Source organism: Burkholderia sp. LK4, from assembly GCF_001043615.1.
GTDB classification, from domain to species: domain Bacteria; phylum Pseudomonadota; class Gammaproteobacteria; order Burkholderiales; family Burkholderiaceae; genus Burkholderia; species Burkholderia cepacia.
The window spans coordinates 1-54,501 of the sequence record NZ_LDUL01000067.1 but is presented as its reverse complement, the minus strand read 5'-3'; the positions used below and the strand labels follow the sequence as shown (position 1 = coordinate 54,501).

Sequence of the window (54,501 nt, the reverse complement as noted above, 5' to 3'; positions counted from 1 at the left end):
GGGCTTCGGCTTCGGCGGCGAATGGTCGGTCGTGACGATCATGATGGCCGAGACGATCCGCTCGCCCGAACACCGCGCGAAAGCCGTCGGCACCGTGCAGAGCAGCTGGTCGTTCGGCTGGGGCGCGGCCGCGATCCTCTACTGGGCGTTCTTTGCGCTGCTGCCCGAGCAGGTCGCATGGCGCGCATGCTTCTGGATCGGCATCGCGCCCGCGCTGTGGATCCTGTACATCCGCCGCAACGTCAGCGATCCGGACATCTACACGGCCACCCGCCGCGCGCGCGACGAAGGCCGCGTGTCGGGCCACTTCCTCGAGATCTTCTCGCCGCCGCACCTGCGCGCGACGCTGTTCGGCAGCGCGCTGTGCACCGGGATGCTGGGCGGCTACTACGCGATCACGACGTGGCTGCCCACCTACCTGAAAACCGTCCGCCACCTGTCGGTGTTCAACACGAGCGGCTACCTCGTCGTGCTGATCGTCGGCTCGTTCGTGGGCTACGTGGTCGGCGCGATCCTGTCCGACCGGCTCGGCCGCCGCGCGTCGTTCATCCTGTTCGCGATCGGCTCGTTCTCGCTCGGCATGGCGTACACGATGCTGCCGATCACCGACACCGCGATGCTGCTGCTCGGCTTCCCGCTCGGGATCGTCGTGCAAGGGATCTTCGCGGGCGTCGGCGCGTACCTGTCGGAGCTGTATCCCGGTGCGATCCGCGGCTCGGGCCAGGGCTTCTGCTACAACCTCGGGCGCGGGCTCGGCTCGTTCTTCCCGATCCTCGTCGGCTCGCTGTCGCAGTCGATGTCGCTCGTGAAGGCGATCGGCCTCGTCGCGGGCGGCGGCTACCTGCTCGTGATCGTCGCGGCGCTCGTCCTGCCGGAAACGCGCGGCAAGTCGCTCGTCGACGATCCGGCCGTCGCGTCCTGAGCAACCGCCACGTTCCGGAAACCGCATGCACGTGATCGTTCTCGGCGCCGGCGTGATCGGCGTCACCACCGCCTGGCACCTGCGCGAAGCAGGTTGCGAGGTCACCGTGATCGAACGCGAGGCCGATGTCGCGCTGGCGACGAGCCTCGGCAACGCCGGCGTGATCGCGCCCGGCTACGTGACGCCGTGGGCCGCCCCCGGGATGCCCGGCAAGATCCTCAAGTACCTGTTCGAGCCCGCGTCGCCGCTGATCTTCCGGCCGACGCTCGAAGCCGCGCAGTGGCGCTGGATCGCGCGCTGGCTGCGCGAGTGCGAATTCGAGCGGTTTCGTGTGAACAAGCAGCGGATGCAGCGCATCGCCTATTACAGCCGCGCATGCCTGCACGCCTTTCGCGACCGGCATCCGTTCGACTACGGCGCGAGCCGGGGCTACCTCCAGCTGCTGCGCGGTGCGTTCGACGTGCAGATGGTGCAGCCCGCGCTGAAGGTGCTGCGCGACGCCGGCATCGCGTTTCGCGAGCTCGATGCGGCCGGCTGCACGGCGATCGAGCCGGGCCTGCGCTGGGCGCGGCAGGCACCCGTCGGCGGCATCTACCTGCCCGACGACGAAGCGGGCGATTGCGCACGCTTTACGCGTGAACTGCGGGCGCTGTGCGAAGCAAACGGCGTGACGTTCCGCTTTCAGACGGTCGTGCAGGCGCTCGACGTTGAAGCGGGCCGGGTGCGCGGCGTGCGGACCGTCGGTAACGGCAACGAGGATGGCGATACGCCGGATCGTGCACGAGCGCATCCGCACGCATCGAACGCCGGCAGCAAGCAACGCGACGCGCGGCTCGCCGCCGACGCGATCGTCGTCGCGCTCGGCGTCGACAGCGCCGCGCTGCTGCGGCCGCACGGCATCGACGTGCCGCTCTATCCGGTGAAGGGTTACTCGGCGACGCTCTCCGTCGTCGACGACGAAAAAGCGCCGCACGCCGCGCTGATGGACGAATCGCTGAAGACGGCGATCACGCGCTTCGGCCCGACGTTGCGCGTCGCGGGTACGGCGGAACTCGGCAATCGGCATGCAGCGCTGCGCCGGCAGGCGCTCGATACGCTGATGAAGGTGCTCGACGACTGGTTCCCGCACGCGGCCGATCGCGCATCGGCGCGCTTCTGGGTCGGCCGCCGGCCGATGACGCCCGACGGGCCGCCGCTGCTCGGCGCGAGCGGGATCGACGGGCTCTGGCTCAACGTCGGCCACGGCTCGACGGGCTGGGCGATGTCGATGGGGTCGGGGAAGGTGGTGGCGGATCTCGTCACGGGACGGGAACCGGAGATCGACTTGTCGGGCCTGACGCTCGCGCGCTACAGCCGGTAGGCCCGGTGGCCCAGTGGCCCGGCTGACTCGGTGGCCCGGTGCCTCGGTGGCCCGGTGCCTCGGTGGCCCGGTGGTCCGGTGCCTCGGTGCCTCGGTGGCTCGGTGGCCCGGTGGCCCGGTGCCTCGGTGCCTCGGTGCCTCGGTGGCTCGGTGGCCCGGTGGCCCGGTGGCCCGGTGGCCCGGTGGCTCGGTGGCTCGGTGCCTCGGTGCCTCGGCGGCCCGGTGGCCCGGTACCTCGGCGGCTCAGCTGGCTCAGCTGGCTCAGCTGGCCCGGCAGACCCGGCAGGCCGGACGATATCGCCGACGCGATACACATCGCGTCCGGCAATCACACCACGGCGCGCTAGCCGCTCACTGCGGCGCCAGACCGTCCGCCTCACTATCCGCCCATGCGATCGGCGCGGACACGACCGGCCGATGCGACACGCCCTCGTGCGACAGCCGGCTTTCGAACAACGTCAGCGCTTCGACACGCACCGCGACCGCCCGCCCGGGCGCACCACCGTGCGCGGGCTGGCCGACCGCATCGCGCGGCAGCCGCGCGAGCGTCACGTGCGGCCGGAACGGCCGCCGGTCGGCCGGCACGCCGAGTTCGCCCAGCAGCGCAACCAGCCCGGCATTCAACGCCAGGCAGGCAGGATCGGCCGCGAGCTCCGCGACGATCAGCCTCGCGCGCGGCAGGCTCGGCCACCACGCGATCCGCTCGACCGGCAGCAACGGCAGCGCATGGGCGGCCGCGAGCGCGGGCAGATGCGCGGCCAGCGCCTCGCATCGGTCCCGTTCGATCGCGCCGATGAACGCGAGCGTCATGTGCAGTTGCGCGGGTTGCGTGCGCCGCGCCCCGCGGGTGACCGGCAACGCGTGCAGCGCGTCGCGCGAGGCCGCATCGGGCATCAGCGCGACGAACGCACGGAGCCGGTCGCCGTTCATGACTCGCTCACCGCGGCACGTGGCGTGCGTGCCGTTTGAGCCGAAGCGGGACGCTGCGGCAGCGGGCCGTGCTCGCCCCACACGTCGGCCGGCAGCACGCGCGCGAGCTCGGGGATCGTGTTGCGCGTGAACACCGGATCGGCGATACCCGCCGCGCGCTGGCGACGATAGTCGGCCCATGCGGCGTGCGCATGCTTGCCGAGCGCGAGGATCGCGATCAGGTTGATGATCGCCATCAATCCCATGCTCGTATCGGCCATCGCCCAGACGAGCGGCAGTTGCCCGACGCTGCCGAACATCACCATGCCGAGCACCGCGACACGGAACAGCGGCAGCACGCCGCGCCGCTTCGTGATGAATTCGACGTTGCCCTCCGCATACGCGTAGTTGCCGATCACCGACGAAAACGCGAGGAAGAAGATCGCGACGGCCATGTAGATGCCGCCCCAGTCGCCGACGTGGCTCGAGATCGCGCGCTGCGTGAGCGCCGCGCCTTCCATCCCCGTGCCGACTTCGTACTGGCCCGACAGCAGGATCACGAACGCGGTCGCGCTGCAGATCACGATCGTGTCGACGAACACGCCGAGCATCTGGATCAGCCCCTGCGTGACGGGGTGCCGCGTGCTCGCGGTCGCGGCCGCGTTCGGCGCGCTACCCATCCCCGCTTCGTTCGAGAACAGCCCGCGCTTCACGCCGATCGCGATTGCCTGGCTGACCGCGTAGCCGGTCAGGCCGCCTGCCGCCTGCTCGAGACCGAACGCGCTCCTCACGATCAGCGCGATCACGTCCGGCACGAGCGCGATGTGCGTCGCGACCGCATAGACCGCGAGCGCGAGATAGCCGATCGCCATCAGCGGCACGATCACCTGCGCGACCGTCGCGATACGGCGGATGCCGCCGAAGATGATCGGTGCGGACAGCAGCACGAGGCCGAGGCCGACCGTCTCGCGGCTCCAGCCGAACGACGTATGGAAGGCGTCGGCGATCGCGTTCGCCTGCACCGCGTTGAACACGAAACCGAACGCGAGGATCAGCGACAGCGAGAACAGCACGCCGAAGCCGCGCGAGCGCAGGCCCGTCTGGATGTAGTACGCGGGGCCGCCGCGATAGCTGCCGTCCGGGTGCGACACCTTGAAGATCTGCGCGAGCGTCGCCTCGACGAACGCGGACGACATCCCGACCAGCGCCGTCATCCACATCCAGAAGATCGCGCCCGGCCCGCCGACCGTCAGCGCGACCGCGACGCCGGCGATGTTGCCGGTGCCGACGCGGCTCGCGAGCCCGGTCGCGAACGCCTGGAACGACGAGATGCTGCCCGGCTCGCCCTTGCTGCCGACCAGTTTCATGCTGAGGAACAGCGCCTTCAGCTGGATCATCCGGAACCGCAACGTGAACCACGCACCGGCGCCGAGCAGCAGCGCGATCAGCACGTAGTTCCACAACACGCCGTTGACGGCGTCGATCAGCCCATGCAGGAGTGCTTCCATCCGGTTTCCTTGTAAATAGGGTCAGTCATGAGCGTCGACCGCGAACGCGGCCCGAGGGGCGACATGATATGACAGTTTTCAAGGATTATTACAAAACGAAAGGATTTGGGATGACGAGAAATCGCGCCCGGATGTCATCAGGTTAGACGACGCTTCGCGAAAATGAGGCGTGTCGGCACGGCAAGGCAGCCCGATCGGACGGCGCCGTCTCGCACGTGAAACCGGGGTGCCCCGGCTGGCGCCAGCCATAAAAAACCGGGCGCCCTTTCGGACGCCCGGCTTCCGTCGAACCCGCTCGCGATATTCAGCTTATCGCGGCAGGTTCGAATGCCCCATCAGGTACGCATCGACCGAGCGCGCGCACTGGCGGCCTTCGCGGATCGCCCACACCACGAGCGACTGGCCGCGACGCATGTCGCCTGCGGCGAACACCTTGTCGACCGACGTGTAGTACGAGCGATCGCCTTCGGTCGCCGCCCGTGCGTTGCCGCGCGCGTCCTTCGCGACGCCGAACGCTTCGAGCACCGGCGCCGCCGGCTGCGTGAAGCCCATCGCGAGCAGCACGAGATCGGCCTTCAGTTCGAACTCGGAGCCAGGCACTTCCTGCATCTTGCCGTCCTTCCATTCGACGCGCGCAGCGATCAGCTTCTCGACCTTGCCGTTCTTGCCTTCGAGACGCTTCGTCGCGACCGCCCAGTCGCGCTCGCAGCCTTCCTCGTGCGACGACGACGTGCGCAGCTTGATCGGCCAGTATGGCCACACGAGCGGCTTGTTCTCCTCTTCCGGCGGCTGCGGCAGCAGCTCGAACTGCGTGACCTGCTTCGCGCCGTGACGGTTCGACGTGCCGACGCAGTCCGAACCCGTATCGCCGCCGCCGATCACGATCACGTGCTTGCCCTTCGCGAGCAGCTGGTCGGCGAGCTTGTCGCCCGCGTTCACGCGGTTCTGCTGCGGCAGGAAGTCCATCGCGTAATGCACGCCGGCGAGCTCGCGGCCCGGCACCGGCAGGTCACGCGGCGTTTCCGAACCGCCCGCGATCACGATCGCGTCGAATTCTTCCTTCAGCGTGTCCGGAGAAATGGTTTCCTTCGCGAGGCTGCCGATCGACTCGGGCAGCGGATCCTTGCCGATGAACACGCTGGTGCGGAACGTCACGCCTTCCGCTTCCATCTGGCGCATGCGGCGGTCGATCAGCCACTTCTCGAGCTTGAAGTCGGGAATCCCGTAACGCAGCAGGCCGCCGACACGGTCGTTCTTCTCGAACACCGTCACGTCGTGGCCCGCGCGCGCGAGCTGCTGCGCGGCGGCGAGGCCCGCGGGGCCCGAACCGACGACCGCAACCTTCTTGCCCGTCTTGTGCTCGGCCGGCAGCGGCTTCACCCAGCCTTCCGCCCAGGCCTTGTCGATGATCGCGTGCTCGATCGACTTGATGCCGACCGGGTCGTTGTTGATCCCGAGCGTGCACGCCGCCTCGCACGGCGCCGGGCAGATGCGGCCCGTGAACTCCGGGAAGTTGTTGGTCGAGTGCAGGACTTCGATCGCCTGCTGCCAGTCCTGGCGGTAAACGAGATCGTTGAAATCCGGAATGATGTTGTTGACCGGGCAGCCGTTGTTGCAGAACGGGATGCCGCAATCCATGCAGCGCGCGCCCTGGACCTTCGCGTCCGCGTCGGTCAGTGCCGCGACGAATTCCTTGTAGTGCTTCACGCGCGTGAGCGGTGCTTCGTACGCCTCGTGGCGGCGTTCGAACTCCAGAAAACCGGTTGCCTTGCCCATAAGGTGCTCTTCTGTTCGGTGTATCGGGTGGGGGAGCCGCGCGCGGCCGTCAGGCGCGCGCGGCATTCGCTATGTCGTTCGTCGCTCAGGCGGCCAGTTCTTCCTTCGCCGCCTTCTTCGCACCGATCTCGCCCAGTGCGCGCTTGTATTCGTGCGGGAACACCTTCACGAACTGGCGGCGCGCCGCGTCCCAGTTTTCCAGCAGCGACTTCGCGCGCGGCGAACCCGTGAACTGGAAATGACGCTCGACGAGCCCCTTGAGCAGCGCTTCGTCCGTCGTGCCTTCGTGCCAGAGTGCGCGGTCGACCGTGCGCTCCTGCTCGGCCTGCTGCAGCACCGGCTCGAGCGCGACCATCGACTTGTTGCACTTCGCCGCGAACGTGCCTTCCGGATCGTAGATGTACGCGAGACCGCCCGACATGCCGGCCGCGAAGTTGCGCCCCGTCTCGCCGAGCACGACGACCGTACCGCCCGTCATGTATTCGCAGCCGTGGTCGCCCGTGCCTTCGACGACCGCCGTCGCGCCCGAGTTGCGCACGCAGAAGCGCTCGCCCGCGACGCCGCGGAAGAAGGCTTCGCCTTCGATCGCGCCGTACATCACCGTGTTGCCGCAGATGATGTTTTCCTCGGACTTGCCGCGGAAGTCGTTGGTCGGACGGATGATGATCCGGCCGCCCGACAGGCCCTTGCCGACGTAGTCGTTGCCGTCGCCGACGAGGTCGAGCGTCACGCCCTTCGCGAGGAACGCGCCGAAGCTCTGGCCGGCCGTGCCCTTCAGCTGGATGTGCACCGCGTCGTCGGCCAGGCCTTCGTGGCCGTGCTTCTTCGCGATCACGCCCGACAGCATCGCGCCGACCGTGCGGTTCACGTTGCGCACCGGCTGGATGAACGACACGTGCTCGCCGTTCTCGATCGCCGCCTTCGCTTTCTCGATCAGCACGTGGTCGAGTGCGCGCTCGAGGCCGTGATCCTGCACGTCGACGTGACGCGGCGCGACGTCCTCGCACTCTTCCGGCTGGTAAAACACGCGCGAGAAGTCGAGGCCCTTCGCCTTCCAGTGCTCGATGCCCTTGCGCGTGTCGAGCAGGTCGGCGCGGCCGATCAGGTCGTCGAACTTCGCGACGCCGAGCTGCGCCATGATCTCGCGCACTTCCTCGGCGACGAAGAAGAAGTAGTTCACGACGTGCTCGGGCTGGCCCTTGAACTTCGCACGCAGCACCGGATCCTGCGTCGCGACGCCGACCGGGCACGTGTTCAGGTGACACTTGCGCATCATGATGCAGCCTTCGACGACGAGCGGTGCCGTCGCGAAGCCGAATTCGTCCGCACCGAGCAGCGCGCCGATCACGACGTCGCGGCCCGTCTTCATCTGGCCGTCGGCCTGCACGCGGATCCGGCCGCGCAGGCGGTTCAGCACCAGCGTCTGCTGCGTTTCGGCGAGGCCGAGTTCCCACGGCGTGCCCGCGTGCTTGACCGACGACAGCGGCGACGCACCCGTGCCGCCGTCATGGCCGGCGATCACGACGTGATCGGCCTTCGCCTTCGCGACACCGGCCGCGACCGTGCCCACGCCCACTTCCGACACGAGCTTCACCGAGATGCTCGAGCTCGGGTTCACGTTCTTCAGGTCGTGGATCAGCTGCGCCAGATCCTCGATCGAGTAGATGTCGTGGTGCGGCGGCGGCGAGATCAGGCCGACACCCGGCACCGAGTAACGCAGCTTGCCGATGTACTCGGACACCTTGTGGCCCGGCAGCTGGCCGCCTTCGCCCGGCTTCGCGCCCTGCGCCATCTTGATCTGGATCTGGTCGGCCGATGCCAGGTACTCGGCGGTGACGCCGAAGCGGCCCGACGCGACCTGCTTGATCTTCGAGCGCAGCGAATCGCCGTCCTTCAGCGGAATGTCGCTGACAATCTCGTCGCCGATCACCGACTTCAGCGTCTCGCCCGACTTGATCGGAATGCCGCGCAGCTCGTTGCGGTAACGCTTCTCGTCCTCGCCGCCCTCGCCGGTGTTCGACTTGCCGCCGATCCGGTTCATCGCGATCGCGAGCGTCGCGTGCGCTTCGGTGCTGATCGAACCGAGCGACATCGCGCCCGTCGCAAAGCGCTTGACGATGTCCTTCGCCGGCTCGACGTCGTCGATCGGGATCGCCTTGGTCGGCTCGACCTTGAACTCGAACAAACCGCGGAACGTCATGTGACGCTTGGTCTGGTCGTTGATCAGGTGCGCGTATTCCTTGTACGTCTGGTACGAGTTGCTGCGCGTCGCGTGCTGGAGCTTCGCGATCGAGTCCGGCGTCCACATGTGGTCTTCGCCGCGCACGCGGTATGCATACTCGCCGCCCGCGTCGAGCATGTCGCGCAGGACCGGGTTGTCGCCGAATGCGTCGCGGTGCAGGCGAATCGCTTCTTCCGCGACTTCGAACAGGCCGATGCCGCCGACCTTCGACGCCGTGCCCTTGAAGTACTTCTCGACGAGGTCGCTCGACAGGCCGAGCGCTTCGAAGATCTGCGCGCCCGTGTACGACATGTACGTCGAGATGCCCATCTTCGACATCACCTTCTGCAGGCCCTTGCCGACCGCCTTCGTGAAGTTGTAGACGGCCTTCTCCGGCGACAGGTCGCCCGGCAGGCCTTCGGCCATCTTCGCGAGCGTTTCCATCGCGAGGTACGGGTGCACGGCTTCCGCGCCGTAGCCCGCGAGCAGCGCGAAGTGGTGCGTCTCACGTGCGGAGCCCGTCTCGACGACGAGGCCCGTGCTCGTGCGCAGCCCCTGCTGGACGAGGTGCGTGTGGATCGCCGACGTGGCGAGCAGCGCCGGGATCGCGACATGCTCGGCGTCCGTCTTGCGATCGGACACGATCAGCATGTTGTAGCCCGACTTCACCGCGTCGACGGCTTCCGCGCACAGCGACGCCAGGCGCGCCTCGATGCCTTCCTTGCCCCACGCGACCGGATAGCAGATGTTCAGCTCGTATGCGCTGAACTTGCCGCCCGTGTACTGGTCGATCGCGCGGATCTTCGCGATGTCCTTGAAGTCGAGCACCGGCTGCGACACTTCGAGACGCATCGGCGGGTTGATGTTGTTCGTGTCGAGCAGGTTCGGCTTCGGGCCGATGAACGACACGAGCGACATGACCATGTTCTCGCGGATCGGGTCGATCGGCGGGTTCGTGACCTGCGCGAACAGCTGCTTGAAGTAGTGATAGAGCGTCTTGTTCTTGTTCGACATCACCGCGAGCGGCGAGTCGTTGCCCATCGAACCGACGGCCTCTTCGCCCTGCTGCGCCATCGGCGCCATCAGGAACTTCAGGTCTTCCTGCGTATAGCCGAACGCCTGCTGGCGGTCGAGCAGCGCGGCGCCCTGCGTACGGCCGGCCGCGACTTCCTCGGCCTTCGGCTCGATCTCGTCGAGCTTGATGCGCACCGCGTCGATCCAGCTCTTGTACGGCTTCGCGTTCGCGAGGTTGTCCTTCAACTCCTTGTCGTCGATGATGCGGCCGTGTTCCATGTCGATCAGGAACATCTTGCCCGGCTGCAGGCGCCACTTCTTGACGATCTTCGATTCGGGGATCGGCAGCGTGCCGGCTTCCGACGCCATGATGACGAGGTCGTCATCGGTGACGATGTAGCGCGCCGGACGCAGGCCGTTACGGTCGAGCGTCGCGCCGATCTGGCGGCCGTCGGTGAACGCGATCGCGGCCGGGCCGTCCCACGGCTCCATCATCGCGGCGTGGTATTCGTAGAACGCGCGGCGGTTCTCGTCCATCAGCGTGTGCTGTTCCCACGCTTCCGGGATCATCATCATCACCGCGTGCACGAGCGGGTAGCCGGCCATCACCAGCAGTTCGAGACAGTTGTCGAACGACGCCGTATCGGACTGGCCCGGGTAGATCAGCGGCCACAGCTTCGGCAGATCGTCGGCGAGCACGTGCGATGCGATCGCGCCGGTACGCGCGTTCAGCCAGTTCACGTTGCCTTTCACGGTGTTGATCTCGCCGTTGTGCGCGATCATCCGGTACGGGTGAGCCAGTTCCCATGCCGGGAACGTGTTGGTCGAGAAGCGCTGGTGCACGAGCGCGAGCGCCGACACGACGCGCGTGTCCTGCAGGTCGCGGTAGTACACGCCGACCTGGCCCGCGAGCAGCAGCCCCTTGTAGACGATCGTGCGCGCCGACATCGACGGCACGAAGTATTCCTTGCCGTGCTTGAGCTTCAGCGCCTGGATGCGGTGGCTGGCCGTCTTGCGGATCACGTACAGCTTCCGCTCGAGCGCGTCCGTCACCATGATGTCCTTGCCGCGGCCGATGAAGATCTGGCGGATCAGCGGCTCGCTCGCCTTCACGGTCGGCGAAATCGGCATCGCATGGTCGACTGGCACGTCGCGCCAGCCGAGCACGACCTGGCCTTCGGCCTTCACCGTGCGCTCCAGCTCCTGCTCGCACGCGAGACGCGATGCGTTTTCCTTCGGCAGGAAGATCATGCCGACCCCATATTCGCCGGCCGGCGGCAGGTTCACGCCCTGCTTCGCCATTTCCTCGCGATAGAACGCGTCCGGAATCTGGATCAGGATGCCCGCGCCGTCGCCCATCAGCGGATCGGCACCGACCGCGCCACGGTGATCGAGGTTCTCGAGGATCTTCAGACCCTGCTGAATGATCTCGTGGCTCTTCTTGCCCTTGATGTGAGCGACGAAGCCGACGCCGCAGGCGTCGTGTTCGTTTTGCGGGTCATACAGACCTTGTGCGGCGGGCACCGCGGCGAGCGGCTGCTGGTGGTCGTTCATGGGGACACCGTCGTAAAGGGGGCCTGGAGGCCGTTGAACCATTTTCTTGTTGCCGTCGATCCCGCTCCCGACGGGAGACGGCGCGGCCGACAGTGGGTGGGCATGCTTCGCCCGGGCCACCGGAATTCGGAATATACGCGACGAATCAAGGGAATAGCAACAAAAACCGCTTGATCGAACCCCAATTAAACGGATGCTTCGATCTGGTGCCATTTTATTGGGGACGTATCGTTTTGGTGCAAAAAGAAGCGGCGCCCGCAGCGCCGCTTCTGGCCCGCCTTTCCCGCGTTACTGCTGGATCGGCGGCGTGTTCTCGCGCACCTTTCTGGGGCGTCCGCGCGGCAGCGGCGATACGCGACGGTTTGCCGTGCGCGCCGCCCACTCGCGATAGTTCTCGCCGCCGAGCACCCAGCCTTTCAGCGTCGCCTGCTGCAACTGGTCGGCCTGCCGCTCGTCGAGCGGCTGCTCGCACAGCTCCTTGTACGCGCGCTGGCGGTCGAACGGCGTATTGCCGAGCGCCCAGTAGAGCGGATGGTCGGTGATCAGGCTGTCGACGGTGAGCCCGACGTGATGCCGGTAGCTCGACCAGCGATAGGCCTCCGGCGTCGCGACCAGCTGCGCGCGCACCGGGCTCATCTCGACGACGCGGCTCGCGAGCAGGAAATAGCGCTCGCCTTCGATCACGGTCGCGCGATAGCGGCCTTCCCACAGGGTGCCGCGCCGCGAATAGCGCCGGTTGAAATGCGCGACGTAGCGGCGGCCGACAGCCTGCATCGCTTTCGGCAGGCTCGCCTCGTCGCTCGGCGTGACGAGCAGTTGCACCTGGCGCGGCAGCAGCACGTAGGCGTGCACCGACAGGTGATGATCGCGCGCGGCGGCCTTCAGGCAATCGATGAAGAGTTCGTAGTCCTGGTCGTCGACGAACGCGGGTTGCTGATCCAGGCCGCGCAGTATCACGTGCTGCGGCTGGTCGGGAACGTAGAGTCGTGCTAACCGTGCCATGCTGAATGTCCGTTTGAACGCGTTAGGAAATACCCGAGGGTCCGGAAGTGCGCACTTGCACAGAATGCCCGTCCTGTCGGTGCGCGGATGCGTACGGTCGTACTAATCCTAGGGTGAAAACTCTAACTTACGAGCTTGTTTGGTTTTAAACGCAGTCGTCATAATGAGCACGCCTTAGATCGGAGGAGACACAATGAAACGAAAACTGGCCATTACGGGGGCTGCAGCGCTCGCATTTACGTTTGCGGGCGGTACGGCACATGCACAATCCGCAGGTGATTTCTACGTCAGCACCGGCTGGCTGCACCTTGCGCCGCAGGACAGCAGCGACCCGCTGTTCCTGTACGGCGTAGGCGGCACGCCGATCAACCAGTCGGTTCCCAACACCGGCGCCGGCATCAGCGACGCCGACACGCTCGCACTGGCAACCGGTTACTTCGTGACCGACCACATCGCTACCGAGTTCATCGCCGGCATCCCGCCGAAGTTCGACATCACCGGCAAGGGCCAGTTCTCGCGTTTCGGTACGCTGGGCCGTGCGTACCAGTGGAGCCCCGCGCTCCTCCTGAAGTACTACTTCAACGACGCCAACGCGAAGTTCCGTCCGTATGTCGGCATCGGCGCTTCGTATATCTGGTTCACCGGCGCAAAGATCACGAACAGCGCGTTCGAGAACGGCGTGCTCGGCGGCCCGACCAGCGCGCAGACCAGCAACCAGTGGGCGCCTGTCTTCAACGCCGGCTTCACGTACAACTTCACGAAACACTGGTTCGCCGGCTTCTCGATGTCGTACATCCCGGTGAGCGTGACCGCGACCTTCACGACGGCCAAGCGGACCCAGGTCGGCACGCTGACCGAAACGTCGAAGGCTCACATCTCGCTGAACCCGATCGTCACGTACCTGAACGTCGGCTACCGCTTCTAAGCGTAGTCGAATATTTGGGGAATGGTTAATCCTGCTGCAATTTGTAGCGGATTTTTCCTGACGTAACGTCTCCACGATGTAAAACGCCCCGGCGGAAATCCCGCCGGGGCGTCGTTTTTTTGTCTCAGGGTCTTCCCGTACGCGCCATCGCGCGGCGCATTCCGCTACACGATGTCGTCCAGCGCATCGGGGGCAATCAGGTCGATCCGGTCCGTGCAGACCGCGTCGACACCCCAGCGCGCAAGTTCGCGAGCGCGTTCGAGGTCGTTCACCGTGTAAACCAGGATGCGCAGGCCGGCCGCCTTGATCGCGCGCACGAGCGGTTCGTCCAGCTGTTTGTGGTCTGCATGCAACGAAACGCAGCCGAGCGCGCCGACAACCTGCGCATGCCAGTCATCCTGCACGGCCTCGTAAAGCATCCCGCGCGGCAGCGCCGGCGCCGTCGCGCGCGCCTGTTGCAATGCATCGAACGAGAACGACGACAAGAGCGGCGCCACCGCGGCATCGCGCCAGTACGCGGCCGCGTCGGCCGCCACGCGCTGCCCGGTCTCGCGCTCGCGCCCCGGGCACGGCTTGATCTCGACGTTGGCGGCCAGCCCGTGCGCGATGCAGCGCGCCGCCGCCGCCTCGAGCGTCGGCATCCGCTCGCCCGCGAAGCGCGCGTCGCGCCACGCGCCCGCATCGAGCGCGGCCAGCGCCTCATATCGCATGCCCGCCGCCGGCCCGTGACCGTTCGACGTCCGGTCGACCGTGTCGTCGTGCAGCAGGAACGTCACGTCGTCGGCCGACAGCTTCGCGTCGAATTCGACCATCCGGTGGCCACGGCGCGCGCCCTCGTCGAGCGCGGCGAGCGTGTTCTCCGGCGCGAGCGTGCCGCCGCCTCGATGGGCGACGACGCGCGGATAAGGCCAGTCGGTACGGGTTGTCATCGTCGGTCTCCCGGCAGGTGCAGCAGGTTCAGCCGGCACGCTTGCCGGTCTCCGGATCGAAGAAATGCAGCCGGTGCGCGGGCAGTGCGGCCGCCAGCGCCGTGCCGCGCGCGGGGCGGTCCGCGTGCGGCAGGCGCACCGCGACGTCATGGTTGCCCCAGCGGCCGTGCGCGAGGTTGTCGGCGCCGAGCAGCTCACACGAGTCGACCGGCAGCGTCGCCTGCGCGACGCCCGGCTGCGGTGTCATGTGCTCCGGACGCACGCCGAGCACCCAGTCGCGCCCGGTGGCGATCTCCGCGCCGATGCCGGGCGAACCGGCGACCGGCAGCGCGGGGCCGCCGCCCGCGACCGTGAACGTCGCGCCGTCGTCCGACAGCCGGCCGTGCATCAGGTTCATCGCGGGCGAGCCGATGAAGCCCGCGACGAACACCGTTGCCGGCTTCTCGTACACGTCGACCGGCGCGCCGATCTGCTCCGCGTAGCCGCGGTTCATCACGATCACGCGCTGCGCGAGCGTCATCGCCTCGATCTGGTCGTGCGTCACGTAGACGCTCGTCGTCGCGAGCCGCGCATGCAGCCGCTGGATCTCGAGCCGCATCTGCACGCGCAATTTCGCGTCGAGGTTCGACAACGGCTCGTCGAACAGGAACACCGACGGCTCGCGCACGATCGCGCGCCCCATCGCGACGCGCTGCCGCTGGCCGCCCGACAGCTCGCGCGGGCGCCGCGCGAGCAGCGGCTCGAGTTCGAGGATCTTCGCGGCCGCTGCCACCCGCGAGTCGATCGTCGCGCGCTCGATCCCGCGGATCTTCAGCCCGTAGCCCATGTTTTGCGCGACCGTCATGTGCGGATACAGCGCATAGTTCTGGAACACCATCGCGATGTCGCGATCCTTCGGCTCCAGCGTGTTGACGACGCGCTCGCCGATCGCGATCTCGCCGTCCGTCACCGTCTCGAGCCCCGCGATCATCCGCAGCAACGTCGACTTGCCGCAGCCCGACGGGCCGACCAGCACGATGAATTCGCCGTCGGCGATCTCCACGTCGATGCCATGCAGCACGTGCTGCTTGCCGTCGTAGGATTTCCTGACGCCCTTCAAGCTCAGCGCAGCCATACCTGGTCCTTCTCCCGGTTACCGTCCGTGGTTCATTTCTCGGAATCGACGAGGCCGCGCACGAACCAGCGCTGCATCGCCAGCACGACGACGAGCGGCGGAATCATCGCCAGCAGCGTCGCCGCCATCACGTATTGCCATTCGGTCGCGGCGTCGCCGCTCGCGATCATCATCTTGATGCCCACCACCGCCGTCGACAGCGATGCCTCCGTCGTGATCAGGATCGGCCACAGGTACTGGCTCCAGCCGTAGATGAACGTGATCACGAACAGCGCCGCGATGCTCGTCTTCGACAGCGGCAGCACGACGTCCCAGAAGAAGCGCATCGGCCCCGCGCCGTCGATGCGCGCGGCGTCCATCAGTTCGTCGGGCAGCGTCATGAAGAACTGCCGGAACAGGAACGTCGCGGTGGCCGACGCAATCAGCGGCAGCGTCAGCCCGGCGTAGGTGTTCGTCAGGTGCAGCGTCGACACGACCTGCACGGTCGGGAAGATCCGCACTTCCACCGGCAGCATCAGCGTGACGAAGATCAGCCAGAACGCCGTGTTGCGGAACGGGAAGCGGAAATAGACGATCGCGTAAGCGGACAGGATCGACACCGCGATCTTGCCGACCGAGATGCCGAGCGCCATCGCGAAGCTGTTGACGAGCAGGCGGCCGAACGGCGCCGTCGCGGCGCCGCTGCCGTGGCCCCAGATATACGCGATGTTCTCGAACAGGTGCGTGCTCGGCACGAGCGACAGCGGCACCGTGAGCACTTCCTGCGCGCTCATCGTCGCCGCACAGAACGCGACGTAGACGGGGAACACGATCAGCACGACGCCCGCGATCAGCACCGCGTGGCAGAACAGGTCGAAACCCTTGCGATTTTCGATCATGCGTATTGCACCCTGCGTTCGACGAAACGGAACTGGATCACCGTGAGCCCGACGACGATGATCATCAGCACCACCGACTGCGCGCCGGAGCTGCCGATGTCGAGCCCCTGGAAGCCTTCCGCATAGATCTTGTAGATCAGCGTCTTCGTGCTCTGCGCGGGGCCGCCGCCGGTAGCCGCGTCGATCACCGGGAACGTGTCGAAGAACGAATAGACGAGGTTGACGACCAGCAGGAAGAAACTGGTGGGCGACAGCAGCGGCAGCACGAGGTTGAAGAAACGTCGCACCGGCCCCGCGCCGTCGATCGCCGCCGCCTCGATCAGCGAACGCGGAATCGCCTGCAGGCCCGCGTAGAAGAACAGGAAGTTGTAGCTCACCTGCTTCCATACCGACGCGAGCACGACGAGGAACATCGCCTGCCCGCCGTTCAGCGCGTGATTCCACACGATGCCGCCCTTCGCGAGCGCATAGGTGATCAGGCCGATGCTCGGATTGAACAGGAACGCCCACAGCACGGCGGCGATCGTCGGCGCGACCGCGTACGGCCAGATCAACAGCGTGCGATATGTGCGCGCGCCACGGGTCACGCGGTCGGCGCACGCGGCGAGCAGCAGCGACACGACGAGCCCGCTCACCGTGACGAGCGTGCTGAACACGAGCGTCGTGCGGAACGAATCGAGATACAACGGATCGGCGAACAGGTGCGTGAAATTCGCGAAGCCGACGAATTCACTCGACGTGCCGAACGCGTCCTGCATCTGCGTCGACTGCCACAGCGCGACGCCGGCCGGCCACAGGAAGAACACGGCGGTGATCGCGAGTTGCGGCGCGATCAGCAGGTACGGCAGCAGGCTCGTGCCGAAACGGGAACGGGATTGCATCGCGGATATCCGGTCAGGCGAAACGGAAAGGAAACCGCGCCGCCGGCCGGCCCGCGCGCTTGCGCGGCGCGGCCGGCGGCACGAACGCGATGCGCGCTCAGCTGCCCGACTTCTCGAAGCGGCGCAGCAGCTCGTTGCCGCGCGAGGCCGCCGAATCGAGTGCGTCCTTCGGCGATTTCTTCTGCGCCCAGACCTGTTCGAACTCCTCGTCGACGACCGTGCGGATCTGCGGCATGTTGCCCAGGCGCAGCCCCTTCGTGTACGGCAGCGGCGGCTTGTTCAGCATCTGCTTGATCGCGGTTTCGGCGCTCGGGTTCTTCGCGTAGAAGCCCTGTTCGCGCGTCAGGTCGTATGCCGCCTTGGTGACCGGCAGGTAACCCGTGTCCTGGTGCCACTTCGCGGCGACGGCCGGCGATGCGAGAAACGCGAGGAATTTCGCGACGCCCTTGTAGGTCGCCGGATCCTTGCCCGCCAGCACCCACAGGCTCGCGCCGCCGATGATCGCGTTCTGCGGCGCGCCCTTCACGTTCGCGTCGTATGGCATCATGCCCGTGCCGAAGCTGAACTTCGCGAACTTCTGCAGGTTCGCGAGCGCGCCCGACGAGGTCGTCATGATCCCGCAGTCGCCGCTGTAGAACTTCGCCGATGCTTCGTCCTTGCGGCCCGCGTACGTGAACGTGCCGTCCTTCGCCATCTGCTGCAGGAACGACACGTGCGCGATCTGCTGCGGCTTGTTGAATTCGAGCACGGCGTCCGTACCGTCGAAGCCGTTGTTGCGGCTCGCGAACGGCAGTGCATGCCACGCGCTGTAGTTTTCGAGCTGGATCCAGCCCTGCCAGCCGGTCGTGAAGCCGCACGCCATCCCCGACTTGCGCAGTTTCTCGGCATCGTCCTTCACGTCGGCCCACGTCTTCGGCGGCTGGTTCGGATCGAGCCCGGCCTTCTTGAACGCGTCCTTGTTGTAGTACAGCACCGGCGTCGAGCTGTTGAACGGCATCGACACGAGATGGCCCGTCTTCGCGTCGCTGTAGTAGCTCGCGATGGTCGGCACGAACGCCTTTTCGTCGAGCGGCACGCCGGCCTGCCTGAACACGTCGTAGACGGGCACGACGGCCTTCTTCGCCTGCATCATCGTGGCCGTGCCGACTTCATAGACCTGGAGGATCGCCGGCGCATTGCCGCTGCGGTAGGCCGCGATGCCGGCCGCGAGCGCCTGGTCGTAGGTGCCCTTGAAGACCGGCACGATCTTGTAGTCGCTCTGCGACGCGTTGAACTGGTCGGCGATCGCGTTGACCCGCTCGCCGAGCGCGGCCTCCATCGCATGCCAGAACTGGATTTCCGTCGCGGCGAGCGCCACGTGCTGCACCCCGAACATCAGCGCGCCGCCGAGCGCGATCGAACGAACCAGTGTCCCCGCAGGCTTCTTCTTCATCGACCTCTCTCCTATGAAAACGTTACCAACAGCGTGTGCAACATTCCCATCGCCATTGAACCGGCGAAGTCTAGTGATCGTTTGTGACAGTCAGTTGTCGTTGATGACGAACAGGCGCTGATACTCCTTCAGCGCGAAGCGGTCGGTCATGCCGGCGATGTAGTGCGCGACGAGGCGCGGCTGCTGCGCGGCGTCGTCGGACTGGTACGGCGGCGGCAGCAGCCGCGGATCGTCGATGAACGCATCGAACAGCCCGGTGACGACGCGCTGCGCCTTGCTCGCCATGCGCATCACCTTGTAGTGGCGATAGAGGTTCTTGAAGAGGAAACGCTTGAGGGCGGCCGCCTGGGCAGCAACGGATTCGCTGTGCGACACGAGCGGCGGCGCCGCGCGCACGTCGTCGAGCGATGCCGGCGCGACGCGCGCGAGATTGCGCGTCGTTTCGTCGATCAGGTCGACGATCAGCGTGTTGATGATGCGGCGCACCGTCTCGTGCACGAGACGGCGGCCTTCGAGGTGCGGGAACTCGGCGAGCGCCGCCTCGTAGTGGCGCTGCCACAGCTCGACTTCCGCGAGCTGCTCGATCGTGATCAGGCCGGAACGCAGGCCGTCGTCGACGTCGTGGTTGTTGTACGCGATCTCGTCCGCGATGTTGGCAAGCTGCGCTTCGAGCGACGGCTGGCGGCCCTGCAGGAAGCGCTCGCCGAGCGCGCCGAGCTTGCGCGCATTCTCGCGCGAGCAGTGCTTCAGAATGCCCTCGCGTGTCTCGAAGCACAGGTTCAGCCCGTTGAACGCGCCGTAGTGCTCCTCGAGCTCGTCGACGACCGCCAGGCTCTGCAGGTTGTGCTCGAAGCCGCCATGCTCGCGCATGCAGGCGTTCAGCGCGTCCTGCCCGGCATGGCCGAACGGCGTATGGCCGAGATCGTGCGCGAGCGAGATCGCCTCGACGAGATCCTCGTTCAGGCGCAGGTTGCGCGCGACCGAGCGGGCGATCTGCGCGACTTCGAGGCTGTGCGTGAGACGCGTGCGGAACAGGTCGCCTTCATGATTGACGAAGACTTGCGTCTTGTATTCGAGCCGGCGAAACGCGGTCGAATGGACGATGCGGTCGCGGTCGCGCTGGAATTCGGTGCGCGCCGCCGGCGGTGTTTCCGGATGGCGGCGGCCGCGCGACTGCGACGCGTGCGCGGCATACGGAGCGAGATGGGCTTCCAGCGCCGCCAGTGTCGGCGGCTCGGCCACCGGCGCAGCGGATACGCGGCCGGCTTCGGGCAGTGTGCTGCTGGATGTCTCGCTCACGTCTCCTCCATGTCAGGGGCGCCGGGGCATCCGGGCCGCCCGTTAGCGGGTCGTCTGCGCCAGTGTAGCGAATACGGCTTCGTCCGGCGCCTGCGTGATCAACGTATCGCCGAATCGCTTAAGCAGGATGAACTTGATCGCGCCGGCCTCCGCCTTCTTGTCGACGCGCATCAGGTCCATGTAGCGCGCGTCGCCGAGCGCGGGCCCGCGGGTCGGCAGGTGTGCAGCCGCGATCACCGCATCGAGGCGCTGCCGCGACGCTTCGTCGAGCAGGCCGAGCCGCACCGACAGGTCGCCTGCCATCACCATCCCGCAGCCGACCGCCTCGCCGTGCAGCCACTCGCCGTAGCCGAGCCCGGCCTCGATCGCATGACCGAACGTGTGGCCGAAGTTCAGGATCGCGCGCAGGCCGCCTTCGCGTTCGTCGGCCGCCACCACGCTCGCCTTGATCTCGCACGAGCGCTTCACCGCGTGCGCGAGCGCAGCCGGGTCGCGACGGTTCAGCGCGTCGACGTTCGCCTCGATCCAGTCGAAAAATGCCGCATCGGCGATCGCGCCGGTCTTGATGATCTCGGCGACGCCGGCCGCCAGTTCACGGTCGGGCAACGTCGTCAGCGCGCCGATGTCCGCGATCACTGCCTGCGGCTGGTAGAACGCGCCGATCATGTTCTTGCCGAGCGGGTGGTTGATGCCCGTCTTGCCACCGACCGACGAATCGACCTGCGACAGCAGCGTCGTCGGCACCTGGATGAACGGCACGCCGCGCATGTAGCATGCGGCCGCAAAGCCCGTCATGTCGCCGATCACGCCGCCGCCGAGCGCGACGAGCGTCGTCTTGCGATCCGCGCGGTCGGTCAGCAGGCCGTCGAAGATCAGGTTCAGCGTCTCCCAGTTCTTGTACGCCTCGCCGTCCGGCAGCACGACCGTCGACACACGCTTGCCGAGCGGCGCGAGCGCCGCGCGCAGCGCGTCGCCGTAGAGCGGATCGACCGTCGTGTTCGTGACGATCGTGACGGAAGAACCCTTGATGTGAGGTGCGAACAGCTCGGCGCGGCCGATCAGGCCGGCGCCAATGTGAATCGGATAGGCGCGGTCGCCCAGGTCGACGTTGACAGTAATCATGCTTGTAGCGGCTTGGCGATGACGCCCGCCAGTTCGAGTTGCATCAACACCATGTTGACGAGACCGTTGACCGACGGACGGCCGGTCTCGATGACGAAATCCGCGCATTCGCGGTACAGCGGGTCGCGCACTTCATACAGCGCTTCGAGGCGCCCTTTCGGGTCGTCGGTCTGCAGCAGCGGGCGGTTCTTGTCCTTGCGCGTGCGCAGCCACAGGTCGTGCGGGTTCGCGCGCAGGTAGACGACGATACCGTTGCTCTTCAGGCAGTCGCGATTTTCCGGGCGCAGCACCGCGCCGCCGCCCGTCGCGAGCACGATGTTCTCGCGCTGCGTGAGATCGGCGATGACCTGCGTTTCGCGATCGCGAAACCCGGCCTCGCCCTCCAGCTCGAAGATCACCGGAATGCGCGCGCCCGTGCGGGCCTCGATTTCGTGGTCGGAGTCGAAGAACGTCCTGTCGAGACGACGCGCGACCGCACGGCCCACGGTGGTCTTACCCGCTCCCATAAGGCCGACGAAAAATACGTTTGCATGTGGGTCCCGCGCTTGCAACGGCTTCCTCTGCTTCAATCTTGCTGGTGTGTGGCGCAGCTTACTGGCAAAGCGGCTGCCTTGTCGAGCCTGCGCCGGCGGCTTCCGGCCCCGTTTTTTCGGCATCCGCGCTGCCCATGCCGCGTGCATCGCAGCGCGCATCGACGACGGTCGGCGTGATGAAGACGACCAGTTCGCTGCGCTGGTCGCGTTGCGCGCGGTGCCGGAAAAGCGCGCCCAGAAACGGTATTTTGCCCAAGAGCGGCACGCGCGTCACATCGTTCCGGTTCAGTTGCTCATAGATCCCGCCGATCGCGACCGTCCCGCCGTTCTCGACCTCGACGCGCGTCTGTACGTGCTTCGTATGAATCGCGGGGCCGGCCGCCGTCGGCTCGCCGACGCTGTCCTTCGTCACGTCCAGGTCGAGCACGACGCGCCCGTCCGGCGTGATCTGCGGCTCGACCTCGAGCTTGAGCGTCGCCCGGCGGAACTGCACGCCGCTCACGCCATTGCCCACCTTCGCCTGGTACGGCAGCTCCGAACCCTGTTCGACGATCGCCTTGACGCGATCGGCGGTCACCACGCGCGGGCTCGAAACGATCTGGCCCCGCCCCTGTGCCTCGAGCGCGCTCAGTTCGACGTCGAGCACACGGCTGAGCGGCGCCGCAAACAGCGTGAAACCGGCGGTCGCCGCTTCGAAGCCGCCGAGCGGCCGCCCAGCAAGGTCGAGCGCGTTGCGCGCGCCGGTCGTGAACGAGGCGCTTTCGCTCGCACTCTCGCCCGACGGCGGCCGCGCCTGCGCCCTCAGCGCGACACGTGCGCCCAGATTGCGCGAAAAGCCTTGCTCGCCCTCGACGATGCGGGCCTCGATCCGGACCTGCCGCGACGGCCGGTCGATCGCCTCGATCAGGCTCGCGACCTGGTCGAGGCGCGGCGCGAGATCGGTGACGAACAGCAGGTTCGTCCGCGGATCCGCCGCCGCGGCGCCGCGCTTCGACAGCAGGCGCTGGCCGGTCGCGCCGGCCAGCAGCCGTTGCACGTCCTGCGCGCGTGGGTAGCGCAGCGCGAACGTCCGGCTCGCAAGCGGCTCCAGATCCGCCGCCCGCGCGTGCATTTCGAAGCGCTCGCGTTCGCGCGCCGCCAGCTCGGCCGCCGGCGTGACCCATATCACGTTACCCCGCCGCGACATCGCGAGCCCGTGCGTGTCGAGCAGCGTGTCGAAGGCGTCGCGCCAGCGGACATTGTTCAGACGTAACGTGACGGTGCCGCGCACCTGCTCGCCGACGACGATATTGAGCCCGGTGAACCGCGCGAACGCGTCGAACGCGGCCGCAAGCCCCGCTCCCTGCAGATTCAGCGAAATCCGCCGTGCGTCGTCCGCATCGCCCGGTTGCCGCGCCGCGGCGTCGCCCATCCGGGCCGGCGGCGCCAACGGGATCGGCGGCCCCTCCAGCCCGGGCGCCGGGGCGGCGGCCTCCGCTTGAAGCGCCGTGCGAGCCGCCTGGTCGAACGGCGGCGGGCCGGCCTCCGCGGATGCGGGGCCCTCCGCCCCGTCCACCGCGCGTTGGGGCAACGGCAGGCCCGGCACCGGCATCTCCGTCGATGCTGCAGGCCAGACGGCCGGCAGCGGCGGCAACGAGGCGCTTGCACCGGCCGCCGTCAATCCGGCCCAGACGGCGAGCGCCCGACATCCCTGCTTCATCATGGGCGCCTCCCGTCGTCCAGGGCGACTCGGTACGCGCCATCCGCCGTCGCGAGCGTCACGGCGACGGGATCGACTCGCACCACCCGCGCGGCCCCGAGGGCTTCGCCGGGCACCAAGGCCGCGAATGCGCCGTCACCGTCGTCGAACAACGCGAGACCGGCACGCCTGTCGCGAATCGTGCCGGCGAGGCGGGCAGCCGCCCCCTCCGTTTCAGGCGAGCCGGCCTCGCCGAACGGATCGGCGCCGGGCGCGTCGGCCAGAACCGGCGTCTCCCCGCCCTTGGACGTCGTCGCCGGTAACCCCGGAAACACGTCGACCGCCATTTCCACACGCACGGCCTCCCTTCCTCGTTCGACACGCAGCGTGGTCGGCACCGCCAGCACCGGGAAACGCGCCAGCCATCCGACCATCTGCAGCAACGCGCGAAACCCGCCGTCCGCGACGATGCGCACCGAGCGCTGCCCTTCCGGCACTGCCCCCTCGGCGCGCAGCGGTTCGATCGATACGCCGCGCAGCCCGCTCGACGCGGCGCGATCGGCCAGCTCCAGCATCAAAGCGGCCCATTCCGGCTCACGCGACGAGCGATCGCCGTCGGCCGCCGCCGGATGCGCGTCGTGTTGCCGTGCAGCGGCCACGAGAACACGCTGCGCGTCGGCCTCTTGCTTCTGCGCCGCCGCCAGCAACGCGCGGCTGTGCGCGAGCCCGCTCCAGTCCGCGGCATTCGCCAGATGAATGCCGCCCGTCAGCACGGCCGCGAACGCGAGCACGCAGCCTGCGACATGCGCAGTCGCCGGCGACACGCGCCGCACGCCGCTCCGCCATCCGCCGCGATGCGGTGCGGGCCGATGCGCGAGCGCCGTCATGCGCCGCCTCCCGATGCTTTCCGGGACGGCATCGCGTCGTGCCAGCGCAACTGGACCGAAAACCGGAACGGCATCCCGCCGGCGGCGACCGGTGCATCCGGGGCTGGCTTCAACGCATCGATATCGATCCGCCAGCCACGCTGCTCGCGCGCCATCCCCGCGAGCCATCGCGCGGCCGCCCGGTAGCTCACGGCGCGGACATCGAGCACGGCACCCGCCGACGTCGTGCGCAGCGCATCGAGCCGAACCGTGCCGGCGTGCACCTGCGCCAGCGTCGCCAGCAGCCCCGCGACGTGCCGGTAAGGTGCGGCACGCGCGGCCGCCTGCGCGTCACGCTGCGCGACGACGGCCGCCGCATTGGCGGCGCGCGTCGCGGCACCCACCTGTGGCTGCAACTGCCGCAGCCGCGCCTCCACGATTGCGCGCTCCGCATCCACACGCCACCGCGCCCCGCTGGCGGCGCCCGTCCACAGGCCGGCGCCGAGTACGCCGAGCAGAATCGCCGTACCGCACTGCGCGGCCCGACGACGTCGCAACGCCCGCGCCAGCCGCTCACGGTACGGCAACAGGTTGAAGCCGCCCGGCTCCGCACGGAGGGCCGTCATTCCCACACTCCGCGCAATGCCAGCCCGAATGCAACAGCCAACGCCGGGCCGCCCGGCATGCCGGTGGACAGGCACGATTGCGCGCTCCAGCCCGTGCAGTCGAACGGCACCGCAACCGCGCCGACCACGTCGCCGATCTCGGCGACGGACGTATCGAAGCGGGCGATACAGCGCTCGTCCCCGGCCACGAGGACACAGCACACGGCCCCGAGCGCGCGCCGGCGCAATGCATCGGAAAACGCCCCCGGCGCCGCGCCGGACAGCGTCAGCACCGGTACGGCCGACGAACCGTCGATTCGCCAGCCTCGCACGCCCGAGTCATGGAACCAGAGCGCCGCGCAGGGGCCCGCCTGCGCGTCGAGTTCGCATTGCGCCGCATAGCGCAACGCACGCAGCGCCGCGGCCGACTCGCCGTCGACCACCGTCAGATCGACACCGGCCTGCGCGGCCACATCGACCCGCCGTTCGAGCAGCGCCAGCGAGGCCACGGCAACCTCGATCTCCCCCGCTCCGCCGTCCTGCCGCCAGTCGAACGCGAGACTGTCCGGCGCGAGCCCCGAAATGCGTTCGGCCGCCTGCCGCGCGGCGTCCTCGATGTCGTCCCGCCCGGCCAGGTCCAGCATCGCGGTGCGCATCTCGTCATCGTGCAACGCCATCACGCCGCGCGCGCTACACCGCACGTCGGCCGCCGACAGTCTCGACACGGCCGCGGCCAGCGCCCGCGCAACCGCCGCCCAACGCGCATCCTCCGGCCCGCCCGCCAACCCGACCGGCTCCCGCTCCAGCCCCTCGACGCACACCTCGGCGCCCCGGCCACGCCGGCTCAACACGACCACCCTCACCTCGTCCGCACCGACGTCGATTCCCGTCGACCGGTGCCCACCCTGCGCAAACCGCGCCCGCCATCTTCCCGCCATCCCAGCCTCCCGAGCTCGTCGCGGCCCACGCCGCGTTTCCGAGACTGATTCTGCAAAACGGCGCGTCGGGCCGACAGTCGGCCTAACGGCCAGCATCCGCTCGCGACGGCCGCGCGCGGGCTATGCTGGAAGTGCGCCGGCCCGCGGCTTCAGGGCGGGCGGCCCCCGCGTCAGGACCGGTCTTACCGGGCAGCTATAATCGCGGGACTGTTTTCCGGTATGCCTATGCAATCCACGACTCCTACGTCCCCGCCTCCCGCCCCGGAGCCGAAGAAGCGGCCCTGGTGGCAAAAAGTCCTGCTCGGATTCGCCACGATGTGCGTGGCGCTCGTCGTGGCCGGCGGCCTCGTGCTCGGCTACGCGCTCGTCGTCGCGTGGCCGAACATGCCGTCGCTCGACGCGCTGACCGACTATCGCCCGAAGGTGCCGCTGCGCATCTATACGTCCGATCACGTGCTGATCGGCGAATTCGGCGAAGAGCGCCGCGACGTCGTCCATTTCAAGGACGTGCCCGATTCGCTGAAGAAGGCGATCCTCGCGATCGAGGACGCGCGGTTCTACGATCACGGCGGTGTCGACCTCACCGGCATCGTGCGCGCCGGCTTCGTCGCGCTGACGAACGGCCATGCGTCGCAGGGGGCGAGCACGATCACGATGCAGGTTGCGCGCAACTTCTTCCTGTCGAGCGAGAAGACCTACACGCGCAAGATCTACGAGATGCTGCTCGCGTACCGGATCGAACGTGCGCTGACGAAGGATCAGATTCTCGAGGTCTACATGAATCAGATCTATCTCGGCCAGCGCGCATACGGCTTCGCGAGCGCCGCGCGGGTCTACTTCGGCAAGGACCTGAAGGACATCACGCTCGCCGAAGCGGCGATGCTCGCGGGGCTGCCGAAGGCGCCGTCCGCGTACAACCCGGTCGTGAACCCGAAGCGCGCGAAGGTGCGCCAGGAATACATCCTGCAACGGATGCTCGAGCTGAATTTCATCTCGCGCGAGCAGTACGACGAGGCCGTCGCACAGCCGCTCGTCGTCAAGGGGCCGGGCCGCGATTTCAGCGTGCACGCCGAGTACGTCGCGGAAATGGTCCGACAAATGATGTACGCGCAATACCACGAGGAAACCTACACGCGCGGCTTCAACGTCGTCACGACGATCGACTCCGCGGATCAGCAGGTCGCCTATACCGCGCTGCGCAAGGGCATCATGGATTACGAACGCCGGCACGGCTATCGGGGGCCGGAAGGCTTCATCGAGCTGCCGGCCGGCGCCGACGACCGCGAACAGGCGATCGACGATGCGCTGCTCGAACACCCCGACAACGGCGAACTGATTGCAGCGGTCGTCACGGCCGCAAACCCGCGCCAGATCACGGTCGCGTTCATCGACGGCAGCAACGCGACGATCGAAGGCGACAACCTGCGCTTCGCGTCGGGCGCGCTGTCGGCCAATGCGCAGCCGAATCGCCGCATCCGCCCGGGTGCGATCGTCCGCGTCGTGAAGAACGACGCCGGCAAATGGTCGATCACGCAGTTGCCGCAGGTCGAGGGGGCGTTCCTGTCGATCGTCCCGCAGGACGGCGCGATCCGCTCGCTCGTCGGCGGCTTCGACTACAACAAGAACAAGTTCAACCACGTCACGCAGGCATGGCGGCAGCCGGGTTCGTCGTTCAAGCCGTTCATCTATTCGGCGTCGCTCGACAAGGGCCTCGGGCCGGCGACGGTGATCAACGACGGTCCGCTGTATTTCAGCGCGGCCGAAACGGGCGGCCAGCCGTGGGAGCCGAAGAACTACGGCGGCGGCTTCGAAGGCCCGATGTCGATGCGCACGGCGCTGCAACGTTCGCGCAACCTCGTGTCGATCCGGATCCTGAACCACATCGGCACGAAGTACGCGCAGCAGTACATCACGCGCTTCGGCTTCGACGCGGAACGCCATCCGGCGTACCTGCCGATGGCACTCGGCGCGGGCCAGGTCACGCCGCTGCAGATGGCGGGCGCGTATTCGGTATTCGCGAACGGCGGCTACCGCGTCAATCCGTACCTGATCGCCGAAGTCACCGATCCGAGCGGCGCGATCGTCGTGCGCGCGCAGCCGCTCGTCGCCGAACAGAATGCGCCGCGCGCCATCGACGCGCGTAACGCGTACGTGATGAACAGCCTGCTGCAGAGCGTCGCGCAACGCGGCACGGGTGCACGGACCAACGTGCTGAAGCGCACCGACCTCGCGGGCAAGACCGGCACGACGAACGACTCGCACGACGCGTGGTTCGCCGGCTACCAGCACACGCTCGCCGCGATCGCGTGGATCGGCTACGACAATCCGCGCAGCCTCGGCGATCGCGAAACGGGCGGCGGCCTGTCGCTGCCCGTCTGGATCGACTACATGGGTGCCGCGCTGAAGGGCGTGCCCGAGTTCAAGCCGACGATGCCGGACGGCGTCGAATCGCTCGGCGGCGAGCTGTACTTCACCGAGTTCGCACCGGGTCACGGCTTCGTGTCGACGGTCGGCGTGCCGCAGGCACCGGCCGCGCAAAACGTCGATGCGACCGTGCCGCACGTCGACGAGCAGGAAAAGCAGGACATCATGAACCTGTTCCAGGCGCACTGACCGTCGGCCCGGACATGAAAAAAGCGCCCCGCGGGGCGCTTTTTTCGTTGGGTCACGCGTCGGGGCGGGCCCCGATCGTCATGCGCTGAACGTGATCGGCAGGCCGGCCTGCTGCGTCGCGTATTCGGTGAGCGCCGAGAAGAACTCGGTGCCCGTGCGCGTATCGCGCCACGCGCCGTCGATGAAACGGTAGTGGAATCCGCCCGCCTTCGCAGCGATCCACACTTCCTTCATCGGCGGCTGCAGGTTGACGATGATCTTCGAGCCGTTCTCGAACGTCAGCGTCAGGACGCTGCCGTTGCGCTCCAGATCGATGTCGTGATCGCCGTCGTTGGCGTCGTCGACGGTACGCTCGACGGCCGCCAGCACGGCCTCGGCACGGGTCAGGTATTCGGTATCGGACATGCTAAACTCTATCGGTTCAATTGTTCAGGGACGATCATGCGAGTCGTTTTCCGGATGAGCGCGATTGTAGCGGCTTTGGCGATTCTTGCCGGCTGCGGTCAAAGCGGCGCGCTCTATCTGCCCACCGTGCCTCCGCTGCCCAAGCCACTCCAGCAGCAGGACACACCGCCGTCGGACGTGAAGCCGACCGATGAAAACGCGTCGTCCGACAGTGTGCCCGATTCGTCCGGCACGCCGCTCATGCTGTCGCCCGAATTGTCGAGCGGGGCATCTGCCACGGCTGCACCGGCATCGAGCCCGGCTGTCGCGAAGTAACGACGCGCCGCCTGCGCAGGCTCGCGAAACGAGGCGATGACTTCCCGGTCATCGCCTTTTGTTTTTGGCTGCGCCATCACGCGCGCACGCGCCGCCATCCCCATGCAACCAGCCGCCAGCCGAGCAGCGCGACGACGATCGCCGCATACAGCTTCGGCTGCGCGAGATCGTGCTTGCCGGCCCTCATCCACCAGAAGTGCAGCACACCGAACAGCGCGATCGCGTAGATCGCGCTGTGCAGCGTCGCCCAGTGGCGGCCGAGCCGACGCACCATCGCGCGCGGCGACGTTGCCGCGAGCGGAATCAGGAGCACGAACGCGGCGAAACCGACCGTGATGAACGGGCGCTTGCCGACGTCCTTCAGGATCGCGACGACGTCGAACCACTTGTCGAACCACAGGTAAGTCGTGAAGTGCAGCGTCGCGTAGAAGAACGCGAACAGCCCGATCATCCGGCGAAAGCGCAGCAGCGTGGCGAACCCCGTCATGCGCCGAAGCGGCGTGACGGCGAGCGTGACGCACAGCATCACGAGCGTCCAGAGGCCCGTCGAGCGCGTGATGAACTCGATCGGATTCGCGCCGAGCCTGTCGGTCAGCCCGAACAGCACGAGACGCGTGAGCGGATAAAGGCCCGCCGCGAATACCAGCACCTTGGCCGGTGGGAGCCAGCGCGGCGCGGCAGGGCGAGTCGCACCGGCCCGCACGGCACGTGCAGCCGGGCCGGCGCCCGCTGCACGCGCGGGCGTCAGCCTCGAAGGAGGCATGTCGTTTCTCACCTTCGCCCTCAGAAATTCTTCTTCAGGTCCATGCCCTGATACATCGACGCGACCAGGTCGCCGTAGCCGTTGAACATCAGCGTCTTGCGCTTCGGCGTGAAAAAGCCGTCCTCGCCGATGCGCCGCTCGGTCGCCTGGCTCCAGCGCGGATGATCGACGTTCGGGTTCACGTTCGAATAAAAGCCGTACTCGTTCGACGCATACGTGTTCCAGCTCGTCTTCGGCTGCTTGTCGACGAAGCGAATCTTCACGAGCGACTTCGCGCTCTTGAAGCCGTACTTCCACGGCACGACGATACGCACCGGCGCGCCGTTCTGGTTCGGCAGCACCTGTCCGTAGACGCCCATCGTCAGCAGCGTCAGCGGATTCATCGCTTCGTCCATCCGCAGCCCTTCCGAGTACGGCCAGTCGAGCACGGGTGTCGACAGGCCGGGCATCTGCGACGGGTCGGCCAGCGTGATGAACTGCACGTATTTCGCATTGCCGGTCGGCTGCACCCGCTTGATCAGCTCGGACAGCGGCACGCCGATCCACGGGATCACCATCGACCATCCCTCGACGCAGCGCAACCGGTACACGCGCTCCTCGAGCGGCGCGAGCTTCAGCAGTTCGTCGAGATCGAACACCTTCGGATGCAGCACCTCGCCCTCGACGCTCACGCGCCACGGGCGCGGCCGCAGCGTGCCCGCATTCTGCGCGGGGTCGCTCTTGTCGGTGCCGAATTCGTAGAAGTTGTTGTAGGACGTGATGTCCTTGAACGGCGTCACCTTGTCGGCCGCGACGAACTTCGGGTTCGTTTTCGCCGCGAGCTTCGCCGCCCGCGCGTCGGGCGACGCATAGGCGGCAAATGCCGCGCCGCTGCCGCCGAGCAGCCCGCCCGCCGCCGCGAGGCCGGCCGCCTGCAACACGCGCCGCCGGTTCTCGAAGACCGCGCGCGGCGTGATTTCGCCGGGCGCGATATCGCCACCGGTCAGTACGTTCAGCAAAGGGCGTTTGATCCACATCGTGCTGCTCCTCCTGCCTGCGCCACGCGCAGCTTCATGGGCGTTCGACCGGCCTCATCTTGCGCCGTTCGATGGCCGGACCGCCCGTCCGTTACAAAAGAAAACCGCCGGGCACGCAGTGCACCGGCGGTCTCATAGTCGGACGAGCAGCGGGAATCTTACAGCTTGCCGTAGCTGTGCAGCCCGGACAGGAACATGTTGACGCCGAGGAACGCGAAGGTCGTCACGAGCAGGCCCGTCAGCGCCCACCACGCGGCCACCGTCCCGCGCAGGCCCTTCATCAGGCGCATGTGCAGCCACGCCGCATAGTTGAGCCACACGATCAGCGCCCAGGTTTCCTTCGGGTCCCAGCTCCAGTAGCCGCCCCATGCCTCGGCCGCCCACAGCGCGCCGAGGATCGTCGCGATCGTGAAGAACGCGAAACCGACCGCGATCGACTTGTACATCACGTCGTCGAGCACGTCGAGCGTCGGCAGGCGATCGGCGAGCACGCCGCGCTCCTTCATCAGGTACGCGACCGACACCATCGCCGACAGCGCGAAGCTACCGTAGCCGATGAAGTTCGCCGGCACGTGGATCTTCATCCACCAGCTCTGCAGCGCCGGCACGAGCGGCTGGATCTGCTGCGCATCGCGCGCGACCGAATACCACATCAGGAAGCCCACCGCCGCGCTGATCACCAGCAGCACGAACGCGCCGAGCGAACGCGTCCCGTAGTGGCCTTCGTAATACAGATAGAGCAGTGCGGTGATCAGGCTGAACAGCACGAACACTTCATAGAGGTTCGACACCGGAATGTGCCCGACATCCGCACCGATCAGGTAGGACTCGTACCAGCGCACCATCAGGCCGGTGAAGCCCATCAGCACGGCAACCCACGTGAGCTTCTGGCCGATCGCGGAGCCCGATTCCGAACGCGCGAGCAGGCCGATCCAGTAGAAGATCGTCGCGAGCACGAACAGCGCGCTCATCCACAGGATGGCCGACTGGCTCGACAGGAAGTACTTGAGGAGGAACGCCGAATCGGCGCGCGCGAGATCGCCCTGGTAGATCTGGATCGACAGCAGCGCCAGCACGGCGATCGACGCCATCATCAGCCGCGCGGGCTTCCAGCGCCAGCCGAGCGCGATGAGCGCCGGCACGGTGCCGATCATCACCGCCTTGTCGTAGTAATCCATGTGCGCGTTGTAGTGCACGAGCGCATAGCCCGCGCCCACCACGAGCGCCAGTGCGAACAGCCAGTCGAGCAACGACAGGCGCGCGAGGAACGGACGATCGTCGAACAGCGGTGCCGTGACCGGCGCCTGGGCCGACGCCCGATGGGAAGAGGAAACTTGCGTGAGATCCATGATGTTACCGGGTGGAATTCTCGGAATCGGAACCGCCGCCGGCAGGCGAGCGGGCCGTCGATGCCGCACCGGCCGGCGCGGCATCGCGAGGTGCGGCGTGCAAGGCGGCACCGGCCGCGTCGCGCGTCTGCACGTATTCTTTCTCGAAATCGAAGGTCTTGCGGGCCGTGGACATTGCCATCACCACATCGACGCCCGAACCGGCGTCCTTCAGCCAGAACCAGAGGCGCCGCTCGCGCACGTAGAACATCGAGAAGATGCCGGCGACCAGCAGCAGGCTGCCAAGATACACCAGATTCTTGCCGGGTGCGCGCGTCAACTGAAATACCGAAGCTTGCACCTGCTTGAATGAGTCAAGTTGCAAATAGACCGGCGATCCATACAAAAAGCTGTCAGATAGCGCGTTGATCGCGTTCTGTACGAAACGGATCGTGTCGGTGCCCTGCTGTGCCGCCGACTCCCCCGCACGCTCGCGCGCGATCTGCCAGACCTCCCACATCGAGCCTTCGAGCATCCGCAGCAGCAGGCTCGCGGCCTTCTCCTGCTCGGCCTTGGGCACCGAGCGATCGATGAACGTCGCCACGGCCTGGAAGCCGCCGATCGGCTGGCCGTCGGCGCCGCGGCCGACGCTGTCGTCGCTCGCCGCAAACAGGGTCAGCACCTTCAACGCGCTGTCCTGCAGGCGGCCGCGCAGCGATGCGTCGGTGCCCGGCAGCGAACGCTGCGCGAAGCGCGCGGCGGCTTCGGCGCGCACGGAGGGATCCTCGAGCGCGGCGCGCAGGTGCATCCATTCGCCGATCGAATCCTGGCTGTCGGCCGGAATCCGCATGTAGCGGAACGGGTCGTTCGGGCTCGTGCGCACGCCGGCGAGGAACACGCGCTCGCCGTTCATGTCGACGGGCAGCATGTAGTTGTTGAATTCGCGCGCCTGGCCGTCCTTGCCGCGAATCTTGTACTGCACGGACGGGCCGATGTTGTGGAGCTGCGTCGGCTTCGACGTCTTCGCGCCGGAGCCGAGCCGTTCGTCGAACACTTCCTTCAGCGAGCTCGTCGTCGCCACACCACGCACGTCCGGCTTGCCGTTCGCGTCGGCCATGTTCTCGACGTTGATCGCGCGGAAATCGGCGAACTCGATCGTGTCGCCGTCGGCGCCCGGCATCTGCAGCGGCGCCGAACTGCCGATCGTGCCCTGCACGGGGAAGGTCTTCGCGTTGCCGCCCGTCATCGGATAGGCCGTCATCTGCATCTGCGAGCCGCCGTCCTGGAAGCTCGACTGGTAGATCGACACACCCTTGTACGTGAACGGCTTGTTGACCTCGACGCGCGCCGGGATTTTCCGGCCGGTCTCGCGATCGATCACGACGATGTCGCTCGCGAACAGTTTCGGCATGCCCGTCGTGTAGTAGTCGACGATGAACTTGTTGAGCTGGATCGAGAACGGCAGGTCCTGGATCAGCGAGCCGCTCGGCTGGTTCAGGATCGCGGTCGACACGAACTGGCCCTCGGGCACCCACGCGTAGCCGCGGAACGTCGGGTTCGACGCGGACAGGCGATGGTCGGGCGAGATCTCGCTGATCGTCGCGCTCGTGTTGACCGGGCTCTTGCCGAACATCCACATCTGGAATTTGATCGGCAGGTTGCTGTCGAGCAGGCCGCCGATACAGATCACGACGATCGCGAGGTGCGCGGAGATGTAGCCCCACTTGGTCATCGCGCCGCGCTTCGCGGAGATCAGCGTCGCGCCGTCGTTTTCGCGCACGACGTGCTTGTAGCCGGCCTTGGTGACGAAAGTGGCGAGCGTTGCCGTGACGGTCGCGCGCGTGCCGGAAGCCGTGTACTCGGCCTTGTGGTGGAAAGCCCGCAGGCTGCCTTCGCGAACCTTGTCCTTCCAGCTCTTTGCATCGGCGAGCATCTTCGGTGCGTTGCGGATCACGCACAGCGAGATCGACACGACGAGGAAGATCAGGATCAGCATGAACCACCACGCGCTGTACACGTTGTACAGGCCGAGCGAGCGGAAGATGTCCGCCCAGAACGGCCCGAACTGGTTCACGTAATTCGGATACGGATCGTCCTGGGTCAGGACCGTGCCGATGATGCTCGCAATCGACAGCACCACCAGCAACGCAATCGCGAAGCGCATCGAGCTCAGCAGCTCGACCGCGCGCTTCGACGCACCCTGACCCGACTTCGACTGCAACCCCGACGTGGTAACGCTCATTCAAACTCCGACTGACAACAAAAAAGGGCAAGGCGGCCGCGACTGCGCGGCGCCCCACCCTTTTCTTGTTCTGACTCCGGCCGCCCTTCGGGCGCCCGGTCATTTCATTCGCGGCTGACCGCTCAACGCAGGCCCGCGATGTAATCCGCGACGGCCTTGATCTCGTTGTCCGACAGCCGCGTCGCGATCTGATGCATCGCCTCGTTGTTGTTGCGCGCGCCGGCACCCTGCTGGAACGCGGTCAACTGCGCGACCGTGTAATCGGCCCACTGCCCCGACAGACGCGGGTACTGGACCGGGAGACCCTGCCCTGTCGGCCCGTGGCAGCTCGCGCAGGCGGGTACGCCCTTCTCCGCGATGCCGCCGCGATAGATCTTCTGGCCGATCGGCACAGTCGCCGCATCGCGTGCGGTGCCGAGCTTCGTCGTCTGCGACCCGTAGTACGCGGCGACGTTGCGCATGTCGTCCGCGCTCAGCGCGCTCGCGAATCCGACCATCACCGCGTTGGTCCGCGCCGGCCCCTTCGCGCCCGGCTGCGTCTTGAAGTCGTTCAACTGCTTGACCAGATATTCGGGATGCTGGCCGGCAAGCTTCGGGAAACTGCCCGACGCGCTATTGCCATCGGCACCGTGACACGATGCGCACACCTGCCCGGCAATCGCCTTGCCGCGGTCGAGATCCGGCTTTGCCGCCTCCGCCGCGTTTGCCTCCGCCACGAAACCTACGAACCCTGCTGCAACCTGAAGCACCATCAGAGACTTGCACAGTCGATTCATTCGCACACCCTGTTTCGTCTTGTGGGAATTTGAGGTTCTGCAAAAAACGACGGCGTTCAGTCTACCGCAGAAGCCACATAAAAGCGCGAGGCAGGCGCCCGGTGTCCTTCGGTAAAACCGCCGTATTGTACAATATCGTGTTGAAAGCTCCCGCGCCTATCGGGGCTACCCCGCCTCCACCAAGCGGCTCGCGCCGCCCGTCCTTCCGGTTCCCATGGCCTTTCTGCTCCATCAAGCCCGCTTCTACACGACCGTCAACCATCTGCGCGACCTGCCGCCGACGGTCCAGCCGGAAATCGCGTTCGCGGGCCGCTCGAATGCCGGCAAGTCGACGGCGATCAACGTGCTGTGCAACCAGAAGCGGCTGGCCTTCGCGTCGAAGACGCCCGGCCGCACGCAGCATATCAACTACTTCTCCGTCGGCCCGGCCGCCGAGCCCGTCGCGAATCTCGTCGACCTGCCCGGCTACGGCTACGCGGAAGTGCCCGGCGCCGCCAAGGCCCACTGGGAAATGCTGCTGTCGTCCTACCTGGCAACCCGCTCGCAGCTTTGCGGCCTGATTCTGATGATGGATTCGCGCCGCCCGCTGACCGACCTCGATCGCCGCATGATCGAGTGGTTCGTACCGACCGGCAAGCCGATCCACACGCTGCTGACGAAGTGCGACAAATTGACGCGGCAAGAAAGCATCAATGCGCTGCGGACCACGCAAAAGGGGCTCGATGCGTATCGTGACCAGGGCGTCCAGGGCAAGCTGACGGTCCAGCTGTTCTCTGCGATGAAGCGCACGGGGCTCGACGAGGCGCACGAACTGATCGAGAGCTGGGTGCGGCCGTCCGCCGCCGACGAAAAAAGCGAGCCTGTAGCACAATGATCGGGCAACGCGCGGCCGGGATCGGCGGCGCGCACCTGACGGCGCCTGCGGATTCGGCCGGCTCATAAAAAAACCCGCCGTTGAACGGCGGGTCAAACAGCCTAATCGAAAAACGACAGGCACCCGCTCAGGGAGGAGAAGCGGGGAGCTGCACGCGACGCGTGCCGCTCGATCGCTATCATATACCAACGCTCCCGAAAATGACCGAAGGGTTCCGTAAGGTCCTTCTTGCCCTGATTTCTACCCAATCGCCATGAGCTTTCATCCGCTTCATCGTCCGCGCCGGATGCGCCGCGACGACTTCTCCCGGCGCCTGATGCGCGAAAACCGCCTGACCACCGACGACCTGATCTATCCGGTATTCGTCGTCGAAGGCACCAACGAACGGCAGCCGGTGCCGTCGATGCCCGGCGTCGAACGCGTGTCCGTCGATCTGCTGATGCATGTCGCCGAGCAATGCGTCGAACTCGGCGTGCCCGTGCTGTCGCTGTTCCCGGCCATCGAGCCGTCGGTGAAAACGCCTGACGGCCGCGAGGCAGCCAACCCGGAAGGCCTGATCCCGCGCGCGGTGCGCGAGCTGAAGAAGCGCTTCCCCGAACTCGGCGTGCTGACCGACGTCGCACTCGATCCGTACACGAGCCACGGCCAGGACGGCGTGCTCGACGAGAACGGCTACGTGATCAACGACGACACGATCGAGATCCTGATCGATCAGGCACGCGCACAGGCGGAAGCCGGCGTCGACATCGTCGCGCCGTCGGACATGATGGACGGCCGCATCGGCGCAATCCGCGAGATGCTGGAAAGCGACGGCCATATCCATACGCGCATCATGGCGTATTCGGCCAAGTTCGCATCGGCGTTCTATGGCCCGTTCCGCGACGCGGTCGGCTCGGCGTCCAATCTGGGCAAGGGCAACAAGATGACCTACCAGATGGATCCGGCGAACAGCGACGAAGCGTTGCGCGAAGTGCGCCTCGACATCGACGAAGGCGCCGACATGGTGATGGTCAAACCCGGCATGCCGTATCTCGACATCGTGCGCCGGGTGAAGGACGAGTTCCGCTTCCCGACCTACGTGTACCAGGTGAGCGGCGAATACGCGATGCTGAAGGCCGCCGCGATGAACGGGTGGCTCGACCACGACAAGGTCGTGCTCGAATCGCTGCTCGCGTTCAAGCGTGCGGGCGCCGACGGCGTGCTCACGTACTTCGCACTCGACGCCGCACGCCTCCTGAAAGCGCAGCGCTGAGCCACGCGCCGGCAGCGCCACGAAAAACGGCGGGACACTTCGGTGTCCCGCCGTTTTCGTTTGCAGTCGGTGTACAAGCCACCGACAAGCGTGCGCTACACCGTTGGTACCGCCGCGCGATCGAGACTGCGCAGAAACGTCTCGGCCGCCTGATAGCCGACCACACGGCCGATTTCGTTGCCGTTGCGATCGAAGAAGATGATGCCCGGCGGCCCGAACAGGTTGAAGCGCTTGAGCAGCGCCTGGTCGTCCGGATTGTTCGCGGTGACGTCCGCACGTACCAGGTGAAGCTGCGCGAGCCGCGCCTGCACACGTGAATCCGTGAACGTCAGATGCTCCATCTCCTTGCAGCTCACGCACCAGTCGGCGTAGAAGTCGAGCATCACGGGCTGGCCCGACGTCTTCAGCAGCGCGTCGAGTTCGCCGCTGGAGCGCACCGACGCGAACGCCGGCCCCTGCTGCCCGGCAGCCGCACCGGCTGCCGACACATCGCCCGACTCGACCGTGCGCGCAGCAAGGACAGCCAGCGGCTTCACGGGGTCGTTGGAGCCCGCTGCAAGACCGACCAGCAGCGTCGCCGCCCAGATCGCGAGCGCGGCGCCGAGGCCACGGCCGAGGCGGCGCCAGATCGACGCGGCTCCGGCATGCGGCGTGAACAGGCCAAGCGCCGCGGCCGCGATGAGCAGCCACAACGCGGCGAGCACCATCTTCAGGCCGCCGGCCAGCACCGGCCACACGATCCACAGCGCGGCCGCGAGCAGCACGATGCCGAAGAACACCTTCACGCCGTCCATCCATGCACCTGCGCGCGGCAGCACCGTACCCGCACCGATGCCGACCACGAGCAACGGCACGCCGAGCCCCAGCCCCATCGCGAACAGCGCGGCACCACCGAGCAGCGCATTGCCCGTGTGTGCGATGAAAGCGAGCACCGCGAACAGCGGCGCCGTCATGCATGCGCCGACCACCAGCGCGGACAACGCGCCCATCGCGGCAACCGCAACGAAGTGACCGCCCTGTCGCGCGCTCGACACTTCGGCTGCACCGTTCTGCCAGCGCGCGGGCAGCGCGATGTCCTTGCCCGAAATCAGCGATACCGCGAACGCGGTGAGCAGCACGCCGAACGTGCCGAGCACCCACGGGTTTTGCAGCCACGCGCCGAGGCTCTGGCCGACCAGCGCCGCGGCGATGCCCAGCACCGTATAGACGAGCGCCATACCGACCACGTACGTCAGCGACAGCGCAAAGCCGCGCGCATGCGTCGCGCGCGTGCCCTGGCCGATGATGATCGCCGACACGATCGGGATCATCGGGTACGAACACGGCAGGAGGCTCAGCACGACGCCCGCGACGAAATACAGCGCGACGATCGTGAAGAAGCCGTGCCCCTCGAGCAGCGACTGCGCGAAATCGGCGCTCGTGACCTTGTCGAACCAACTGCCCTCGGCAGCCGCATCGCCCGAAGACGAGGCCGCACCCAGCGCGGCGCCGTCGACCTTCACGACGTGCTCGGCGGGCGGATAGCAGATCCCTTCGTCGGCGCAGCCCTGCGACGTCACCGCGAGCTCGAACGGCCCCGACGCCTGCTTGACGGGCACGTGAACGACGACTTCGTCGCGGTAGGTCTCGACATTCTTCTGGAACGTCTGGTCGAACTTCACGTGGCCGGCGGGGAACTGCGGCTCGCCGAGCGTCGCCTGCCCGCTCTTCACCGCGAACGCGAACCGCTCGCGGTACAGGTAATAGCCGTTGGCGACCTTGAAGCGGACGTCCACCTGCCCCGGCGATTCGCTCGCGCTGAACTTGAACGCCACCGACGGATCGAGGAAATCGTCGGCCGCGCGCGCGACCGACAGGCCGCCGCCCAGCACGAGCATGAACGACAACAGGACTGCGAGGAACCGCAGCGCGCGCACGCGCACGGAAAGCGCCATACCGTTAAACATGAAATAGACGTTGAGTTTCGCTGGTCACCCACTGGCCGTAGGCGGCCGAGGCCGTCGCCTGCCACGAGACGATTTCAGGTGTCTCGTATGGATGATGCGCGAGAATAAATCGCTCCAGTTCGAGCGCCCGCACGGGGCTCGTCTTGAACAGCAACTGGATCTCGTCGGCCGTTTCGACCTTGCCCTGCCAGTGATAGCGCGACCTGATCGCACCGAGCTCCGACACACACGCGGCAAGCCGCGCATCGAGCGCACCGGCGGAAAGCGCTTCGGCGGTCGCGGCATCGGGCACCGTCGTCAGCATCAGCACCACTATCATCCGCATCCTCCTGGCTGGTCTATCGGCACCTGACTCCTGCCGACGCACATTGCCCACCCGGGAGCGCACCGGCTGCCCCGTATCGTAGCGCAGCCCGCGCAACGCTGCCGGCACCACCCTGCGACAATCGATCGCAGCCGCCGCTTCAAAAACAAAAAGGGCCAAGCAATTGCTCGGCCCCTTTCAGATACTGCTGCGTACCGGAAGCTTATTCAGCTTCTTGCACGTTTTCCGTTTCGTCGACTTCCGGACGATCGAGCAGTTCGACCAGTGCCATCGGTGCGTTGTCGCCCACGCGGAAGCCGAACTTCAGCACGCGCAGGTAGCCGCCCGGACGGTTCGCGAAACGCGGACCGAGCACGTCGAACAGCTTCGCCACCGAGTCACGATCGCGCAGGCGGTTGAACGCCAGGCGACGGTTTGCCAGCGACGGCTTCTTGCCGAGCGTGATCAGCGGTTCGACGACTTTACGGAGTTCCTTCGCCTTCGGCAGCGTCGTCTTGATGACTTCGTGCTCGATCAGCGAGTTGGACATGTTACGGAGCATAGCCAGACGGTGGCTGCTCGTGCGGTTCAGTTTCCGCAGACCATGACGATGGCGCATTTCAGTTTCCTTGATTCAAAGTTTTGATCCAGCTCTTCTATCGCACCTCGATGGGTGCACGGGCCGGTAACGAAAAAAGCAAGATGCGGATTTTAAAGGAAAATCCGCATCTTTGCCAACTACAGCAACAGCAGCGCTACAAGCGGGCTTACTTGTCGAGACCAGCCGGCGGCCAGTTTTCGAGCTTCATGCCCAGCGTGAGACCGCGCGAAGCGAGCACTTCCTTGATCTCGTTGAGCGACTTGCGACCGAGGTTCGGCGTCTTCAGCAGCTCGTTTTCCGTGCGCTGGATGAGATCACCGATGTAGTAGATGTTCTCGGCCTTCAGGCAGTTCGCCGAACGAACCGTCAGCTCGAGATCGTCCACCGGACGCAGCAGGATCGGATCGATCTGCGGTGCACGCGACGGCGCTTCGGCTGCCGTTTCCGTGCCTTCCAGCGCCGCGAACACGGACAACTGGTCGACCAGGATGCGGGCCGATTGACGGATCGCTTCTTCCGGCGTGATCACACCGCTCGTTTCGATGTTCATCACGAGCTTGTCGAGGTCGGTACGCTGCTCGACACGTGCGCTTTCAACCGCATAGCTCACGCGGCGAACCGGCGAGAACGATGCGTCGAGGACGATGCGGCCGATGATCTTGGCCGTGTCTTCGCCGTAGCGACGGACGTTGCCGGGCACATAGCCGCGACCCTTTTCGATCTTGATCTGAACGTCGAGCTTGCCACCCTTCGACAGGTGGGCAATCACGTGATTCGGGTTGATGACTTCGCAGTCGTGAGCCAGCTCGATATCGCCGGCCGTGACAACGCCTTCACCTTCCTTGCGCAGCGTAACCGTCACTTCGTCACGGTTATGCAGCTTGAACACCACGCCCTTCAGGTTCAGCAGCAGGTTGACGACGTCTTCCTGCACGCCATCCAGCGTCGAGTACTCGTGCACCACGCCCGCGATCGTCACTTCGGTCGGCGCGTAGCCAACCATCGACGACAGCAGCACGCGGCGAAGCGCATTGCCCAAGGTATGGCCGTAACCGCGTTCGAACGGTTCCATGACCACCCTCGCGTGGTTCTCGCCCAGCGATTCCACGGCGATGATCTTGGGTTTCAGCAAACTGGTTTGCATGGGCTTTCCTTTTCAATACCCTCGGCTCGTTACACCGATAAGGCTGACCGGTAACAACCAGAAAATAAACAGCCGAGGCCCCTCCTTGCGCAACGCAATCGGGGTACCTCGGCCGTCAATCGGATTAACGCGAATACAATTCGACGATCAGGCTTTCGTTGATGTCGCCTGCGATTTCAGCGCGTTCCGGCATTTGCTTGAACGTGCCTTCGAACTTCTTCGCATCGACTGCAACCCAGCTCGGCATGCCGCCTTGCTCGGCCAGCGACAGCGCTTCGACGATACGCGCTTGCTTCTTCGCCTTTTCGCGGATCGCGACGATGTCACCCGCCTTCACTTGCTGCGACGGGACGTTTGCGACGACGCCGTTCACGGTGATCGACTTGTGGCTCACCAGCTGACGCGCTTCAGCGCGGGTCGAGCCGAAGCCCATGCGATACACGACGTTGTCGAGGCGCGACTCGAGCAGTTGCAGCAGGTTTTCACCCGTGTTGCCCTTGCGGCGGTCGGCTTCAGCGAAGTAGCGACGGAACTGACGCTCCAGCACGCCGTAAATGCGCTTGACCTTCTGCTTTTCACGCAGCTGCGTACCGTAGTCGGACGTACGTGCGCCCGAGGTACGGCCGTGCTGGCCCGGCTTGCTGTCGAGCTTGCACTTGTCGGCGAGCGAGCGGCGCGCGCTCTTCAGGAACAGGTCGGTGCCTTCACGGCGGGACAGCTTGGCCTTAGGGCCGATATAACGTGCCACTTTGCATTCCTTTATCAATCAGTCACGCGGATCGAAATCCGCGCTAGTTCGCTCCCTTTGGGGCGAACGGTGGGCTTAGTCAATCAAAAAAGCAACGCCCGTCGACGCTACGCGGCGACAGGCAATGTGCCAGCACGAACGTGCCAGCACATCTTTAGATACGACGACGCTTCGGCGGACGGCAGCCGTTGTGCGGAATCGGGGTGACATCCGAAATCGCGGTGATCTTGATGCCGAGGCCGTGCAGTGCGCGCACTGCCGACTCACGGCCCGGGCCCGGGCCCTTGATCCGCACTTCCAGATTCTTCACGCCGTATTCCATCGCGACGCGGCCAGCCGACTCGGCTGCGACCTGGGCAGCGAACGGCGTCGATTTGCGCGAGCCCTTGAAGCCCTGACCGCCCGACGTCGCCCATGCCAGTGCGTTGCCTTGGCGATCGGTGATCGTGATGATCGTGTTGTTGAACGACGCGTGAACGTGAACCACGCCTTCAGCGACGTTCTTCTTAACCTTCTTGCGAACGCGTTGCGCCGCGGTGTTCGAAGCCTTAGCCATTACGTTTTCCTGTAACTGTCAGTTCCGCTTACTTCTTCAGCGCTTGCGCTGCACGACGCGGACCCTTGCGAGTACGTGCGTTCGTACGCGTACGCTGACCGCGCATCGGCAGGCCCTTGCGATGACGAACACCACGGTAGCAACCGAGGTCCATCAGGCGCTTGATGTTCATCGTCACTTCACGGCGCAGATCGCCTTCGACGACAAACTTGCCCACTTCTTCACGCAGCTTTTCCAAGTCTGCGTCGGTCAAGTCCTTGACCTTCTTCGAAAAATCGACGCCAGCTGCCACGCAGATGCTGCGCGAACGGGTGCGGCCGATACCGAAGATAGCCGTCAGGCCAATCTCGGTATGCTGGTGATTCGGGATGTTAACCCCTGCGATACGAGCCATTGTTTTTCCTCAAACAAAAAGCGCAAACAAACGCGCGGTCAGCCTTGGCGCTGCTTGTGGCGCGGATCCGAGCTGCAGATCACGCGAACGACGCCTTTGCGCTTGATGATCTTGCAATTGCGGCAAATGCGCTTAACCGATGCCATCACTTTCATGATAATACCCTTTTTTCAAATCACTTCGCCCGGAACACGATCCGCGCACGAGACAGATCGTAAGGCGTCAATTCAACCGTCACCTTGTCGCCCGGGAGAATGCGGATGTAGTGCATCCGCATCTTTCCGGAGATATGCCCCAACACGACATGGCCGTTTTCCAGCTTCACGCGGAAGGTCGCATTCGGGAGGTTTTCGATCACCTCGCCCTGCATCTGGATTACATCGTCTTTGGCCATAGTCCTTATTAACGCATTGGGATGTTGCCGCCCTTGAAGTTAGCCTTCTTGAGCAGTGACTCATACTGTTGCGACATAACGTACGACTGCACCTGCGCCATAAAGTCCATCGTGACGACGACAATGATCAGCAGCGACGTTCCACCAAAATAAAACGGCACGTTCCAGCGCAGCACCAGGAATTCCGGCAGCAGACACACGAAGACGATGTAGATCGCACCGGCCAGCGTCAGACGCGTGAGGATGCGGTCGATATATCGTGCGGTCTGATCGCCCGGACGGATACCCGGAACAAACGCGCCGCTCTTCTTCAGGTTGTCTGCGGTTTCCCTGCTGTTGAACACCAGTGCGGTGTAGAAGAAGCAGAAAAACACGATCGCCAGCGTGTACAGCAACACATAGACCGGCTGGCCCGGCTTCAGCGCTTCCGCAACGTTATGCAACGTGTTGGAAATCCAGCTTCCCGTCGGCTGACCGGTACTGAACCAGCCGAGAATCGTTGCCGGGAACAGAATGATCGACGATGCGAAGATCGGCGGAATCACACCCGACATGTTCAGCTTCAGCGGCAGATGCGACGACTGCCCACCGTAGATCTTGTTGCCGACCTGGCGCTTCGCGTAGTTCACGAGGATCTTGCGCTGCCCGCGTTCGATGAACACGACCAGATAAGTCACCGCGGCAATCAGGACGACGATGATGATCGCCGAAATGATGCTCATCGAACCCGTACGCACCAGCTCGAACAACCCACCGACGGCATTCGGGAACCCTGCTGCGATCCCGCCGAAGATGATGATCGAGATACCGTTGCCCAGACCACGCTCGGTAATCTGCTCGCCGAGCCACATCAGGAACATCGTGCCGGTAACCAGCGTCACGACCGTCGTCAGACGGAACAGCATGCCGGGATCGGTGACGAGGCCCGGCTGGTTTTCCAGCGCAGCCGCGATACCGAACGCCTGGAAGGTCGCGAGCACGACGGTGAAATACCGTGTGTACTGCGTGATCTTCCGTTGCCCTGCCTGCCCTTCCTTCTTCAGCGCCTCGAGCTGCGGCGATACGATCGCCAGCAACTGCATGATGATCGACGCCGAAATGTACGGCATGATCCCCAGCGCAAAGATCGTGAAGCGGGAAAGCGCGCCACCCGAGAACATGTTGAACATGCCCAGGATGCCGCCCGCCTGGCTCTGGAACAGCTTAGCCAGTTGATCCGGATCGATGCCCGGCACGGGAATGTGCGCGCCGATGCGATAGACGATCAGCGCCAGGAGCAGGAACATCGCTCGCCGGCGCAGATCGCCGAATTTCGCCGTGCTTCGACCGGGTTTTGCAAGACTCGGGCTGTTAGCCAAGTACCTTCTCCGATGAATGCAAATGACGACGCGCTAGCGTGTCACTCGGCGAACGAACCGCCAGCCGCTTCGATCGCAGCACGCGCACCCTTGGTGGCACCGAGACCCTTCACGACGATCTTGCGCTTCAGTTCGCCCGTCGCGATGATCTTTGCGCTCTTCGTCAGCTCGCCGACCAGGCCGGCTTGCTTCAGTGCGAGCAGATCGATCTCATCGACCGGCAGCTTCTCGAGGTCGCCCAGGCGCACTTCACCGACGAATTCCTTCGTCAGCGACGTGAAGCCGCGCTTCGGCAGACGACGTTGCAGCGGCATCTGACCGCCTTCGAAACCGACTTTGTGGAAGCCGCCCGAACGCGATTTCTGACCCTTGTGACCACGGCCAGCCGTCTTGCCGAGGCCCGAACCGATGCCACGGCCGACGCGACGCTTGGCGTGCTTGGCGCCAGCTGCCGGCTTCAGGTTATTCAATTCCATATCAACTCCTTGATCCGTAGGGCCGCTTACGCGATGACCTTAACGAGGTACGAGACCTTGTTGATCATGCCGCGGACCGCCGGCGTGTCCTGAAGCTCGCTGACCGAGTTGAGTCGGCGCAGGCCCAGGCCACGCACGGTCGCGCGGTGCGATTCGCGGGTCCCGATCAGGCTCTTAACGAGCTGAACCTTGACAGTTTTTTCAGACATGGTGACCACCCGGGCTTAGCCCAAAATTTCTTCGACGGACTTGCCGCGCTTCGCCGCGATGTCTGCCGGGGTGGACTGCTTGCGCAGACCGTCCAGCGTGGCGCGAACGAGGTTGTACGGGTTCGTCGAACCGTGGCTCTTTGCCACGACGTTCTGAACGCCCATCACGTCGAACACTGCGCGCATCGGGCCGCCGGCGATCACGCCCGTACCTGCCTTCGCCGGAGCGAGGAGGACAGCGGATGCGCCATGCTTGCCGTGCACTTCGTGTTGCAGCGTGCCGTTCTTGAGCGGCACCTTGAACATGTTGCGGCGAGCTTGTTCCATTGCCTTCTGGACAGCGACCGGCACTTCCTTCGCCTTGCCCTTGCCCATACCGATGCGGCCATCGCCGTCGCCAACCACGGTCAGTGCGGCGAAGCCGAGAATACGGCCACCCTTCACGACCTTGGTCACGCGGTTGACCGAAATCATCTTTTCGCGAAGGCCGTCGTCGCGCTCGTCAGCCTGAACTTTCGCTTGCATCTTTGCCATGACGAATTCCTTCCTTAGAACTTGAGCCCAGCTTCGCGAGCTGCCTCAGCCAGCGCCTTGACGCGGCCGTGGTAGCGGAAGCCCGAGCGGTCGAAGGCGACGGATTCGATGCCGGCAGCCTTTGCCTTCTCGGCAATACGCTTGCCGATCAGCGTCGCGGCATTAACGTTGCCGCCCTTGCCCGACTTGTCGGCCAGTTCAGCGCGCACTTCTGCTTCGAGCGTCGACGCGCTGGCGAGCACCTTGGTGCCGCAGGGCGAGAACACTTGAGCGTAGATGTGCGTGTTCGTGCGATGCACGGCGAGACGCGCGACCTGCAGCTCAGCGATCTTGATACGCGTCTGGCGAGCGCGGCGCAGGCGAGATTGAGTCTTATCCATGATTGCGCACCCTTACTTCTTCTTCGTTTCTTTGAGGATCACAACCTCGTCGGAATAGCGCACGCCCTTGCCCTTGTAGGGCTCCGGCGGACGGTAACCGCGAACTTCCGCAGCTACTTGACCGACTTGTTGCTTATTGATCCCCTTGATCACGATTTCGGTTTGCGTCGGGGTTTCTGCCTTGACGCCTTCCGGCATCTGGTGCACCACCGGGTGCGAGAAACCCAGCGACAGGTTCAGCTTGTCGCCTTGCGCTTGCGCACGATAACCGACGCCAACCAGCGTCAGCTTGCGCTCGAAACCCTTGGTCACGCCGTGCACGGCATTCGCGATGATCGCGCGCATCGTGCCCGACAGTGCATTTGCTTCGCGGCTTTCATCCACCGGCGACAGGTTCAGCGTGCCGTCGTTGTTCGCCACGTTCACGAGCGGATTGATCGCTTGCGTGATGGTGCCCAGCGGGCCCTTGACGGTGATCGCACCGTCGGCCAGCTTGACTTCCGCGCCTTGCAGCGCGATCGGGCTCTTACCTACTCGAGACATGTTTCTCTCTCCTCGGCTTTAAGCGACGTAGCAGATGACTTCGCCGCCGACGCCGGTAGCGCGCGCCTTGCGGTCGGTCATCACGCCCTTCGGCGTCGACACGATTGCCACGCCCAGGCCGTTCATGACCTGCGGAATGTCGTTACGGCCGCGGTACACGCGCAGACCAGGCTTCGACACGCGCTCGAGGCGTTCGATGACCGGGCGACCTGCGTAGTACTTCAGCGCGATATTCAGTTCGGACTTCGCACCTTCCGCCTTGACGGCGAAATCGTCGATGTAACCTTCGTCCTTCAGGACTTGTGCGATTGCAACCTTGACCTTCGACGAGGGCATCGCAACCGATACCTTCTCGACCATCTGCGCGTTGCGGATGCGAGTCAGCATATCGGCGATAGGATCACTCATGCTCATTTACGTTTCTCCTATTACCAGCTCGCCTTGGTCAGGCCAGGAATCTCGCCACGGAATGCGATTTCACGAATCTTGTTACGCGCGAGGCCGAATTTACGGAACGTGCCACGCGGACGGCCCGTGATCGCGCAGCGGTTACGCTGGCGGGTCGGGTTTGCGTTGCGGGGCAATTGCTGCAGCTCAAGGCGTGCTTCGTAGCGCTCTTCTTCCGACTTGCTTTGGTCTTCGACGATCGCCTTCAGCGCATCGCGCTTTGCTGCGAACTTCGCGACCAGGCGGGCGCGCTTCTTTTCACGTTCGATCAGTGCCAGTTTAGCCACGGTAACCTCAGTTTCTGAACGGGAACTTGAAGCTGGCGAGCAGAGCCTTTGCTTCGTCGTCGGTCTTCGCAGTCGTCGTGATGCTGATGTTCAGCCCACGCAGTGCGTCGATCTTGTCGTAGTCGATTTCGGGGAAAATGATCTGCTCTTTCACACCGATGTTGTAGTTGCCACGGCCATCGAAAGCACGACCCGACACGCCGCGGAAGTCACGCACGCGGGGCAGGGCAACCGTCACGAAACGGTCGAGGAATTCGTACATTGCACGGCCACGCAGCGTCACCATCGCGCCGATCGGGTAACCCTGGCGGATCTTGAAGCCTGCGATTGCCTTGCGTGCCTTCGTCACGACCGGCTTCTGACCAGCGATCTTCGTGAGGTCGCCAACGGCGTTCTCGATGATCTTCTTGTCAGCGATCGCTTCGCCAAGACCCATGTTCAGCGTGATCTTGGTGATGCGCGGCACTTCCATGACCGACTTGTAACCGAACTTCTCGATCAGGCCGGGCACAACCTTTTCTTTGTAAAACTCTTGAAAACGAGCCATTTTTTACTCCGCTGCGTCAGGCGCTCAGTACGGCACCGGTCGTCTTCAGGAAGCGAACCTTCTTGCCTTCCTCGACCTTGATGCCAACACGCGACGCCTTGCCATTCGCGTCGACCAGTGCGACGTTCGAAATATGCAGGGGCATCGTCTTCGCTTCCACGCCACCCGTCGTACCCTTCATCGGGTTCGGCTTCACATGCTTCTTGACGAGGTTGATACCTTCAACCGTCACATGCTCTGCACCGACAGCCAGCACGACGCCGCGCTTGCCCTTGTCCTTGCCAGTGACGACGATGACTTCGTCACCTTTGCGAATCTTGTTCATCGCGACTCCTTACAGCACTTCCGGCGCCAGCGAAACGATCTTCATGAATCGTTCGCTACGCAGCTCACGCGTCACCGGCCCGAAGATACGGGTGCCGATCGGCTCGAGCTTGTTATTCAAAAGCACAGCGGCGTTGCCGTCGAACTTGATCAGCGAGCCGTCTTGACGGCGCACGCCCTTGGCGGTGCGGACCACCACGGCGTTGTAAATTTCGCCTTTCTTCACGCGCCCGCGCGGCGTTGCCTCTTTGACGCTCACCTTGATGATGTCGCCAATGCCGGCATAACGACGCTTCGAGCCGCCGAGCACCTTGATGCACAGGACTTCACGTGCACCCGTGTTGTCGGCTACTTCGAGCCGAGATTCGGTCTGGATCATGGTTTGTCTTTCCCAACTTAATCCGGATGCACCACCATGATGCATTCGGTCAGTCTTGGTCCCGTCAGCCAATCGGCTGCTTGGGTTGGAACAGCAGCGACGGCAAACGAAACCCGCCATCGCAATTCGGTGAATCTTTCGGACAGGCAGGCGCCAGTCCGCTTCCCCCACCAACTTCGCCCGCGACGGGGCTCCCATAAAGAGGGAAGACCAGGATTATAACAAATAACCCTGGTCACGCAAGCAAAAACTTTGCGATTTCAAGCACTTCGTGGAGAAGTGCCCGTTACTGCCTACTGCGCTGCCCGCTTAGATGACGCGAGCGGCTTCGACGAGGCGCGACACCGTCCAGGCCTTCGTCTTCGAAACAGGACGAGTTTCCTGGATTTCGACGAGATCGCCTTCGTTGTAGGTGTTCGCTTCATCGTGCGCGTGGTACTTCTTCGAGCGCACGACATACTTGCCGTAGATCGGATGCTTGACGCGGTGCTCGATCAGCACGGTGACGGTCTTGTCCATCTTGTTGCTGACGACCCGACCGACCAGCGTCCGCTTCAGCGAGGTTTTCACGCTATCGTTCATTTCTGGTTCGCCTTCTGAGTCATGACGGTCCGCACACGTGCGATGTCGCGACGAACCTTCTTCAGCTGGCTCGTGTTCGTGAGCTGCTGGGTCGCGAGTTGCATGCGCAGGCCGAATTGCGCCTTCAGCAGGTCCGCCAGCTCCTTGTTGAGCGCGGCCTGGTCTTTCTGGAGAAGTTCGGAAGCCTTCATGTTTTCTCCTTAGGCGCCGAGCTGGCGCACGATGAATGCCGTCTTGAGCGGCAGCTTGGCTGCAGCCAGACGGAACGCTTCGCGTGCCAGTTCTTCGGTTACGCCGTCCATTTCATAGAGCATCTTGCCCGGCTGAATCTCGGCGACGTAGTACTCCGGGTTACCCTTACCGTTACCCATACGCACTTCGGCCGGCTTCTGCGAAATCGGCTTGTCCGGGAAGATCCGGATCCAGATGCGGCCGCCACGCTTGATGTGACGCGTCATTGCACGACGCGCCGCTTCAATCTGGCGTGCGGTCAAACGACCGCGACCGATCGCCTTCAGGCCGAATTCACCGAACGACACTGCGTTGCCGCGCGTCGCCTTGCCGGTGTTACGACCCTTCTGCTCTTTACGATACTTTCTGCGTTTCGGTTGCAGCATCGTTATTCTCCAGTCTTGCCGTCTTCGGGCTTGCCGGCGCCGCGGCGCGGTGCGCCACGACGAGCACCCGGAGCGCCGCCTTCGCCGTCACGGCGCGGACGACGGTCGCCCGGACGCGCATTGCGACGCGGACGCTTGTCTTCGGCTACTTCTTCCACCACCGGTGCGTCGTTGCGGCCGAGCGTATCGCCCTTGTAGACCCACACCTTGACGCCGATGATCCCGTAAGTCGTCTTCGCTTCCGAAGTCGCGTAGTCGATATCAGCACGCAGCGTGTGAAGGGGCACGCGACCTTCGCGATACCACTCCGTACGAGCGATTTCGATACCGTTCAGACGGCCTGCGCTCATGATCTTGATGCCTTGGGCACCCAGACGCATCGCGTTCTGCATCGCACGCTTCATCGCGCGACGGAACATGATCCGGCGCTCGAGCTGTTGCGTGATCGAGTCAGCGATCAGCTGAGCATCGGTTTCCGGCTTGCGGATTTCTTCGATGTTGACGTGAACCGGCACGCCCATGCGGCGTTGCAGTTCCGTCTTCAGCTGTTCGATATCCTCGCCCTTCTTGCCGATGACCACGCCCGGACGCGAGCTGTAAATCGTGATGCGCGCGTTCTTCGCCGGACGCTCGATGACCACCCGACCGACCGAAGCGTTCTTCAGCTTCTTCTTCAGGTATTCACGAACACCGATGTCTTCCTGCAGCATCGCCGCGAAATTGTTGTTGTTCGCGTACCAACGCGAAGCCCAATTGCGGCTGACAGCCAGGCGGAAGCCAGTCGGATGAATTTTCTGTCCCATCGTATGGCTCCTTAATTCCCGACCGTCACAGTGATGTGACAGGATTGCTTCTCGATGCGGTTACCGCGGCCCTTGGCGCGCGCGGTGAAACGCTTGAGCGATGCAGCCTTGTCGACGTAGATGCTCTTGATCTTGAGCTCGTCGATATCAGCGCCTTCGTTGTGCTCCGCATTCGCGATTGCCGACAGCACAACCTTCTTCACGATGCCAGCCGCCTTCTTCGGCGAGAACGTCAGAACGTTCAGCGCCTTGTCGACCGGCAAACCGCGGATCTGGTCAGCCACAAGGCGCGTTTTCTGCGCCGAGATGCGGGCACCGCGATGAATTGCTTTCACTTCCATCTTGATTGCCCCTTATTTCTTGGCCTTCTTGTCGGCTGCGTGACCCTTGAACGTACGGGTCAGTGCGAACTCGCCAAGCTTGTGGCCGACCATGTTTTCCGAGATGTACACCGGAACGTGTTGACGGCCGTTGTGAACAGCGATCGTCAGGCCGATGAAATCCGGCAGAATCGTCGAGCGACGCGACCAGGTCTTGATCGGCTTTTTGTCGCGCGAAGCTGCAGCCGCCTCAACTTTCTTCAGCAAATGGGCGTCGCAGAACGGACCTTTTTTAACAGAACGTGCCATTGCCTACTCCTTAACGCTTGTGACGGCGCTGGACGATCATCGTCGTCGTGCGCTTGTTGCTGCGGGTGCGGTAACCCTTAGCCGGCGTACCCCACGGGCTCACCGGGTCGCGACCTGCAGCCGTCTTGCCCTCACCACCACCGTGCGGGTGATCAACCGGGTTCATCGCAACGCCACGCACCGTCGGGCGGATACCGCGCCAGCGGTTCGCGCCAGCCTTGCCGATCTGGCGCAGGCTATGCTCTTCGTTGCCGACTTCACCGATCGTTGCACGGCACTCGATGTGCACGCGGCGGATTTCGCCCGAACGCAGACGAACCTGCGCGTAGACGCCTTCACGTGCGAGCAGCATGGCCGACGTGCCAGCCGAACGCGCCATTTGCGCGCCCTTGCCCGGCAGCATCTCGATGCAGTGGATCGTCGTACCGACCGGAATGTTGCGGATCGGCAGCGTGTTGCCTGCACGGATCGGCGCTTCCGAACCCGACATCAGCTGTTGGCCGACGGTCAGGCCCTTCGGGGCGATGATGTAGCGACGTTCGCCGTCTGCGTAGAGCACCAGCGCGATGTTCGCGCTGCGGTTCGGGTCGTACTCGAGACGTTCGACCTTTGCCGGGATGCCATCCTTCGTGCGACGGAAATCGACGATACGGTAGTGCTGCTTGTGACCACCACCCTTGTGACGCGTGGTGATACGGCCATTGTTGTTACGGCCGGCGGTCGAGCTCTGCGAGTCGAGCAGTGCCGCGAACGGCTTGCCCTGGTGCAGGTTCTTGTTGACCACCTTGACCATCGCGCGGCGACCCGGCGATGTCGGCTTAACTTTAACGATTGCCATGATTACTTGGCCTCCGCTTCAAAGTTGATTTCCTGGCCGGGCTTCAGGCAAACGTACGCCTTCTTCACGTCCTTGCGGCGGCCCATCGAACGGCCGAAGCGCTTTTGCTTGCCCTTCTGAACCAGCACGTTGACCGAATCAACTTCAACCTTGAACAGCAGCTCGACAGCCGCCTTCACTTCCTGCTTCGTGGCATCCGGTGCGACTTCGAACACGACTTGCTCGTTCTTGTCGGCAACCAGCGTCGCCTTTTCCGAGATCACCGGTGCGAGCAGGACCTGCATCAAACGATGATCGTTCTTGCGAATCTCGCTCATGACAGCAACTCCTCGATCTGGGCGACCGCAGCCTTCGTGACCAGCACTTTCTTGAAGTAGATCAGCGACAGCGGGTCAGCGTAGCGCGGCTCGACAATCGCCACGTGCGGCAGGTTGCGCGAAGCCAGGTACAGGTTCTCGTCGACCGTGTCGGTGATGATCAGCACGGAGTCGAGACCCATGGTCTTGAATTTGTCGGCCAGCAGCTTGGTCTTCGGCGCTTCGAGGATGATGTCCTCGACGACCGACAGACGGCCTTCACGGGCCAGCTGCGAGAAGATCGAGCAGAGACCTGCGCGATGCATCTTCTTGTTGACCTTGTGCGAGAAGTTTTCTTCCGGCGAATTCGGGAAGATACGACCACCGCCACGCCACAGCGGGCTCGACGACATACCGGCACGAGCACGGCCCGTACCCTTCTGGCGCCACGGCTTCTTGGTCGTGTGCTTGACTTGCTCACGGTCCTTCTGTGCGCGGTTACCCTGGCGAGCATTCGCCTGGTAAGCGACGACGACCTGGTGGATCAGCGCTTCGTTGTAGTCACGACCGAACACGACGTCCGATGCGTTGACCACTGCACCTTCCTGACCATTTTCGTTCAGGAGCTTGAGTTCCATTATTTCGCCCCCTTGGTCTTGACGGCCGGCGTCACGAAGACCTTGCCGCCCTTCGCGCCCGGAATCGCACCCTTCACGAGCAGCAGCTTGCGCTCTGCGTCGATACGAGCGATTTCGAGGTTCTGCACCGTCACCGTCACGTCACCCATGTGACCCGTCATGCGTTTACCCGGGAAAACACGACCCGGATCCTGCGCCATACCGATCGAGCCCGGCACGTTGTGCGAGCGCGAGTTACCGTGCGTCGCACGGCCGGAGGAGAAGTTGTAACGCTTGATCGTACCGGCGTAGCCCTTACCGATCGACACGCCTTGCACGTCGACCTTCTGGCCCACTTCGAAAAGATCAGCACCGACCACGGCGCCATTCGACAGCTCAGCTGCCTTGGCCGCGTCAATGCGGAATTCCTTGAGGATTTCACCGGCTTCGACACCGGCTTTGGCGAGATGACCTGCCAGCGGCTTCGTCACGCGCGATGCACGACGGGAGCCGAATGCAACCTGCACGGCCGTGTAGCCGTCGGTTTCAACAGTCTTGATCTGCGTCACGCGGTTGTCCGACACGTCCAGCACGGTGACGGGAATCGAATCCCCTTCAGCCGTGAAGATACGGGTCATGCCAACCTTGCGACCTACGAGTCCAAGGCTCATCATTTTCTCCATTCCCGACTGCGATTGGTCGGGGCTGATTTACAAAATGCCGGGCACGCAAGGCCCAACTTTTTTACGCGAATACGCGAAAAGCCAAGCAGTATAGCCCGACTCCTCGATTTCCGCAAGCAATACAAAGACTTAGCGCCACCCGGCAAGCCGGAAGGCGCCGAAAGCCTTACTGCAGCTTGATTTCCACGTCGACGCCAGCCGGCAGGTCGAGCTTCATCAGCGCGTCAACCGTCTTGTCGGTCGGATCGACGATGTCCATCAGGCGCTGGTGGGTACGGATTTCGAGCTGATCGCGCGACGTCTTGTTGACGTGCGGCGAACGCAGGATGTCAAAACGCTGAATGCGCGTCGGCAGCGGCACCGGGCCACGGACGATTGCGCCAGTCCGCTTCGCGGTATCGACGATTTCGGCAGCCGATTGATCGATCAGACGATAGTCGAAAGCCTTCAGGCGAATGCGGATTTTCTGTTGCTGCATGACGATTCCTTGAAAAGAGCGAGGCGATGTTGCACCGCCGGACACTAAAAGAACGCGAAACCTGCTGCCTGCGGGGAGCGAAGCGACAGGTTCCGAACGGTACTTCCACTGCTAAGCCCGCGATTCTACACGAAAAATCGGAGAGGTGGTGCGGGTTTGTCAATGTGTGTGGCAGCACCCCATAAAGAAAAACCGGGTGCCAGCGCAAGCTGAACACCCGGTTTCGACGGTACAACTGCATACCGCGGGATCGCGGATCCCGGAAGGACCCGCGGATCGTCGATCTTAGTCGAGGATCTTGGCGACGACGCCGGCGCCGACCGTACGGCCGCCTTCA

At 64.9% G+C, this 54,501-nt stretch carries 61 protein-coding genes; 7 read left to right on the top strand and 54 right to left on the bottom strand.

Features of this window, described 5'->3' with window-relative positions; all coding sequences use genetic code 11:
- The coding region (locus VK92_RS30260; RefSeq protein ID WP_048025759.1) for an MFS transporter at positions 1–922 on the top strand (922 nt) is incomplete at its 5' end.
- Positions 923–947: 25 nt separating this feature from the next.
- Complete coding sequence (locus VK92_RS30255) at positions 948–2,282, top strand: D-amino acid dehydrogenase (protein WP_048025758.1); 1,335 nt, start codon at positions 948–950, stop codon at positions 2,280–2,282.
- Positions 2,283–2,633: 351 nt separating this feature from the next.
- Here the strand turns inward: VK92_RS30255 and thpR are convergent, their stop codons facing one another.
- The 5 genes from thpR to VK92_RS30230 all read right to left on the bottom strand — a co-directional run bounded on the left by thpR (position 2,634) and on the right by VK92_RS30230 (position 12,266).
- Positions 2,634–3,212 carry an RNA 2',3'-cyclic phosphodiesterase gene (gene thpR, locus VK92_RS30250; RefSeq protein ID WP_048025756.1) on the bottom strand — a complete coding sequence of 193 codons (579 nt, stop codon included), beginning with the start codon at positions 3,210–3,212 and terminating at the stop codon, positions 2,634–2,636.
- Entirely contained in the window at positions 3,209–4,699 is a 1,491-nt protein-coding gene (locus tag VK92_RS30245) for an alanine/glycine:cation symporter family protein (protein WP_048025754.1), read from the bottom strand. The genes thpR and VK92_RS30245 overlap by 4 nt, the downstream gene beginning before the upstream one ends.
- A gap of 309 nt (positions 4,700–5,008) precedes the next feature.
- On the bottom strand, positions 5,009–6,475 hold the full coding sequence (locus tag VK92_RS30240) for a glutamate synthase subunit beta (protein WP_048025752.1): 1,467 nt from the start codon (positions 6,473–6,475) through the stop codon (positions 5,009–5,011).
- 85 nt (positions 6,476–6,560) lie between these two features.
- Positions 6,561–11,264 (bottom strand): glutamate synthase-related protein, encoded by a 4,704-nt coding sequence (locus VK92_RS30235; RefSeq protein WP_048025750.1) that lies wholly within the window; start codon positions 11,262–11,264, stop codon positions 6,561–6,563.
- A gap of 288 nt (positions 11,265–11,552) precedes the next feature.
- Positions 11,553–12,266, bottom strand: coding sequence for a transposase (locus VK92_RS30230; protein WP_006477151.1), 714 nt, complete (start codon positions 12,264–12,266; stop codon positions 11,553–11,555).
- Between the two features lie 193 nt (positions 12,267–12,459).
- Here VK92_RS30230 and VK92_RS30225 point away from each other — a divergent pair, with 193 nt between their 5' ends.
- Positions 12,460–13,191 carry an OmpW/AlkL family protein gene (locus VK92_RS30225; RefSeq protein WP_021162706.1) on the top strand — a complete coding sequence of 244 codons (732 nt, stop codon included), beginning with the start codon at positions 12,460–12,462 and terminating at the stop codon, positions 13,189–13,191.
- Between the two features lie 164 nt (positions 13,192–13,355).
- On the opposite strand, the gene ugpQ is transcribed toward VK92_RS30225, so the two are convergent.
- The 12 genes from ugpQ to VK92_RS30165 form a co-directional block, all read right to left on the bottom strand.
- Positions 13,356–14,120, bottom strand: a complete 765-nt coding sequence (gene ugpQ / locus VK92_RS30220) for a glycerophosphodiester phosphodiesterase (protein ID WP_048025748.1) — start codon at positions 14,118–14,120, stop codon at positions 13,356–13,358.
- A gap of 28 nt (positions 14,121–14,148) precedes the next feature.
- Positions 14,149–15,234 (bottom strand): sn-glycerol-3-phosphate import ATP-binding protein UgpC, encoded by a 1,086-nt coding sequence (locus VK92_RS30215; RefSeq protein ID WP_042977269.1) that lies wholly within the window; start codon positions 15,232–15,234, stop codon positions 14,149–14,151.
- 32 nt (positions 15,235–15,266) lie between these two features.
- The gene (gene ugpE / locus VK92_RS30210; RefSeq protein ID WP_027788562.1) at positions 15,267–16,112 is read right to left on the bottom strand and encodes a sn-glycerol-3-phosphate ABC transporter permease UgpE; all 846 of its coding nucleotides are present in this window, start codon (positions 16,110–16,112) and stop codon (positions 15,267–15,269) included.
- Entirely contained in the window at positions 16,109–16,993 is an 885-nt protein-coding gene (gene ugpA / locus VK92_RS30205) for a sn-glycerol-3-phosphate ABC transporter permease UgpA (protein WP_027788563.1), read from the bottom strand. The genes ugpE and ugpA overlap by 4 nt, the downstream gene beginning before the upstream one ends.
- Before the next feature lie 97 nt (positions 16,994–17,090).
- A complete protein-coding gene (ugpB, locus tag VK92_RS30200) occupies positions 17,091–18,425 on the bottom strand; it encodes a sn-glycerol-3-phosphate ABC transporter substrate-binding protein UgpB (RefSeq protein WP_048025746.1) in 1,335 nt (444 codons plus the stop codon).
- Positions 18,426–18,515: 90 nt separating this feature from the next.
- On the bottom strand, positions 18,516–19,724 hold the full coding sequence (locus VK92_RS30195; RefSeq protein ID WP_021162708.1) for a deoxyguanosinetriphosphate triphosphohydrolase: 1,209 nt from the start codon (positions 19,722–19,724) through the stop codon (positions 18,516–18,518).
- Positions 19,725–19,766: 42 nt separating this feature from the next.
- Positions 19,767–20,846, bottom strand: coding sequence for a 3-dehydroquinate synthase (aroB, locus tag VK92_RS30190; RefSeq protein ID WP_027788565.1), 1,080 nt, complete (start codon positions 20,844–20,846; stop codon positions 19,767–19,769).
- Complete coding sequence (gene aroK / locus VK92_RS30185; protein WP_034189844.1) at positions 20,843–21,397, bottom strand: shikimate kinase AroK; 555 nt, start codon at positions 21,395–21,397, stop codon at positions 20,843–20,845. Before aroK ends, aroB begins: the two co-directional genes overlap by 4 nt.
- A gap of 40 nt (positions 21,398–21,437) precedes the next feature.
- A complete protein-coding gene (gene pilQ, locus VK92_RS30180; RefSeq protein WP_048025744.1) occupies positions 21,438–23,081 on the bottom strand; it encodes a type IV pilus secretin PilQ in 1,644 nt (547 codons plus the stop codon).
- On the bottom strand, positions 23,078–23,944 hold the full coding sequence (locus tag VK92_RS30175) for a hypothetical protein (protein WP_048025743.1): 867 nt from the start codon (positions 23,942–23,944) through the stop codon (positions 23,078–23,080). The genes pilQ and VK92_RS30175 overlap by 4 nt, the downstream gene beginning before the upstream one ends.
- Positions 23,941–24,549: a hypothetical protein gene (locus VK92_RS30170; protein WP_048025742.1), complete on the bottom strand. Its 609-nt coding sequence runs from the start codon at positions 24,547–24,549 to the stop codon at positions 23,941–23,943. The genes VK92_RS30175 and VK92_RS30170 overlap by 4 nt, the downstream gene beginning before the upstream one ends.
- A complete protein-coding gene (locus tag VK92_RS30165; protein WP_048025741.1) occupies positions 24,546–25,466 on the bottom strand; it encodes a hypothetical protein in 921 nt (306 codons plus the stop codon). The genes VK92_RS30170 and VK92_RS30165 overlap by 4 nt, the downstream gene beginning before the upstream one ends.
- Before the next feature lie 225 nt (positions 25,467–25,691).
- Between VK92_RS30165 and VK92_RS30160 the strand changes: the two genes are divergently transcribed.
- Positions 25,692–28,079, top strand: coding sequence for a penicillin-binding protein 1A (locus VK92_RS30160; protein ID WP_042978180.1), 2,388 nt, complete (start codon positions 25,692–25,694; stop codon positions 28,077–28,079).
- A 78-nt stretch (positions 28,080–28,157) separates the two neighbouring features.
- Here VK92_RS30160 and cyaY read toward each other — a convergent pair whose 3' ends face one another.
- On the bottom strand, positions 28,158–28,484 hold the full coding sequence (gene cyaY / locus VK92_RS30155; protein ID WP_021161744.1) for an iron donor protein CyaY: 327 nt from the start codon (positions 28,482–28,484) through the stop codon (positions 28,158–28,160).
- Between the two features lie 36 nt (positions 28,485–28,520).
- Here cyaY and lptM point away from each other — a divergent pair, with 36 nt between their 5' ends.
- Positions 28,521–28,799, top strand: coding sequence for an LPS translocon maturation chaperone LptM (lptM, locus tag VK92_RS40880; RefSeq protein ID WP_021161743.1), 279 nt, complete (start codon positions 28,521–28,523; stop codon positions 28,797–28,799).
- Between the two features lie 76 nt (positions 28,800–28,875).
- Here the strand turns inward: lptM and msrQ are convergent, their stop codons facing one another.
- From msrQ to VK92_RS30125, 5 genes are all read right to left on the bottom strand, one after another.
- Positions 28,876–29,562, bottom strand: a complete 687-nt coding sequence (msrQ, locus tag VK92_RS30145) for a protein-methionine-sulfoxide reductase heme-binding subunit MsrQ (protein ID WP_048025738.1) — start codon at positions 29,560–29,562, stop codon at positions 28,876–28,878.
- Between the two features lie 20 nt (positions 29,563–29,582).
- Entirely contained in the window at positions 29,583–30,578 is a 996-nt protein-coding gene (msrP, locus tag VK92_RS30140) for a protein-methionine-sulfoxide reductase catalytic subunit MsrP (RefSeq protein ID WP_027788573.1), read from the bottom strand.
- Between the two features lie 158 nt (positions 30,579–30,736).
- Positions 30,737–31,927, bottom strand: a complete 1,191-nt coding sequence (gene ccsB / locus VK92_RS30135; RefSeq protein WP_021161740.1) for a c-type cytochrome biogenesis protein CcsB — start codon at positions 31,925–31,927, stop codon at positions 30,737–30,739.
- A 4-nt stretch (positions 31,928–31,931) separates the two neighbouring features.
- Entirely contained in the window at positions 31,932–34,148 is a 2,217-nt protein-coding gene (locus VK92_RS30130) for a cytochrome c biogenesis protein ResB (RefSeq protein WP_048025736.1), read from the bottom strand.
- A 122-nt stretch (positions 34,149–34,270) separates the two neighbouring features.
- Positions 34,271–34,924 (bottom strand): c-type cytochrome, encoded by a 654-nt coding sequence (locus VK92_RS30125; protein ID WP_042976545.1) that lies wholly within the window; start codon positions 34,922–34,924, stop codon positions 34,271–34,273.
- A 214-nt stretch (positions 34,925–35,138) separates the two neighbouring features.
- Between VK92_RS30125 and yihA the strand changes: the two genes are divergently transcribed.
- Both yihA and hemB read left to right on the top strand, forming a co-directional pair.
- Positions 35,139–35,798: a ribosome biogenesis GTP-binding protein YihA/YsxC gene (yihA, locus tag VK92_RS30120; protein WP_021161737.1), complete on the top strand. Its 660-nt coding sequence runs from the start codon at positions 35,139–35,141 to the stop codon at positions 35,796–35,798.
- A gap of 253 nt (positions 35,799–36,051) precedes the next feature.
- On the top strand, positions 36,052–37,050 hold the full coding sequence (hemB, locus tag VK92_RS30115; protein WP_021161736.1) for a porphobilinogen synthase: 999 nt from the start codon (positions 36,052–36,054) through the stop codon (positions 37,048–37,050).
- Positions 37,051–37,145: 95 nt separating this feature from the next.
- On the opposite strand, the gene dsbD is transcribed toward hemB, so the two are convergent.
- From dsbD to rpsJ, 31 genes are all read right to left on the bottom strand, one after another.
- Positions 37,146–38,996 carry a protein-disulfide reductase DsbD gene (gene dsbD / locus VK92_RS30110; protein WP_048025735.1) on the bottom strand — a complete coding sequence of 617 codons (1,851 nt, stop codon included), beginning with the start codon at positions 38,994–38,996 and terminating at the stop codon, positions 37,146–37,148.
- Positions 38,989–39,315 (bottom strand): divalent-cation tolerance protein CutA, encoded by a 327-nt coding sequence (gene cutA, locus VK92_RS30105; RefSeq protein ID WP_021161734.1) that lies wholly within the window; start codon positions 39,313–39,315, stop codon positions 38,989–38,991. The genes dsbD and cutA overlap by 8 nt, the downstream gene beginning before the upstream one ends.
- 208 nt (positions 39,316–39,523) lie before the next feature.
- Positions 39,524–39,919 (bottom strand): 50S ribosomal protein L17, encoded by a 396-nt coding sequence (rplQ, locus tag VK92_RS30100; RefSeq protein ID WP_006477175.1) that lies wholly within the window; start codon positions 39,917–39,919, stop codon positions 39,524–39,526.
- A gap of 148 nt (positions 39,920–40,067) precedes the next feature.
- Positions 40,068–41,045, bottom strand: a complete 978-nt coding sequence (locus VK92_RS30095) for a DNA-directed RNA polymerase subunit alpha (protein WP_006477176.1) — start codon at positions 41,043–41,045, stop codon at positions 40,068–40,070.
- Positions 41,046–41,169: 124 nt separating this feature from the next.
- On the bottom strand, positions 41,170–41,793 hold the full coding sequence (gene rpsD / locus VK92_RS30090; RefSeq protein WP_021161733.1) for a 30S ribosomal protein S4: 624 nt from the start codon (positions 41,791–41,793) through the stop codon (positions 41,170–41,172).
- Between the two features lie 154 nt (positions 41,794–41,947).
- Complete coding sequence (rpsK, locus tag VK92_RS30085; RefSeq protein WP_004197937.1) at positions 41,948–42,349, bottom strand: 30S ribosomal protein S11; 402 nt, start codon at positions 42,347–42,349, stop codon at positions 41,948–41,950.
- Between the two features lie 28 nt (positions 42,350–42,377).
- Positions 42,378–42,743 (bottom strand): 30S ribosomal protein S13, encoded by a 366-nt coding sequence (rpsM, locus tag VK92_RS30080; protein WP_006400641.1) that lies wholly within the window; start codon positions 42,741–42,743, stop codon positions 42,378–42,380.
- A gap of 38 nt (positions 42,744–42,781) precedes the next feature.
- Positions 42,782–42,898 (bottom strand): 50S ribosomal protein L36, encoded by a 117-nt coding sequence (gene rpmJ, locus VK92_RS30075; protein WP_004199844.1) that lies wholly within the window; start codon positions 42,896–42,898, stop codon positions 42,782–42,784.
- Positions 42,899–42,918: 20 nt separating this feature from the next.
- Positions 42,919–43,137: a translation initiation factor IF-1 gene (gene infA / locus VK92_RS30070; RefSeq protein ID WP_004521905.1), complete on the bottom strand. Its 219-nt coding sequence runs from the start codon at positions 43,135–43,137 to the stop codon at positions 42,919–42,921.
- Positions 43,138–43,145: 8 nt separating this feature from the next.
- Positions 43,146–44,495, bottom strand: coding sequence for a preprotein translocase subunit SecY (secY, locus tag VK92_RS30065; protein ID WP_006482915.1), 1,350 nt, complete (start codon positions 44,493–44,495; stop codon positions 43,146–43,148).
- A gap of 41 nt (positions 44,496–44,536) precedes the next feature.
- A complete protein-coding gene (rplO, locus tag VK92_RS30060; RefSeq protein WP_006482880.1) occupies positions 44,537–44,971 on the bottom strand; it encodes a 50S ribosomal protein L15 in 435 nt (144 codons plus the stop codon).
- A 26-nt stretch (positions 44,972–44,997) separates the two neighbouring features.
- The gene (gene rpmD, locus VK92_RS30055) at positions 44,998–45,180 is read right to left on the bottom strand and encodes a 50S ribosomal protein L30 (protein WP_006400644.1); all 183 of its coding nucleotides are present in this window, start codon (positions 45,178–45,180) and stop codon (positions 44,998–45,000) included.
- Between the two features lie 15 nt (positions 45,181–45,195).
- On the bottom strand, positions 45,196–45,714 hold the full coding sequence (gene rpsE / locus VK92_RS30050; protein WP_006482895.1) for a 30S ribosomal protein S5: 519 nt from the start codon (positions 45,712–45,714) through the stop codon (positions 45,196–45,198).
- A 14-nt stretch (positions 45,715–45,728) separates the two neighbouring features.
- Positions 45,729–46,094 (bottom strand): 50S ribosomal protein L18, encoded by a 366-nt coding sequence (gene rplR / locus VK92_RS30045; RefSeq protein ID WP_006477183.1) that lies wholly within the window; start codon positions 46,092–46,094, stop codon positions 45,729–45,731.
- Between the two features lie 12 nt (positions 46,095–46,106).
- The gene (rplF, locus tag VK92_RS30040) at positions 46,107–46,637 is read right to left on the bottom strand and encodes a 50S ribosomal protein L6 (protein ID WP_006758786.1); all 531 of its coding nucleotides are present in this window, start codon (positions 46,635–46,637) and stop codon (positions 46,107–46,109) included.
- 18 nt (positions 46,638–46,655) lie between these two features.
- Positions 46,656–47,051 carry a 30S ribosomal protein S8 gene (gene rpsH, locus VK92_RS30035; RefSeq protein ID WP_006477185.1) on the bottom strand — a complete coding sequence of 132 codons (396 nt, stop codon included), beginning with the start codon at positions 47,049–47,051 and terminating at the stop codon, positions 46,656–46,658.
- A 14-nt stretch (positions 47,052–47,065) separates the two neighbouring features.
- Positions 47,066–47,371 (bottom strand): 30S ribosomal protein S14, encoded by a 306-nt coding sequence (gene rpsN, locus VK92_RS30030; RefSeq protein ID WP_011350676.1) that lies wholly within the window; start codon positions 47,369–47,371, stop codon positions 47,066–47,068.
- A 7-nt stretch (positions 47,372–47,378) separates the two neighbouring features.
- Positions 47,379–47,918 carry a 50S ribosomal protein L5 gene (gene rplE, locus VK92_RS30025; protein ID WP_006482882.1) on the bottom strand — a complete coding sequence of 180 codons (540 nt, stop codon included), beginning with the start codon at positions 47,916–47,918 and terminating at the stop codon, positions 47,379–47,381.
- 16 nt (positions 47,919–47,934) lie between these two features.
- The gene (rplX, locus tag VK92_RS30020; RefSeq protein ID WP_006477187.1) at positions 47,935–48,243 is read right to left on the bottom strand and encodes a 50S ribosomal protein L24; all 309 of its coding nucleotides are present in this window, start codon (positions 48,241–48,243) and stop codon (positions 47,935–47,937) included.
- Positions 48,244–48,252: 9 nt separating this feature from the next.
- On the bottom strand, positions 48,253–48,621 hold the full coding sequence (rplN, locus tag VK92_RS30015; protein ID WP_006482918.1) for a 50S ribosomal protein L14: 369 nt from the start codon (positions 48,619–48,621) through the stop codon (positions 48,253–48,255).
- 309 nt (positions 48,622–48,930) lie between these two features.
- Positions 48,931–49,203, bottom strand: coding sequence for a 30S ribosomal protein S17 (gene rpsQ / locus VK92_RS30010; protein WP_006477189.1), 273 nt, complete (start codon positions 49,201–49,203; stop codon positions 48,931–48,933).
- Positions 49,200–49,394: a 50S ribosomal protein L29 gene (gene rpmC, locus VK92_RS30005; protein ID WP_006400652.1), complete on the bottom strand. Its 195-nt coding sequence runs from the start codon at positions 49,392–49,394 to the stop codon at positions 49,200–49,202. Before rpmC ends, rpsQ begins: the two co-directional genes overlap by 4 nt.
- 9 nt (positions 49,395–49,403) lie before the next feature.
- Positions 49,404–49,820 (bottom strand): 50S ribosomal protein L16, encoded by a 417-nt coding sequence (rplP, locus tag VK92_RS30000; RefSeq protein ID WP_006482873.1) that lies wholly within the window; start codon positions 49,818–49,820, stop codon positions 49,404–49,406.
- 2 nt (positions 49,821–49,822) lie between these two features.
- Positions 49,823–50,623, bottom strand: a complete 801-nt coding sequence (rpsC, locus tag VK92_RS29995; RefSeq protein WP_006482899.1) for a 30S ribosomal protein S3 — start codon at positions 50,621–50,623, stop codon at positions 49,823–49,825.
- Positions 50,624–50,634: 11 nt separating this feature from the next.
- The gene (rplV, locus tag VK92_RS29990; protein ID WP_004199272.1) at positions 50,635–50,964 is read right to left on the bottom strand and encodes a 50S ribosomal protein L22; all 330 of its coding nucleotides are present in this window, start codon (positions 50,962–50,964) and stop codon (positions 50,635–50,637) included.
- Between the two features lie 12 nt (positions 50,965–50,976).
- Positions 50,977–51,252 (bottom strand): 30S ribosomal protein S19, encoded by a 276-nt coding sequence (gene rpsS, locus VK92_RS29985; RefSeq protein WP_004199273.1) that lies wholly within the window; start codon positions 51,250–51,252, stop codon positions 50,977–50,979.
- Positions 51,253–51,262: 10 nt separating this feature from the next.
- On the bottom strand, positions 51,263–52,090 hold the full coding sequence (rplB, locus tag VK92_RS29980; RefSeq protein WP_006482900.1) for a 50S ribosomal protein L2: 828 nt from the start codon (positions 52,088–52,090) through the stop codon (positions 51,263–51,265).
- Positions 52,091–52,092: 2 nt separating this feature from the next.
- A complete protein-coding gene (gene rplW / locus VK92_RS29975) occupies positions 52,093–52,407 on the bottom strand; it encodes a 50S ribosomal protein L23 (RefSeq protein WP_004199275.1) in 315 nt (104 codons plus the stop codon).
- The gene (gene rplD, locus VK92_RS29970) at positions 52,404–53,024 is read right to left on the bottom strand and encodes a 50S ribosomal protein L4 (protein ID WP_006477192.1); all 621 of its coding nucleotides are present in this window, start codon (positions 53,022–53,024) and stop codon (positions 52,404–52,406) included. Before rplD ends, rplW begins: the two co-directional genes overlap by 4 nt.
- Positions 53,024–53,674: a 50S ribosomal protein L3 gene (gene rplC / locus VK92_RS29965; RefSeq protein WP_006482922.1), complete on the bottom strand. Its 651-nt coding sequence runs from the start codon at positions 53,672–53,674 to the stop codon at positions 53,024–53,026. Before rplC ends, rplD begins: the two co-directional genes overlap by 1 nt.
- 178 nt (positions 53,675–53,852) lie before the next feature.
- Positions 53,853–54,164: a 30S ribosomal protein S10 gene (rpsJ, locus tag VK92_RS29960; protein WP_004199280.1), complete on the bottom strand. Its 312-nt coding sequence runs from the start codon at positions 54,162–54,164 to the stop codon at positions 53,853–53,855.
- Positions 54,165–54,501: the final 337 nt, after the last annotated feature.

Coding starts and splice junctions, on each gene's coding strand:
- rplB (WP_006482900.1), bottom strand. CDS start 52,090: ATGGCAATCGTTAAAGTTAAGCCGACATCGCCGGGTCGCCGCGCGATG.
- msrP (WP_027788573.1), bottom strand. CDS start 30,578: ATGTGGATCAAACGCCCTTTGCTGAACGTACTGACCGGTGGCGATATC.
- rplV (WP_004199272.1), bottom strand. CDS start 50,964: ATGGAAGTGAAAGCAATTCATCGCGGTGCCCGCATCTCGGCGCAGAAA.
- ugpE (WP_027788562.1), bottom strand. CDS start 16,112: ATGATCGAAAATCGCAAGGGTTTCGACCTGTTCTGCCACGCGGTGCTG.
- rplQ (WP_006477175.1), bottom strand. CDS start 39,919: ATGCGCCATCGTCATGGTCTGCGGAAACTGAACCGCACGAGCAGCCAC.
- rpsM (WP_006400641.1), bottom strand. CDS start 42,743: ATGGCTCGTATCGCAGGGGTTAACATCCCGAATCACCAGCATACCGAG.
- VK92_RS30230 (WP_006477151.1), bottom strand. CDS start 12,266: ATGGCACGGTTAGCACGACTCTACGTTCCCGACCAGCCGCAGCACGTG.
- VK92_RS30255 (WP_048025758.1), top strand. CDS start 948: ATGCACGTGATCGTTCTCGGCGCCGGCGTGATCGGCGTCACCACCGCC.
- infA (WP_004521905.1), bottom strand. CDS start 43,137: ATGGCCAAAGACGATGTAATCCAGATGCAGGGCGAGGTGATCGAAAAC.
- rplC (WP_006482922.1), bottom strand. CDS start 53,674: ATGAGCCTTGGACTCGTAGGTCGCAAGGTTGGCATGACCCGTATCTTC.
- VK92_RS30165 (WP_048025741.1), bottom strand. CDS start 25,466: ATGGCGGGAAGATGGCGGGCGCGGTTTGCGCAGGGTGGGCACCGGTCG.
- rplE (WP_006482882.1), bottom strand. CDS start 47,918: ATGGCTCGTTTTCAAGAGTTTTACAAAGAAAAGGTTGTGCCCGGCCTG.
- VK92_RS30175 (WP_048025743.1), bottom strand. CDS start 23,944: ATGACGGCGCTCGCGCATCGGCCCGCACCGCATCGCGGCGGATGGCGG.
- rpsC (WP_006482899.1), bottom strand. CDS start 50,623: ATGGGACAGAAAATTCATCCGACTGGCTTCCGCCTGGCTGTCAGCCGC.
- rpmD (WP_006400644.1), bottom strand. CDS start 45,180: ATGTCTGAAAAAACTGTCAAGGTTCAGCTCGTTAAGAGCCTGATCGGG.
- ugpQ (WP_048025748.1), bottom strand. CDS start 14,120: ATGACAACCCGTACCGACTGGCCTTATCCGCGCGTCGTCGCCCATCGA.
- yihA (WP_021161737.1), top strand. CDS start 35,139: ATGGCCTTTCTGCTCCATCAAGCCCGCTTCTACACGACCGTCAACCAT.
- dsbD (WP_048025735.1), bottom strand. CDS start 38,996: ATGTTTAACGGTATGGCGCTTTCCGTGCGCGTGCGCGCGCTGCGGTTC.
- cutA (WP_021161734.1), bottom strand. CDS start 39,315: ATGATAGTGGTGCTGATGCTGACGACGGTGCCCGATGCCGCGACCGCC.
- aroB (WP_027788565.1), bottom strand. CDS start 20,846: ATGATTACTGTCAACGTCGACCTGGGCGACCGCGCCTATCCGATTCAC.
- VK92_RS30215 (WP_042977269.1), bottom strand. CDS start 15,234: ATGGCTGCGCTGAGCTTGAAGGGCGTCAGGAAATCCTACGACGGCAAG.
- rpsH (WP_006477185.1), bottom strand. CDS start 47,051: ATGAGCATGAGTGATCCTATCGCCGATATGCTGACTCGCATCCGCAAC.
- rpsQ (WP_006477189.1), bottom strand. CDS start 49,203: ATGAACGATAGCGTGAAAACCTCGCTGAAGCGGACGCTGGTCGGTCGG.
- ugpB (WP_048025746.1), bottom strand. CDS start 18,425: ATGAAGAAGAAGCCTGCGGGGACACTGGTTCGTTCGATCGCGCTCGGC.
- rplN (WP_006482918.1), bottom strand. CDS start 48,621: ATGATCCAGACCGAATCTCGGCTCGAAGTAGCCGACAACACGGGTGCA.
- ugpA (WP_027788563.1), bottom strand. CDS start 16,993: ATGCAATCCCGTTCCCGTTTCGGCACGAGCCTGCTGCCGTACCTGCTG.
- VK92_RS30125 (WP_042976545.1), bottom strand. CDS start 34,924: ATGAATCGACTGTGCAAGTCTCTGATGGTGCTTCAGGTTGCAGCAGGG.
- rplD (WP_006477192.1), bottom strand. CDS start 53,024: ATGGAACTCAAGCTCCTGAACGAAAATGGTCAGGAAGGTGCAGTGGTC.
- rpsE (WP_006482895.1), bottom strand. CDS start 45,714: ATGGCAAAGATGCAAGCGAAAGTTCAGGCTGACGAGCGCGACGACGGC.
- VK92_RS30130 (WP_048025736.1), bottom strand. CDS start 34,148: ATGAGCGTTACCACGTCGGGGTTGCAGTCGAAGTCGGGTCAGGGTGCG.
- VK92_RS30240 (WP_048025752.1), bottom strand. CDS start 6,475: ATGGGCAAGGCAACCGGTTTTCTGGAGTTCGAACGCCGCCACGAGGCG.
- rpmJ (WP_004199844.1), bottom strand. CDS start 42,898: ATGAAAGTGATGGCATCGGTTAAGCGCATTTGCCGCAATTGCAAGATC.
- VK92_RS30235 (WP_048025750.1), bottom strand. CDS start 11,264: ATGAACGACCACCAGCAGCCGCTCGCCGCGGTGCCCGCCGCACAAGGT.
- rplX (WP_006477187.1), bottom strand. CDS start 48,243: ATGAACAAGATTCGCAAAGGTGACGAAGTCATCGTCGTCACTGGCAAG.
- VK92_RS30170 (WP_048025742.1), bottom strand. CDS start 24,549: ATGACGGCCCTCCGTGCGGAGCCGGGCGGCTTCAACCTGTTGCCGTAC.
- pilQ (WP_048025744.1), bottom strand. CDS start 23,081: ATGATGAAGCAGGGATGTCGGGCGCTCGCCGTCTGGGCCGGATTGACG.
- rpmC (WP_006400652.1), bottom strand. CDS start 49,394: ATGAAGGCTTCCGAACTTCTCCAGAAAGACCAGGCCGCGCTCAACAAG.
- rpsS (WP_004199273.1), bottom strand. CDS start 51,252: ATGGCACGTTCTGTTAAAAAAGGTCCGTTCTGCGACGCCCATTTGCTG.
- rplP (WP_006482873.1), bottom strand. CDS start 49,820: ATGCTGCAACCGAAACGCAGAAAGTATCGTAAAGAGCAGAAGGGTCGT.
- VK92_RS30225 (WP_021162706.1), top strand. CDS start 12,460: ATGAAACGAAAACTGGCCATTACGGGGGCTGCAGCGCTCGCATTTACG.
- lptM (WP_021161743.1), top strand. CDS start 28,521: ATGCGAGTCGTTTTCCGGATGAGCGCGATTGTAGCGGCTTTGGCGATT.
- ccsB (WP_021161740.1), bottom strand. CDS start 31,927: ATGGATCTCACGCAAGTTTCCTCTTCCCATCGGGCGTCGGCCCAGGCG.
- rpsK (WP_004197937.1), bottom strand. CDS start 42,349: ATGGCTAAGGCTTCGAACACCGCGGCGCAACGCGTTCGCAAGAAGGTT.
- hemB (WP_021161736.1), top strand. CDS start 36,052: ATGAGCTTTCATCCGCTTCATCGTCCGCGCCGGATGCGCCGCGACGAC.
- rplR (WP_006477183.1), bottom strand. CDS start 46,094: ATGGATAAGACTCAATCTCGCCTGCGCCGCGCTCGCCAGACGCGTATC.
- VK92_RS30160 (WP_042978180.1), top strand. CDS start 25,692: ATGCAATCCACGACTCCTACGTCCCCGCCTCCCGCCCCGGAGCCGAAG.
- VK92_RS30095 (WP_006477176.1), bottom strand. CDS start 41,045: ATGCAAACCAGTTTGCTGAAACCCAAGATCATCGCCGTGGAATCGCTG.
- rplW (WP_004199275.1), bottom strand. CDS start 52,407: ATGAGCGAGATTCGCAAGAACGATCATCGTTTGATGCAGGTCCTGCTC.
- msrQ (WP_048025738.1), bottom strand. CDS start 29,562: ATGCCTCCTTCGAGGCTGACGCCCGCGCGTGCAGCGGGCGCCGGCCCG.
- rplO (WP_006482880.1), bottom strand. CDS start 44,971: ATGGAATTGAATAACCTGAAGCCGGCAGCTGGCGCCAAGCACGCCAAG.
- VK92_RS30245 (WP_048025754.1), bottom strand. CDS start 4,699: ATGGAAGCACTCCTGCATGGGCTGATCGACGCCGTCAACGGCGTGTTG.
- thpR (WP_048025756.1), bottom strand. CDS start 3,212: ATGAACGGCGACCGGCTCCGTGCGTTCGTCGCGCTGATGCCCGATGCG.
- cyaY (WP_021161744.1), bottom strand. CDS start 28,484: ATGTCCGATACCGAATACCTGACCCGTGCCGAGGCCGTGCTGGCGGCC.
- rpsJ (WP_004199280.1), bottom strand. CDS start 54,164: ATGCAGCAACAGAAAATCCGCATTCGCCTGAAGGCTTTCGACTATCGT.
- rplF (WP_006758786.1), bottom strand. CDS start 46,637: ATGTCTCGAGTAGGTAAGAGCCCGATCGCGCTGCAAGGCGCGGAAGTC.